This is a genomic window from Chryseobacterium sp. BIGb0232, assembly GCF_024810195.1.
In the GTDB taxonomy this organism is placed as follows: domain Bacteria; phylum Bacteroidota; class Bacteroidia; order Flavobacteriales; family Weeksellaceae; genus Chryseobacterium; species Chryseobacterium pennae.
The window spans coordinates 57672-115342 of sequence record NZ_JANUEH010000004.1 but is presented as its reverse complement, the minus strand read 5'-3'; the positions used below and the strand labels follow the sequence as shown (position 1 = coordinate 115342).

Annotated in this window: 65 protein-coding genes (2 of these 65 cut by a window edge); 53 read left to right on the top strand and 12 right to left on the bottom strand. The window is 35.8% G+C overall.

Translation table 11 applies throughout. The features are described from left to right. The 4 genes from M2372_RS12055 to M2372_RS12040 form a co-directional block, all read right to left on the bottom strand. Nucleotides 1-36 carry the start of a YciI family protein gene (locus tag M2372_RS12055; RefSeq protein WP_123320546.1) on the bottom strand. 435 nt of this gene lie to the left of the window's left edge, so only the first 36 of its 471 coding nucleotides appear in the window; it begins with the start codon at nt 34-36; the stop codon falls past the left edge of the window. Nucleotides 37-133: 97 nt separating this feature from the next. Continuing rightward, the gene (locus tag M2372_RS12050; RefSeq protein WP_123320547.1) at nt 134-1735 is read right to left on the bottom strand and encodes a GEVED domain-containing protein; all 1602 of its coding nucleotides are present in this window, start codon (nt 1733-1735) and stop codon (nt 134-136) included. Between the two features lie 274 nt (nt 1736-2009). Then, on the bottom strand, nt 2010-3188 hold the full coding sequence (gene pncB / locus M2372_RS12045; protein WP_123320548.1) for a nicotinate phosphoribosyltransferase: 1179 nt from the start codon (nt 3186-3188) through the stop codon (nt 2010-2012). Between the two features lie 94 nt (nt 3189-3282). After that, nucleotides 3283-3759, bottom strand: a complete 477-nt coding sequence (locus M2372_RS12040; RefSeq protein WP_115967848.1) for a Dps family protein — start codon at nt 3757-3759, stop codon at nt 3283-3285. A gap of 122 nt (nt 3760-3881) precedes the next feature. Between M2372_RS12040 and M2372_RS12035 the strand changes: the two genes are divergently transcribed. From M2372_RS12035 to M2372_RS11970, 14 genes are all read left to right on the top strand, one after another. Beyond that, nucleotides 3882-5468, top strand: a complete 1587-nt coding sequence (locus tag M2372_RS12035) for a hypothetical protein (protein WP_123320549.1) — start codon at nt 3882-3884, stop codon at nt 5466-5468. A 62-nt stretch (nt 5469-5530) separates the two neighbouring features. Further along, nucleotides 5531-7117 (top strand): hypothetical protein, encoded by a 1587-nt coding sequence (locus tag M2372_RS12030; RefSeq protein ID WP_123320550.1) that lies wholly within the window; start codon nt 5531-5533, stop codon nt 7115-7117. Between the two features lie 36 nt (nt 7118-7153). Then, a complete protein-coding gene (locus M2372_RS12025) occupies nt 7154-8740 on the top strand; it encodes a hypothetical protein (RefSeq protein WP_123320551.1) in 1587 nt (528 codons plus the stop codon). A gap of 153 nt (nt 8741-8893) precedes the next feature. Next, nucleotides 8894-9847 (top strand): sulfatase-like hydrolase/transferase, encoded by a 954-nt coding sequence (locus M2372_RS12020; RefSeq protein WP_123320552.1) that lies wholly within the window; start codon nt 8894-8896, stop codon nt 9845-9847. A gap of 181 nt (nt 9848-10028) precedes the next feature. After that, nucleotides 10029-10442, top strand: coding sequence for a 30S ribosomal protein S12 (rpsL, locus tag M2372_RS12015; protein WP_002983146.1), 414 nt, complete (start codon nt 10029-10031; stop codon nt 10440-10442). Nucleotides 10443-10465: 23 nt separating this feature from the next. Further along, complete coding sequence (gene rpsG, locus M2372_RS12010) at nt 10466-10942, top strand: 30S ribosomal protein S7 (protein WP_034677991.1); 477 nt, start codon at nt 10466-10468, stop codon at nt 10940-10942. Nucleotides 10943-10948: 6 nt separating this feature from the next. Next, entirely contained in the window at nt 10949-13066 is a 2118-nt protein-coding gene (gene fusA, locus M2372_RS12005) for an elongation factor G (protein WP_123320553.1), read from the top strand. An 18-nt stretch (nt 13067-13084) separates the two neighbouring features. Beyond that, nucleotides 13085-13390 (top strand): 30S ribosomal protein S10, encoded by a 306-nt coding sequence (rpsJ, locus tag M2372_RS12000; RefSeq protein ID WP_002661363.1) that lies wholly within the window; start codon nt 13085-13087, stop codon nt 13388-13390. A 134-nt stretch (nt 13391-13524) separates the two neighbouring features. Beyond that, nucleotides 13525-14352 (top strand): GLPGLI family protein, encoded by an 828-nt coding sequence (locus tag M2372_RS11995; RefSeq protein ID WP_123320554.1) that lies wholly within the window; start codon nt 13525-13527, stop codon nt 14350-14352. 301 nt (nt 14353-14653) lie between these two features. Continuing rightward, nucleotides 14654-16663, top strand: a complete 2010-nt coding sequence (locus M2372_RS11990) for a TonB-dependent receptor domain-containing protein (protein WP_123320555.1) — start codon at nt 14654-14656, stop codon at nt 16661-16663. Between the two features lie 30 nt (nt 16664-16693). Continuing rightward, the gene (locus M2372_RS11985) at nt 16694-17314 is read left to right on the top strand and encodes a hypothetical protein (protein ID WP_123320556.1); all 621 of its coding nucleotides are present in this window, start codon (nt 16694-16696) and stop codon (nt 17312-17314) included. A gap of 146 nt (nt 17315-17460) precedes the next feature. Next, the gene (locus M2372_RS11980) at nt 17461-18657 is read left to right on the top strand and encodes a PepSY domain-containing protein (RefSeq protein WP_123320557.1); all 1197 of its coding nucleotides are present in this window, start codon (nt 17461-17463) and stop codon (nt 18655-18657) included. A gap of 95 nt (nt 18658-18752) precedes the next feature. Continuing rightward, nucleotides 18753-19247: a low affinity iron permease family protein gene (locus tag M2372_RS11975; protein WP_115967832.1), complete on the top strand. Its 495-nt coding sequence runs from the start codon at nt 18753-18755 to the stop codon at nt 19245-19247. 157 nt (nt 19248-19404) lie between these two features. Next, entirely contained in the window at nt 19405-21660 is a 2256-nt protein-coding gene (locus tag M2372_RS11970; protein ID WP_123320558.1) for a zinc-dependent metalloprotease, read from the top strand. A 57-nt stretch (nt 21661-21717) separates the two neighbouring features. Here M2372_RS11970 and M2372_RS11965 read toward each other — a convergent pair whose 3' ends face one another. The 7 genes from M2372_RS11965 to M2372_RS11935 all read right to left on the bottom strand — a co-directional run bounded on the left by M2372_RS11965 (nt 21718) and on the right by M2372_RS11935 (nt 31119). Next, nucleotides 21718-24453, bottom strand: a complete 2736-nt coding sequence (locus tag M2372_RS11965) for a hypothetical protein (protein WP_123320559.1) — start codon at nt 24451-24453, stop codon at nt 21718-21720. Between the two features lie 113 nt (nt 24454-24566). Then, nucleotides 24567-25538 carry a hypothetical protein gene (locus M2372_RS11960; protein WP_123320560.1) on the bottom strand — a complete coding sequence of 324 codons (972 nt, stop codon included), beginning with the start codon at nt 25536-25538 and terminating at the stop codon, nt 24567-24569. A gap of 234 nt (nt 25539-25772) precedes the next feature. Further along, entirely contained in the window at nt 25773-26192 is a 420-nt protein-coding gene (locus M2372_RS11955; RefSeq protein WP_115968612.1) for a hypothetical protein, read from the bottom strand. A gap of 251 nt (nt 26193-26443) precedes the next feature. Further along, nucleotides 26444-27244 (bottom strand): hypothetical protein, encoded by an 801-nt coding sequence (locus tag M2372_RS11950; RefSeq protein ID WP_123320561.1) that lies wholly within the window; start codon nt 27242-27244, stop codon nt 26444-26446. Between the two features lie 17 nt (nt 27245-27261). Further along, the gene (locus M2372_RS11945; protein WP_115973405.1) at nt 27262-27993 is read right to left on the bottom strand and encodes an MIP/aquaporin family protein; all 732 of its coding nucleotides are present in this window, start codon (nt 27991-27993) and stop codon (nt 27262-27264) included. Nucleotides 27994-28016: 23 nt separating this feature from the next. Beyond that, nucleotides 28017-29513: a glycerol kinase GlpK gene (gene glpK / locus M2372_RS11940; RefSeq protein WP_115973406.1), complete on the bottom strand. Its 1497-nt coding sequence runs from the start codon at nt 29511-29513 to the stop codon at nt 28017-28019. 7 nt (nt 29514-29520) lie between these two features. Further along, entirely contained in the window at nt 29521-31119 is a 1599-nt protein-coding gene (locus M2372_RS11935) for a glycerol-3-phosphate dehydrogenase/oxidase (RefSeq protein WP_115973407.1), read from the bottom strand. A gap of 116 nt (nt 31120-31235) precedes the next feature. On the opposite strand from M2372_RS11935, the gene M2372_RS11930 reads away from it, so the two are divergent. The 30 genes from M2372_RS11930 (at nt 31236) to M2372_RS11785 (ending at nt 47003) form a co-directional block, all read left to right on the top strand. Then, nucleotides 31236-31997 (top strand): DeoR/GlpR family DNA-binding transcription regulator, encoded by a 762-nt coding sequence (locus M2372_RS11930; RefSeq protein WP_115973461.1) that lies wholly within the window; start codon nt 31236-31238, stop codon nt 31995-31997. Nucleotides 31998-32503: 506 nt separating this feature from the next. Beyond that, entirely contained in the window at nt 32504-33130 is a 627-nt protein-coding gene (gene rplC, locus M2372_RS11925) for a 50S ribosomal protein L3 (protein ID WP_115973408.1), read from the top strand. Next, the gene (rplD, locus tag M2372_RS11920) at nt 33121-33750 is read left to right on the top strand and encodes a 50S ribosomal protein L4 (RefSeq protein ID WP_115973409.1); all 630 of its coding nucleotides are present in this window, start codon (nt 33121-33123) and stop codon (nt 33748-33750) included. Before rplC ends, rplD begins: the two co-directional genes overlap by 10 nt. Before the next feature lie 3 nt (nt 33751-33753). Continuing rightward, nucleotides 33754-34044: a 50S ribosomal protein L23 gene (rplW, locus tag M2372_RS11915; protein ID WP_115973410.1), complete on the top strand. Its 291-nt coding sequence runs from the start codon at nt 33754-33756 to the stop codon at nt 34042-34044. 22 nt (nt 34045-34066) lie between these two features. Further along, nucleotides 34067-34888, top strand: a complete 822-nt coding sequence (rplB, locus tag M2372_RS11910; RefSeq protein WP_123320562.1) for a 50S ribosomal protein L2 — start codon at nt 34067-34069, stop codon at nt 34886-34888. A gap of 2 nt (nt 34889-34890) precedes the next feature. Beyond that, the gene (gene rpsS, locus M2372_RS11905) at nt 34891-35169 is read left to right on the top strand and encodes a 30S ribosomal protein S19 (RefSeq protein WP_034702850.1); all 279 of its coding nucleotides are present in this window, start codon (nt 34891-34893) and stop codon (nt 35167-35169) included. A gap of 2 nt (nt 35170-35171) precedes the next feature. Next, entirely contained in the window at nt 35172-35570 is a 399-nt protein-coding gene (gene rplV, locus M2372_RS11900) for a 50S ribosomal protein L22 (protein ID WP_034694674.1), read from the top strand. Between the two features lie 7 nt (nt 35571-35577). After that, complete coding sequence (gene rpsC, locus M2372_RS11895) at nt 35578-36327, top strand: 30S ribosomal protein S3 (protein ID WP_077413595.1); 750 nt, start codon at nt 35578-35580, stop codon at nt 36325-36327. Nucleotides 36328-36424: 97 nt separating this feature from the next. Then, the gene (rplP, locus tag M2372_RS11890; protein ID WP_100076485.1) at nt 36425-36850 is read left to right on the top strand and encodes a 50S ribosomal protein L16; all 426 of its coding nucleotides are present in this window, start codon (nt 36425-36427) and stop codon (nt 36848-36850) included. Nucleotides 36851-36862: 12 nt separating this feature from the next. Beyond that, entirely contained in the window at nt 36863-37048 is a 186-nt protein-coding gene (gene rpmC, locus M2372_RS11885; RefSeq protein WP_115973411.1) for a 50S ribosomal protein L29, read from the top strand. 12 nt (nt 37049-37060) lie between these two features. Then, nucleotides 37061-37315, top strand: a complete 255-nt coding sequence (gene rpsQ, locus M2372_RS11880; RefSeq protein WP_027387210.1) for a 30S ribosomal protein S17 — start codon at nt 37061-37063, stop codon at nt 37313-37315. Between the two features lie 2 nt (nt 37316-37317). Then, on the top strand, nt 37318-37686 hold the full coding sequence (gene rplN / locus M2372_RS11875) for a 50S ribosomal protein L14 (RefSeq protein ID WP_002983226.1): 369 nt from the start codon (nt 37318-37320) through the stop codon (nt 37684-37686). Between the two features lie 21 nt (nt 37687-37707). Then, a complete protein-coding gene (gene rplX, locus M2372_RS11870; RefSeq protein WP_072407373.1) occupies nt 37708-38034 on the top strand; it encodes a 50S ribosomal protein L24 in 327 nt (108 codons plus the stop codon). An 11-nt stretch (nt 38035-38045) separates the two neighbouring features. Next, a complete protein-coding gene (gene rplE, locus M2372_RS11865) occupies nt 38046-38597 on the top strand; it encodes a 50S ribosomal protein L5 (RefSeq protein WP_115973412.1) in 552 nt (183 codons plus the stop codon). Nucleotides 38598-38600: 3 nt separating this feature from the next. Then, complete coding sequence (gene rpsN / locus M2372_RS11860) at nt 38601-38870, top strand: 30S ribosomal protein S14 (RefSeq protein WP_002983233.1); 270 nt, start codon at nt 38601-38603, stop codon at nt 38868-38870. Nucleotides 38871-39017: 147 nt separating this feature from the next. Next, complete coding sequence (rpsH, locus tag M2372_RS11855) at nt 39018-39416, top strand: 30S ribosomal protein S8 (protein ID WP_034694686.1); 399 nt, start codon at nt 39018-39020, stop codon at nt 39414-39416. Nucleotides 39417-39433: 17 nt separating this feature from the next. Continuing rightward, nucleotides 39434-39979 (top strand): 50S ribosomal protein L6, encoded by a 546-nt coding sequence (rplF, locus tag M2372_RS11850; protein WP_123320563.1) that lies wholly within the window; start codon nt 39434-39436, stop codon nt 39977-39979. 15 nt (nt 39980-39994) lie between these two features. Further along, complete coding sequence (gene rplR, locus M2372_RS11845; protein WP_077413597.1) at nt 39995-40348, top strand: 50S ribosomal protein L18; 354 nt, start codon at nt 39995-39997, stop codon at nt 40346-40348. A gap of 19 nt (nt 40349-40367) precedes the next feature. Further along, nucleotides 40368-40889: a 30S ribosomal protein S5 gene (gene rpsE, locus M2372_RS11840; RefSeq protein WP_042721505.1), complete on the top strand. Its 522-nt coding sequence runs from the start codon at nt 40368-40370 to the stop codon at nt 40887-40889. Between the two features lie 10 nt (nt 40890-40899). Next, nucleotides 40900-41076: a 50S ribosomal protein L30 gene (gene rpmD, locus M2372_RS11835; RefSeq protein ID WP_027371710.1), complete on the top strand. Its 177-nt coding sequence runs from the start codon at nt 40900-40902 to the stop codon at nt 41074-41076. Between the two features lie 21 nt (nt 41077-41097). After that, on the top strand, nt 41098-41547 hold the full coding sequence (rplO, locus tag M2372_RS11830; RefSeq protein ID WP_089734597.1) for a 50S ribosomal protein L15: 450 nt from the start codon (nt 41098-41100) through the stop codon (nt 41545-41547). 9 nt (nt 41548-41556) lie between these two features. Further along, a complete protein-coding gene (secY, locus tag M2372_RS11825) occupies nt 41557-42936 on the top strand; it encodes a preprotein translocase subunit SecY (RefSeq protein ID WP_103289186.1) in 1380 nt (459 codons plus the stop codon). Nucleotides 42937-42939: 3 nt separating this feature from the next. Next, nucleotides 42940-43155 carry a translation initiation factor IF-1 gene (infA, locus tag M2372_RS11820; RefSeq protein ID WP_034684855.1) on the top strand — a complete coding sequence of 72 codons (216 nt, stop codon included), beginning with the start codon at nt 42940-42942 and terminating at the stop codon, nt 43153-43155. Between the two features lie 63 nt (nt 43156-43218). Further along, entirely contained in the window at nt 43219-43335 is a 117-nt protein-coding gene (rpmJ, locus tag M2372_RS11815; protein ID WP_007839480.1) for a 50S ribosomal protein L36, read from the top strand. A 7-nt stretch (nt 43336-43342) separates the two neighbouring features. Continuing rightward, nucleotides 43343-43720, top strand: a complete 378-nt coding sequence (rpsM, locus tag M2372_RS11810) for a 30S ribosomal protein S13 (protein ID WP_068940272.1) — start codon at nt 43343-43345, stop codon at nt 43718-43720. 12 nt (nt 43721-43732) lie between these two features. Next, nucleotides 43733-44122: a 30S ribosomal protein S11 gene (gene rpsK, locus M2372_RS11805; RefSeq protein WP_034694697.1), complete on the top strand. Its 390-nt coding sequence runs from the start codon at nt 43733-43735 to the stop codon at nt 44120-44122. Nucleotides 44123-44141: 19 nt separating this feature from the next. Beyond that, on the top strand, nt 44142-44750 hold the full coding sequence (gene rpsD / locus M2372_RS11800; protein ID WP_115973414.1) for a 30S ribosomal protein S4: 609 nt from the start codon (nt 44142-44144) through the stop codon (nt 44748-44750). A 33-nt stretch (nt 44751-44783) separates the two neighbouring features. Next, nucleotides 44784-45779 (top strand): DNA-directed RNA polymerase subunit alpha, encoded by a 996-nt coding sequence (locus M2372_RS11795; protein WP_115973415.1) that lies wholly within the window; start codon nt 44784-44786, stop codon nt 45777-45779. Nucleotides 45780-45785: 6 nt separating this feature from the next. Then, nucleotides 45786-46298, top strand: coding sequence for a 50S ribosomal protein L17 (gene rplQ / locus M2372_RS11790; RefSeq protein ID WP_115973416.1), 513 nt, complete (start codon nt 45786-45788; stop codon nt 46296-46298). Nucleotides 46299-46424: 126 nt separating this feature from the next. Continuing rightward, nucleotides 46425-47003 (top strand): DUF2272 domain-containing protein, encoded by a 579-nt coding sequence (locus M2372_RS11785; RefSeq protein WP_115973417.1) that lies wholly within the window; start codon nt 46425-46427, stop codon nt 47001-47003. A 62-nt stretch (nt 47004-47065) separates the two neighbouring features. On the opposite strand, the gene M2372_RS11780 is transcribed toward M2372_RS11785, so the two are convergent. Beyond that, complete coding sequence (locus tag M2372_RS11780) at nt 47066-47500, bottom strand: hypothetical protein (protein WP_123320564.1); 435 nt, start codon at nt 47498-47500, stop codon at nt 47066-47068. A 334-nt stretch (nt 47501-47834) separates the two neighbouring features. Between M2372_RS11780 and M2372_RS11775 the strand changes: the two genes are divergently transcribed. From M2372_RS11775 to M2372_RS11735, 9 genes are all read left to right on the top strand, one after another. Further along, the gene (locus M2372_RS11775) at nt 47835-48467 is read left to right on the top strand and encodes a response regulator transcription factor (protein WP_123320565.1); all 633 of its coding nucleotides are present in this window, start codon (nt 47835-47837) and stop codon (nt 48465-48467) included. A 6-nt stretch (nt 48468-48473) separates the two neighbouring features. Next, on the top strand, nt 48474-49343 hold the full coding sequence (locus tag M2372_RS11770) for a hypothetical protein (protein ID WP_123320566.1): 870 nt from the start codon (nt 48474-48476) through the stop codon (nt 49341-49343). Nucleotides 49344-49958: 615 nt separating this feature from the next. After that, nucleotides 49959-50747 carry a sensor histidine kinase gene (locus M2372_RS11765; RefSeq protein ID WP_115973422.1) on the top strand — a complete coding sequence of 263 codons (789 nt, stop codon included), beginning with the start codon at nt 49959-49961 and terminating at the stop codon, nt 50745-50747. Between the two features lie 105 nt (nt 50748-50852). Next, nucleotides 50853-51233 carry a hypothetical protein gene (locus M2372_RS11760; protein WP_115973423.1) on the top strand — a complete coding sequence of 127 codons (381 nt, stop codon included), beginning with the start codon at nt 50853-50855 and terminating at the stop codon, nt 51231-51233. Nucleotides 51234-51238: 5 nt separating this feature from the next. Further along, nucleotides 51239-52462: a hypothetical protein gene (locus tag M2372_RS11755; protein WP_148060800.1), complete on the top strand. Its 1224-nt coding sequence runs from the start codon at nt 51239-51241 to the stop codon at nt 52460-52462. Between the two features lie 234 nt (nt 52463-52696). Continuing rightward, the gene (eno, locus tag M2372_RS11750) at nt 52697-53989 is read left to right on the top strand and encodes a phosphopyruvate hydratase (protein WP_123320568.1); all 1293 of its coding nucleotides are present in this window, start codon (nt 52697-52699) and stop codon (nt 53987-53989) included. Between the two features lie 84 nt (nt 53990-54073). Further along, nucleotides 54074-55360, top strand: coding sequence for a citrate synthase (locus M2372_RS11745; RefSeq protein WP_115973426.1), 1287 nt, complete (start codon nt 54074-54076; stop codon nt 55358-55360). A gap of 630 nt (nt 55361-55990) precedes the next feature. Continuing rightward, nucleotides 55991-57055, top strand: coding sequence for an AraC family transcriptional regulator (locus tag M2372_RS11740; protein ID WP_123320569.1), 1065 nt, complete (start codon nt 55991-55993; stop codon nt 57053-57055). Between the two features lie 80 nt (nt 57056-57135). Beyond that, nucleotides 57136-57671 carry the 5' end (the start) of a TonB-dependent receptor domain-containing protein gene (locus M2372_RS11735; protein WP_123320570.1) on the top strand. 1639 nt of this gene lie beyond the right edge of the window, so 536 of the gene's 2175 nt are visible here — the first part of the coding sequence; the start codon lies at nt 57136-57138; its stop codon lies beyond the right edge, outside the window.

Genomic DNA, 57671 nt, shown 5'->3' with positions numbered 1-57671 from the left:
AGTGAAAGAGAGTATGAATAGTATTTTTGAGATCATAATATTTTTTTATAAATATAGTAAAACCTCATATGTTTAAGATAAAAAATAAAAGCGACAGTAAAACTGCCGCTTTCAATGTATTTAAAGGAATATATTACTTCTTAATTGCCTTAAGTACTTTATTATTTCCATCTTCCATTTGAAGGGTGATCAGATAAAGACCTGCACCCAGATCAGAAAGATTAATTTCATTGCTGGCTTTAAGCGTTTTTAGCTGTCTGCCGGAAATATCCGTTACTGTGATAGATTTTACTCCTTTTATATCAGAGATTTTTAGAACATCCTTAAATGGATTAGGATAAACAGAGATATCTGCAGTTTTATTCATCCCTACTTCAGATGTTCCAAGTGTGGTAGCCTGTACATTAATTGTGTAATCTTCTACCTGTCCTTGGCTCACGTCAGCACAAGGGTCAGATAATTCTGCTCTTACAGAAGTAACTGAGGCGTTAAACTGGTATTTTACTCTCATACGGGTATTACCCAATGCTGCTGTAGCAGGTACTGCAATGTTTTTATTAACTGTAATGGTAGCACCACTTGCTGCTGCACCGCCTGCAAAATCAGAAGTTACAAAATATGCTTCTCCCGCGTCAGCAAAGCTTCCGTTCTGATTCCAATCTATAAATACTGTAAATCCAAAGCGGTTATTGATTCCTACACCTGCTCCTCCAAGAGAAAGCGGATAGGATGTACCTCGGGTAACCGTGGCTACTTTATTGGTGAAATTCTCATGGGCAACTGATAATGTAGAGTTGTTGGTCATATCACTAATCTGAACCTTTGAGATTGGATAAACACCAAGTTTAGCCGTTAGAGGACCACAATAAGGGATAAACGGATTTGCTCCTGTTGTAAAAGAAATTTCCTGACATCCTGAAGCATCTCCTAAAGCATTAGTTGGTGTAACTGAAGCGTAAAGAGTAGTGTTTTGAGGGAAAGCACTGGAAGCTGCAGGGGAGAAAGACGTAGTAGTTGAAGTCCCGGAATATACATTTGAAGCTCCTGAGGTAGTTCCCACTTTTATTTTATACATTTCTGCTCCTGCTACAGCATTCCACGTAATTTGTGGGCGAACAGGAACATTGGTTGCGCCATTTACTGGGCTGCTTATGGTAGCACACGTTGGTATTGCTGTTACTTCTTGTTTGATGCTTACATTATCTAGAAAGATATAAGAAGAGTAGCCACTGCCTAGAGTTCCTACTGTTCTTATTCTTAGTTTGAAATTTCCATTTACATTGGCACTTTCAGGAATGGTTCCGGTAAATACTGCGCAGGATGTTTCGTTTATTTCACTAAGAGTAATGGTGCTTCCAATAGGTGTATAATTAGTACCGCCATCTGTAGAGTAAGATACATTCATAGTACCTCCTATATCATTTACATCGCTATTGGCAAGCATGGAATATGAAAATTTAATGTCAATCTTCTTACCGTTGGCAGTGATAGTTGCAGGTTTGGTATACATTAAATCCAGAGTTCTGTTTGCATCAGAAGTACCAGCTAATATTCCTCCTATAAATCCAGAGCCATTACAGGCTGCAGAACCCGTATAGGTACCTGTTTGTCCTGTAACTCCACCAGTGGCTTCAAATCCAGGATAGGTTGCGTTTTCAAAACTCTCCGTTACTAAAATTTGTGCACTGCCCATGATAGATAATGCGGTAAAACTCAAGAATAGTAATTTTTTCATAAAATAAAGTTTTTGTTTCGCCGAAAGTAACGATATTTTATTAAATTGACAAGAGAATAGTATTTTTTACGTTTTATACGGGGGTTATTGTTATTTTTATTGTGGTATTTTAGGATTTTGTGGTGTTTGTTTTGAAGATGGGTATTGTGAAAATGCAGGTGATTAAATGTCTACCTGCACTATTCATCACAATTATAGAAGGTTTTTTATACTCGGTATGTAAGAAAAAGCAGACGATAATTCTTAAAATTTTTCAGTCATTTTAATAGTATAATTAATCTTTTATTCTTAAAAATTCTTTAGCAAGTTCAATCATCTTTGGATCACCTGTATATTTTCCATGCTCGTCAGAAAGTTTTACTGTTGGGATCCATTCTTTATTAGGAGCTTGCACTCCAATCAGTTTCATCACGATATTCATCGGTTTCAGGCCTACATCATTGGTGAGATTTGTTCCTATTCCAAAAGAGATTCCTATTTTTCCTCTGCAATAATTGGTAATTTCTTCTACCTTTTCAAGATTTAAGGCATCAGAGAAAATGATATATTTAAACATGGGATTAATGCCGTTATTTTGATAATGGGCAATGGTTTTATCTGCAAACTCAAGAGCATCACCACTGTCATGGCGTACACCATCAAAAAGTTTTGCGAATTTTTTGTCAAACTGCTGGAAGAAAACATCAGTAGTGTAGGTGTCGGAAAGTGCTACTCCAAGATCACCTCTGTATACATCTACCCAATGCTCCAAAGCCAGTTCATTAGCCATCTTGAAACCATATTCTGCAGCGTGGAACATGAACCATTCGTGAGCATGAGTTCCGATAGGTTTTACCCCATATTTCATCGCAAAATGTACATTTGAACTTCCGATGAATGTAGACTCCTTCTTCTGTGTTAAAGCTTCCATTACCAGATTTTGTACCTTATACGAATGCCTTCTTCTGGTCCCGAATTCAGCAAAGGTAACGCCAAGCCTGCCCAGAGCATCTGCTTTTTCAACGGTTTTGTTCATAACCTCTTCATTAGAATCCCTCTCCATATGATTCATTTCATAGTGTAGCTCACTGATTAACGCTAATAGAGGAACTTCCCAAAGAATTGTTCTGTACCAAAGCCCTTCAACAATGACTGAAAGATCGCCACCTTCCTGATGGATCTTCACTTCAGACGGATCATAGTGATAGCCTTCCAGGAAATCGAGATAAGGAAGATCAATATAAGGACATGTTCTGGCCATGAATTTCTTTTCATCTTTAGTAAGCTTAAGTTCAGCCATCTTGTTGACCGCTTCCTTTAATGCTGCATCAAAACCTTTCGGAAAATGATGCTTACCTCTGTTGATAAATTCATATTTTACGATAGAATTAGGGAATAATTTTACCACTGCATTCTGCATGGTTATTTTATAGAAATCATTATCCAGGATGGAGTTCAGTCTTACGTCGTTCATAATATGTGTAATTTTAACGCAAATATAAAAATTAAAAATAAAAATCGCCTAAATGTAAGGCGATTTTTTTGAAATATTTTGATGATCTTATCCGTTATTTCCCTAAATAAGAATTGTACATCCAAACTTCTTTCTCCTGTTCAGTGATATAGTCGCTCATCTGAGAGTTAGTTCCTTCATCACCAGCTTCATCTGTAATGTCTAAAAGTTCTCTCTGAAGATCGATCACTACTTTGAATGAAGCCAGAATCTGTTCAACACTTTTAGTTCCATCCGTAACTTCTTTACTTTCTTTAATAGTTGCCACTTTTAAATAGTCAGAGTAGTTGTGTGCCGGAGTTGCTCCCAGTGTAAGGATTCTTTCTGCAATTTCATCGATTTTTAAAACCAGACTATTGTAAAGTTCTTCAAACTTTGGGTGAAGAGTAAAAAACTGATCTCCTTTGATGTTCCAGTGAGAACCTCTGGTGTTCTGATAAAATACAGAATAGTTGGCTAAAAGTATATTTAGTTTTTCTGCTATTTTTTTGCAGTCGGCTTCTTTAAGCCCTATAATACTGGCATTTTTCATAAGTTTATTTTTTTATATATCTCAAAGTTACGAAATATCGTGCCGAATAGCTTTGTATATTAATAGATGATAACTATAAGAAAATTTTTAAAAATAGTTTGGAAGTATTAATATTGCAAACGATGAAAAGTTTCTTAATAACAATGGTACTGTTTCTGGGAGTAGGTATGGTTTATCTCTTTCTGATGATGTCCGGAACTGAAAATTATTTTACCTACATACTGGATGATGCTTATATTCATCTGGCAATTGCCAAAAATTTCGCATTTCATGGGGTATGGGGGGTGACTCAGTACTCATTTTCATCTACTTCATCCTCACCGGTTTTTACTGTTATTTTAAGTAGTCTCATATATGTTTTCGGAGATCATGAACTTATCCCTTTATTATTTAATACAGTAACTGCTTTTTTTATGATCTTTTTTCTGAATAAATATTTCTCAGACTATTTTAGTGAGGCCAGATCAGTTATAGCAGCCGTTTTTTTTACAGTGCTTTTTACTTCCGTTCCAATGCTTGTTTTTTCAGGGATGGAACATGTGCTGCAGGCAATGGTTATTGTAGTGAATGTTCTCTGTTTCGAAAGATGGAAAGGTTCAGAATATAAAGATAATTACTGTTCCGGTTGGTTTTACAGTAGTCTTGCTTTACTTGGGCTGATAAGATTCGACAGCATGTTTTACTTTCTGGCTCTTGCATTGGTATTCATATTACTGAGAAGGTTTACATATGCTGCGGGAGTATTGATCTGCGGTTTTATTCCTATTTTGATTTTTGGATATTTTACTCACCAGGAAACGGGGTATTTTTTTCCTAATTCAGTAATCATAAAAGGGAGTAGATTTGATCTTTCTGGTAACTATTTTATGCAGGTCGCAGGTTTACTGTATCATAAGATTCTGGATAACCGCAATTTTTATTTTGCAGGTATATTACCATTATTAATTTCTGCAGTGCTGATTGCAAAGGATATTAAAAAAGGATTGGGTTTTCAACAAATACTCAGCAGGAACCTTCTTCTGATAGTATGGTGTATTACTTTATTTTTACATGGAGCCTTCAGCAAGTTTACAAAGCTGTACAGATATGAAGTATATATTTTAACAGGCTTTGCTATGGCTGTCATTCCGAAGCTGAAATCTGTTTATGAGCACAAGAGCTATTTATTAAAAGAAAACAGGGGTATTTCAGTATTGATTTTCCTTTCGTTTGTATTATTGATGGTAAAGGTAGGGTTCACAAGTTACCTTACAGTAGTAGGAAGCAGAAATGTCTATGAACAGCAAATACAGTCAGCAAGATTTTTAAAGAAATATTATCCCAATGCTAAAGTAGTGGCTAATGATATTGGGGCAATATGTTATTTTACAGATATTCATTTGCTGGATTTTGAAGGATTGGGATCCAAGGAAGTGGTACCATTCAGAATGAGACCAGTAGGAATAGATGATCAATTTGAAAGGTTTCTGAAGTCTTATACTATTCAAAATGGTTACCAGTTTGCCATAGCATACGAAGAATGGCTGCAGGGACATACCCCTGAAAACTGGAAAAAAGTGGCTGTGTTGACAGTCAGTGGAAGTAATGCATTATTGGGAGAAGATCACTTATATATTTATTCTATCGACCCCCGTATTCATAATACTTTGAGAGAACAGGTGAAAAATTTTAACTGGAATAAAAATATAACCGTTAAGATCATAGATTAAGTCCGGACCCTATTAAATATTTAATTTTTTTAAATAGGGAGGAAGTGTTAATATTGCAAACGATGAAAAGCTTCTTAATTACAGCGGCAATATTTCTGGGAGTATGTATGGGGTACTTCTTTCTTATGTTGTCCGGGACTGAAAATTACTTTACCTATATCCTGGATGATGCTTATATCCATTTGGCAATGGCCAAAAATTTTGCTCTTCACAGAGTATGGGGTATTACTGAATATTCATTTTCTTCTTCTTCTTCTTCACCGGTATTTACATTTATCCTAAGTATTTTGATCTTCTTTTTGGGAAATCATGAGCTCATTCCTTTGATATTTAATGTCGTATGTGCTGTTTTTATGTTGTTTTTTCTGAATAAATATTATGCATATTACTTTAGTCAAAGCAAAACTGTTGTTATTGCCGGTTTATTCACCCTGATATTTACCTCTGTCCCTTTGCTTATTTTTTCTGGAATGGAACATGTATTACAGATCATGATGGTTACCGTCAATATTTTATATTTTGAAAAGTGGCGACAATCCGGATATAAAAACAGATATGATTCTGCATGCGTTTATTTCACATTGGCATTGCTTGGGCTGATCCGCTTTGAAAGTATGTTTTATTTTACAGCACTTTCTTTTGTTCTTCTTTTATTAAGAAGGTATAAAGAGATGGCAGGAGTGATTGTTTTTGGTTTTGTTCCTGTTTTGATTTTTAGTTATTTTACTTATCAGGAAACAGGATATTTCTTTCCTAACTCGGTTATTATCAAAGGACTTAGGTTTGATCTTTCGAAAGATTATATTGAACAGCTGGTTAATATCTTTCTGTTTAAGTTTGTTGAAAACCCTTACTTTTATAATGCGTCTTTATGTCCATTACTCATTTCTGTATTTTTTATTATTAAAGATGTTAAAAAGAAATTAGGCTTTCAGGAAGTGCTTGCCCGTAATTTTTTTCTTGTAGTCTGGTGTGTTGCATTGTGTATACATGGAACATTCAGTCAGTTTACCAACTTTTACCGGTATGAGGCATATTTGCTTACAGGATTTGCCATGGCGATAGTACCAAAGCTGAAAATTTATTTTAAAGAGAAGCAGTTTATTGTAAAGAAAAACAGGACAATAGCTGTTTTGATTGTTTTTTCAATGGGAGCGCTTATTTTAAAAATAGGATTAGTAAGTTTTCTAATCGTAACAGGAAGTAAAAACATTTACGAGCAACAGATACAGTCTGCAAGATTTCTGAAAAAATATTACAATCAATCTAAAGTAATGGCTAACGATATTGGAGCTGTCAGCTATTTTACAGATATACATTTGTTCGATTTCGTAGGATTGGGGTCAAAAGAGATCGTTCCTTTAAGAATGAAGAAAAGGAAGGTAGATGCTGAGGTAGAATCTTTTCTGACTAAATATTCTGCTGAAAATAATTATACCCTTGCTATCGCCTATGATGAATGGATGGATGGCCATACTCCAAAAAACTGGAGGAAGGCGGCTGTTTTAACGATCAGTGGCAGGAATGCCGTATTGGGAAGAGACCATGTGTATATTTATTCTATAGATCCGGCTATTCATGATGCTTTGAAAGCACACATACGAAGTTTTACCTGGAATAAGGGTATAAAGGTTGAGGTTCTGGACTGATTTTCTGTATAGTTTGGATATATTAATATTGTAATGATGAAAAGCTTTTTAATAACAGCTGCTATTTTTTTCGGGATATGCCTTGCTTATATTCTGATGATGCTGTCAGTTACTGAGAATTATTTTACCTATATCCTGGATGATGCTTATATTCATTTGGCAGTAGCTAAAAATTTTGCTCTTCATGGAGTATGGGGAGTTACAAAATATGCTTTTTCGTCTTCATCATCATCTCCGGTATTTACCTTTATATTAAGTATTCTGATCTCAGTTTTTGGAAATCATGCTTTAATACCATTGGTTTTTAATATTATTGTTTGCGGTCTGCTTATTATCATACTTACCAGGTATTATTCTAATTTTTTACATCCCGCTAAACACGTTGTTGGAGCATGTCTTTTTACTCTTTTTATTTCTGTATTGCATGTACAGGTTATGTCTGGAATGGAACATGTCTTACAGGTTTTTGTGGTAGCAGTGAATATATATTGCTTTCAGCACTGGATTAAAGGTAATTTTAAAATGAACCTTCATGCATATTGGTTTTATTTTACGGTATTGCTGTTGGGGCTGATAAGATTTGAAAGCATGTTTTATTTTCTATCACTAGCTTTCGTTTTCTTACTGGTAAGAAATTTTAAAAATGCTGTACTGGTACTTCTTTTCGGTTTCATTCCGATTGTGGTTTTTGGGTATTTTAATTACCATAGAAGCGGTTATTTCTTTCCCAATTCAGTAGTGGTAAAAGGAACCCTGATAGATTTCTCAGGAAATGTCTTAACTCAGATTACTGATATTATTCTCAAAAAGCTGCTCCTTAATATTACATTCTATAAAATTGGACTTTTTCCTTTATTAATTGGAGGAGCCTTGATGTATAAGGATTATAAGAGCAAACCAGACTTCCGGTCCGTAATCTCCGGTAATTTTCTTTTCATCGCTCTTGGGCTTACATTGATAATGCATTGTCTGTTTGGTGAAATAAGAAGTATCTTCAGATATGAGGCGTATTTATTGATTGCCTTTAGTATGGTTCTTATTCCAAGGTTGCTGTCTTACTTTATAAAACCGTGGTCAGCTTTTAAGACAGGACCCATAATAGGGATCTTTATTATTGCCAATGCATTACTATTGATATATAAGTGTAATTACTCTCATGCTTTGATTCTTAACGGAAGTGCAAATATTTATGAACAGCAAATACAGTCTGCAAGGTTTTTAAACAGATATTATAATACCTCTAAAGTAGTTGCTAATGACATTGGAGCCATTACTTACTTTACGGAAATTCATCTGTTGGATTTTGTAGGGTTGGGATCAATGGAACTGGTAGATTTCAAAATCAGGAAAAAGACTTTTGATGATGATACCGAAGAGTTTCTTAGCAATTATACCAGGGATCAAAACTATCAGCTTGCAATTGCCTATGAAGAATGGCTGGATGGGCATACTCCCCAAAACTGGAAAAAAGTGGCCGCTTTGGAGGTAAAAAGTGATAATGCTGTACTAGGTTTTAAGCGCCTGTTCATTTATTCTATAGATCCGCAAACCAGAAATGCTTTGATACAGAATATTAAAGACTTTCATTGGAACAAAGATGTAACCGTTACCATGATAAAATAAATATCAATTAGCATTTTCCCTTTAAAGCACTGATATTTCCCTTTTTATTGATTTATATATTAAATTCTTAAGAAATAGATAACAATTTGTTCATCAATAGGGAGGCTGTGTTTTCTAGCTTTGCACACGAAATCCACAAATAATATAAAAGCTATGAAAAAAATCTTCATGTATTTCGCTATGTCCTTATCTATGTTTTCATGTAGTAACAATGACAATGAAGCACAGGCAAAGGTAGAACCTAAGGATAAATACCAAACTAAAAATGTAGTTCTTTTGGTTGTTGACGGGCCTCGTATTTCTGAAACCTGGGAATCTGCCGGTAAAGTGAATATTCCGAACAGAGTAAGTCTTCTGAGCCAGGGGATATTTATCAGTAATTTTAGAAACAACGGAACCACCAATACCAATCCCGGACATAGTGCAATGTGTTCAGGAGTCTACGAAAATATCGTCAATGATGGTACTGAATTACCAGGCTACCCGTCTGTGATGCAACAATGGCTAAAGTTTACAGGAGCAGATAAAACCAAAGCCTGGGTAATTGCATCCAAAGATAAGCTGGAAGTTTTAAACGATTGTAAACAAGCAGACTGGAAAGGGAAATATCAGCCAAGTGTAGATTGTGGGATAAGCGGAAATGGATCTGGCTATAGAGCTGATGCCGTTACAATGACCAATACGAAGGAGGTCATGAAAAAGTATAGTCCTAATATCATTGTGATCAACCTTAAGGATGTAGATTCATACGGACATGATAATAAGTACAACGAATATATTCAGGCTATAAAAACAACAGATGCTTCTATAAAAGAGATTTGGGATTATATTCAGTCTCTGCCTGCTTATAAGGATAAAACAACCTTAATTGTTTCCAATGATCATGGAAGACATTTGGATAGTAAAGGTGGATTCAAAAACCATGGAGATGATTGCGAAGGGTGTAGACATATTGAGTTCTTTGCTATGGGACCTGATTTTAAAAAGAATACAACCATTAGTACAGGAAATTATGAGCAAATTGATATTGCAAGTACAATGGCTGAACTTTTGGGGGTGCCTAAACAATATATGAAAGGAAAAGTAATAAAAGATGCCTTTAAATAAGATTTTGATTTTTTGATGCTGGCCTCCATTGCTTAAAATGATTCAAGAACATAAAATTAATGGGGGATTCAGGCAGTTATGAAAACGGATAAAGAAAATTGATGAAGAAATAAAATATCATAACTGTTTGTCAATTAAAAAAATATTATTATTTTTGCACCCTAAAATAAAAAGCAATTAAATGCCTACTATTCAACAATTAGTAAGAAAAGGAAGAGCCACGCTTGCCAAGAAGAGCAAATCGGCTGCCCTTGATTCTTGTCCACAAAGACGTGGTGTATGTACGAGAGTATATACTACTACACCTAAGAAACCTAACTCTGCACTTAGAAAAGTAGCAAGGGTAAGACTTTCAAACGGTAAAGAAGTTAACGCCTATATCCCGGGCGAAGGACATAATCTTCAAGAGCACTCGATAGTATTGGTTAGAGGCGGAAGGGTGAAAGACCTACCGGGAGTACGTTACCACATCGTAAGAGGTGCATTAGACACAGCTGGTGTAAATGGAAGAACTCAGAGAAGATCTAAGTACGGAGCTAAGAGACCTAAACCAGGACAAGCTGCTGCAGCTCCTGCAAAAGGAAAGAAAAAATAATCATTAAATAAGGTACAGAAGCAATGAGAAAGACAAAAGCGAAAAAAAGACCGTTGTTACCAGATCCGAAGTTTAATGATCAATTGGTAACGAGATTCGTAAACAACTTAATGCTAGACGGTAAGAAGTCTATCGCATTCAAAATTTTCTATGATGCATTAGATATCGTAGAAACTAAAAAAGGAGAAACTGAGAAAACAGCCCTTGAAATCTGGAAAGATGCATTAACAAACGTTATGCCTCACGTAGAAGTACGTTCTAGAAGAGTAGGTGGAGCTAACTTCCAGATTCCTATGCCAATCAGAGCTGATAGAAAAATTTCTATGGCAATGAAATGGTTAATTAGCTACTCTAAAAAGAGAAATGATAAGTCTATGGCTTTGAAATTAGCTAATGAGGTTGTAGCTGCTTCAAGAGAAGAAGGTGCAGCTTTCAAAAAGAAATCTGATACTCACAAAATGGCGGAAGCTAACAAAGCTTTCTCACACTTTAAATTCTAATCTGAAATGGGTAGAGATCTTAAATTTACAAGAAATATTGGTATTGCTGCTCACATTGATGCAGGTAAGACTACCACTACTGAAAGAATCTTATTCTATACAGGAGTAAACCACAAAATTGGAGAAGTTCACGATGGTGCTTCTACAATGGACTGGATGGAGCAGGAAGCAGAAAGAGGTATTACTATTACTTCTGCTGCAACTACTTGTTCTTGGAACTTTCCAACAGACCAAGGAAAGCCTCTTGCAGATACTAAGCCTTACCACTTCAACATCATTGATACACCGGGACACGTTGACTTCACTGTAGAAGTAAACAGATCTTTAAGAGTGTTAGATGGATTGGTATTCTTATTCTCAGCAGTAGATGGAGTAGAGCCTCAGTCTGAAACAAACTGGAGACTTGCTGACAACTACAAAGTTGCTAGAATGGGATTCGTAAACAAAATGGACAGACAGGGTGCTGACTTTCTTAACGTGGTAAACCAGGTTAAGAGTATGTTAGGATCAAACGCAGTTCCAATCGTTTTACCAATCGGTGCTGAAGAAGATTTCAAAGGAGTTGTAGACTTAATTAAAAACAGAGCGATCATCTGGGATGAAGCAGGACAAGGAGCTACTTTCGAAGTAGTGCCAATTCCTGAAGATATGAAGGATGAAGTTCTTGAATACAGAGAAAAACTAGTAGAAGCTGTTGCTGACTACGATGATACTTTGATGGAGAAATTCTTCGAAGATCCAGATTCAATCTCTGAAGAGGAAATCAACGAAGCTCTTAGAAAAGCTACTATCGATTTATCTATTATCCCAATGACTTGTGGTTCTTCATTCAAGAATAAAGGAGTACAGTTTATGTTGGATGCAGTATGTAAATACTTGCCTTCTCCATTGGATAAAGATGATATCAAAGGTACTGACCCAAGAACTGACGCTGAAATCACAAGAAAACCATCTGTAGATGAGCCTTTCTCTGCATTAGCATTTAAGATTGCTACTGACCCGTTCGTGGGAAGATTAGCATTCTTCAGAGCATACTCTGGAAGACTAGATGCAGGTTCTTATATCTTGAACACTCGTTCAGGAGATAAAGAAAGAATCTCTAGAATCTATCAGATGCACGCTAACAAGCAAAACCCAGTAGAATATATTGAAGCTGGTGATATTGGTGCTGCGGTAGGTTTCAAATCTATCAAAACCGGTGATACAATGTGTGACGAGAAAAACCCAATCGTTCTTGAATCGATGGTTTTCCCTGATCCGGTAATTGGTATCGCTGTTGAGCCTAAAACTAAAGCTGACCAGGATAAAATGGGTAACGCTCTAGCTAAATTGGCTGAAGAAGATCCTACGTTTACTGTTAGAACTGACGAAGCTTCTGGACAAACGATTATCTCTGGTATGGGTGAGCTTCACTTAGATATCATTGTAGACCGTATGAGAAGAGAGTTCAAGGTTGAAGTAAACCAAGGACAACCTCAGGTAGAGTACAAAGAAAACTTAACAAGAGTTGCTCAGCACAGAGAAGTTTACAAAAAACAATCTGGTGGTAAGGGTAAATTTGCTGACATTGTATTTGAACTAGGACCTGCTGACGAAGGTAAAATTGGTTTAGAATTCATCAATGAGATCAAAGGTGGTAACGTTCCTAGAGAATTTGTTCCTGCAATTGAAAAAGGCTTTAAAGCTGCAATGAAAAACGGTCCTTTGGCTGGTTTCGAAGTTGAAGGTATTAAAGTTATTCTTAAAGACGGATCTTTCCACGCGGTGGATTCTGATGCGCTTTCATTTGAAATGGCAGCTAAATTAGGATTTAAAGAAGCGGGACGTGCTGCTAAGCCAGTAATCATGGAGCCTATTATGAAACTGGAAGTTGTAACTCCAGAAGAATATATGGGTAACATCATTGGTGACCTTAACAAAAGAAGAGGTACAATCAGTGGTCAGGAAGAGAAAAATGGAGCTGTTGTAATCAAAGGTTCTGTTCCACTTTCTGAAATGTTTGGATATGTAACAACTCTAAGAACACTTTCATCAGGAAGAGCTACTTCTTCTATGGAATTAGAGAAGTACCAAGCTACTCCACAAAACGTTGCTGAAGATATCATAGCTAAAGCAAAAGGTTAATTTTTTAAAGTACAAGAAATGTCACAAAGAATCAGAATAAAATTAAAATCTTACGATTACAACTTGGTAGACAAGTCTGCTGAGAAAATCGTAAAAACGGTAAAGGCTACTGGTGCTGTTGTAAACGGTCCTATTCCATTACCAACGAATAAGAGAATCTTCACAGTGTTGAGATCTCCGCACGTAAACAAGAAAGCAAGAGAGCAGTTCCAATTATCAGCTCACAAGAGACTAATGGACATCTACTCTTCTTCTTCTAAAACTGTTGATGCTCTAATGAAATTAGAACTTCCTTCAGGTGTAGACGTTGAAATTAAAGTGTGATAACTGCATACTTTGCAATGATTATAGAAACCGTTCCTTTTTAGGGACGGTTTTTCTGTTTCAATTTTAAAAAGATTTTTATTATCTCTAGATTGAATCAAACATTATCAATATTTTTGACTCAAACTTATACCATGAAAAAGCTAATACTTCTGTTATTCCCTTTATTATTGAGTGCACAGACTCATCGTTTCGTATATCTGCTTCAATACAAAAAAGATTCATTGGCACAGGATTTTACCAAAGCCAATATGGTACTTGATATCAATCCTGATGATATCAAATTCTACCCTTATGCCTATGCAAAAAATGACTCTTTAAATATGATCAGAGGACAGAAAAGTGCCAGGTGGGATGATGACCTTCCCGCTGTCATCAGAAAAAAGAACTCTTCTGAAAATACCTCACTCATTCTGATGAATGATTTTTATTCTTTAAAATCAAATGATAAAATCAACTGGAAATTATCAGATGAAACTAAAGTTGACGGGCAGTATACATTACAGAAAGCAACTACAGATTTCGGGGGCAGACAATGGATTGCATGGTTCTGCAAAGACATCAATTTAAGCGAAGGACCTTACAAGTTTCGTGGACTTCCCGGACTGATCTTTGAAATAGAAGACAGTAAAAAGAACTACCTCTTTAAACTGGCAAAAAGTATGAAGTTTTCCAACACTTATAAGACCCCATTTCTGGATAGCTTTTTGGGAAAGAAACCTCTTCCCGTAACCGATAATATGATTGCAAAAAAACAATTGGAACTGTACAACGATCCGTTACATGATGTCGCAGAATCGTTTAAATCCAATACTAATCCCGAGAATACTTTCTGGGTTTCCGGAGTACAGGTTAAAAGCATAGATCAGCTCAAAGGAATGTCTGATGAGCGAAGAAGAGTAATGCTTCGGGATAATAATCCAATCGAAATTGATAAAGCTATAAAGTATCCTTTGAACTAATATAAAGACAATACATAATACTATCCGTCCCTATTTTAGGGATGGATTTTTTATTTTTTTATGATGGGTATAAATGAAATAGGGATCTATATATGCGCATTTTTTTCTTTTCCAATATTGATAATCATTGTATAGTATGGAGTGCTTATCCTCAATAGCCGAAAAGCTACTTTAGTATATTTTTATCATAATTATGATGAGATTGTTGATCCTATATTGATGGTAATTGTAAGGTGAGATATGTCACCTTAGTTTGTTTATTTAGAATCATTAAAAATAATAACTTTGCAAAAAAATCTTGATGTTTAGAACAGTATCTTTTTCCTTGCTTGTTTTAGGATCAGCTTTCATGAGCGGTCAGAAAACTAAGGACACGTTAAAAAGTAACCATATTAATGAAGTCGTAATAACGGGTTCCGGGTATGCTCAGAAAATCAAAGACACACCAGCTACGATTTCTGTAATTTCTCAGGCAGATCTTAAAAAAAGAGCGTATAGAGACATTACCGATGCATTACAGGATGTTCCAGGTGTTTTCGTTACAGGAGGAGGAAGTACAAGTGATTTTTCAATAAGAGGTGCCGAATCTGGGCAGACATTAGTCTTAATTGATGGGAAAAGAATCAATACAAGAGAGACAAGACCCAATTCTGATGGCCCAGGTATAGAACAAGGATGGATGCCACCATTGGAAACCATTGAAAGGATTGAAGTGGTAAAAGGGCCAATGTCTTCACTATATGGTTCTGATGCGATGGGCGGAGTAATCAATATTATCACTAAAAAACTGAGTAACGGCTGGAGAGGATCTGTAGGAACCAGCTTAATACAGCAGGTACATAAAGAATCTGGAAATACATACCAGATTGATGGGTATGCTGCCGGTTCTTTAGTGAAAAACCTTCTTCAAATGAAAGTGACCGGGAGCTATTCCGACAGAAATGAAGATAAGTTTGTTGGTGGATTTACAGAAAGAGTTATTAAAGCTTTTGGAACAGAATTCAGTCTTACTCCAAATACTAAAAATACCTTTAAACTAAGCTACGATTATAACCGTCAGGAAAGAAATCAGAATCCTGGATATTCTTTGGGACCAAAAGCAAAAAGCTCACGTAATAACTACGAGAGAAATGTATTGGCATTAAGTCATAAAGGTGACTATTCTAATTTCCATACAAATTCTTATATCCAGTATGACAACACGAATAACCCAAACAGGGATATGAGGTATGAGACTTTTGCCGCATACAGTCTTAATAATTTCAATATTAAAGATCATGTCATCAGCTTTGGAGCAGAATACAGATATGAAAGGCTGAATGATTTAGGAAATAAAATGAAATCCGAAAATGGGGAAGTGGTAACCAAACTGACCCGTTGGAACTGGTCTGCTTTTGCGGAAGGTAACTGGAAGTTAGTGGATAAACTACACCTGGTTACAGGAGCACGTCTGGATAATGATGAGAACTATGGTTCTAACTTTACGCCAAGAGGATATTTAGTATGGAGTGCAACAAACAACTTTACATTTAAAGGAGGTGCTTCATGGGGATATAAAGCTCCGGGGCTAAGAGCTGTAAACCCAGGATGGGGACAGGTGACGGGTGGTGGAACTCAGGATGGAGTAATTATCGGAAATAAAGACCTTAAACCGGAGAAAAGTTTCAATCAGGAATTGACGGTAATGTTTGAGGATAATAAAAAAGTGATTAACCTTAGCGTAACAGGGTTTAATACAGACTTTAAAAACAAACTGGTTGAAGTTAGAAAATGTAATAACACCGAAGAATGTAAGCAATTTGAAGCTTTATACAACCATATCTATGACTTTATCTCAACAAGAGAAAATCTTGGTAAGGCAAACAGTATGGGACTTGAAGCTAACCTAGGAGTAAATATGACAAAGGATATTGTATTAAAAGCAAACTATACCTATACTGATACTAAGATTAAATCTGAAGAAATTCCAGCATTGTACAATAAACCATATGCAAGAATACCAAAACATATGGCCAATGTAAATCTTTCGTGGAAAGCTAACGATAGCTTTGAGTTCTGGTCAAGAGGAAATTACAGAAGCGAAAGCCAGCCGGGAGTTAGCAGAGGTAGAGCCCAGGAATACCCAATTCCATCTTACTTCTTATTAGATTTAGGAACGGTGTACAGATTGAACAAACACGTTCGTTTCACATTTGGAGTATATAATCTGTTAGATAAGGATATTCGTAATGATACTACTGATCCGGCTAGTAATTTTGGTTTCAGAATCGATGGAATCAGATATCAGTTCGGAGCTAATTATTTCTTCTAAAACATTGTAAAACCTTAAAATAAAATAGACATGAAAAGTACTTATATCAAAACTATTGTAGTAGCATTGGCAACCTTAGTGGTAGCTTCATGTTCAGGTGATAAAAAGAAGGGAGTGGATTACAATCAGTTTAAAACACAAGTACAGCTTACTCCAGACCAGGAAAAAAGCTTTGATGAGATCACTGCAAAATACCAGCAGCTGCAGGAGCAGAACTTTCAGGCTGCAAAAGCTCAGGGCGGGAATATGGACCGTGTGGCATTGGGGATCAAAGGAGAAGAACTGAGAAACCAACAGTCTATTGAAATGGCTAAAGTATTGGATGCTCCACAAATGGAAAGATTTAACAAATTTGTTGATGAAAATGCCAGAAAAAGACCAAGATATGATAATGCTTTACTGGAAAGAATAAAAGCAGAAGCTCAGCTTTCAGAAGATGAGTTCAAAGTAGTAAATGCAGCAAACGATGCTTTTGAAAAAGCATTCAGCGATGCACACGATGTATATCATGGGAATAATGATCTTGCTAAAGAATACTGGGAGAAATTTGATACGCAGAGAAAGGCTGCGATTCAAAAAGCATTAACTCCGGAACATTATACAAAGTTCGAGGAGATTGTAAAAGAAATCCAGTTCAAAGGAAGAAAATAAACAATATTAATACCGGTTTAGAAAGGAGGATATACTAAAGATTCCTTTCTCAAATTTGTATTGACTTTTAATTTATTCATATCAAATTAATTTTATAAACATTAAGACGGTTTCAACTGTCTTAATGTTTTTGCTATAATACCAAAATGAAAACACTGTTTAAAAGCCTTTACAGGAAAAGACGCAAGAATGAATCTCTCATTAAATATGTAATGTGGATTATTCACCTTTGGCTGGGACTTTTATCATGTGTCATCATTTTTATAGTTTGCCTTAGTGGCTGTCTTTATGCTTTCAAAAATCAGATCATTGATTTTACAAACAGAGACAAAGTATATATCAGTGAAACCTCCACCCAGGTTAAGAATCCGGATCTGATCCAGGCAGAATTACTGAAACAGAATAAAGAACTCACCTCACTGTTGATTCCTGATGATAAAGGACGCAGTTATGTCATTGGTTATCGTGAAAATCAATTAGACAAGAGTACTTATTATAACCAATATACCGGAACAATTCTTGGTCAGCCTGAAGTGGGATCCGGTCGCTTTTTTGAAATCGTTCTGGATATTCACAGAAATCTGATGATGGGAAATGCTGGTCGTCAGATCCTGGGAGCCGGCGTATTGATGTTTTGTGTATTATTGATCTCAGGGGTGATCCTTTGGCTGCCTAAAAAGCTAAAGTTTCTGAAACAGGGTTTAACCGTTATGTTCAGGGCAAAATTCCAGCGAGTGAATTATGATCTTCATAACACCCTTGGCTTTTATACCTTTCTGATATTATTCTTTATTGCAGTTACCGGATTGTATGTAACCTATCCTTGGGTGAAGAATGGTCTTATTGTAAGCTTAGGAGGATCTTCCATTGATAATATTTCAAAAGATACAGGGAATGGTGATGACGCATTTGGCGGACTGTTGGAAGATATGCTCCAGAAACAGGATGAAAAGAAAAATCTTAAAGACTCCGAATCTGCTTCCATTGATGAAATTTTACAGCTGGCAGATCAGTATCTTCCTTATACTGCAGTTACCAGTATAGAGCTACCTAATAAAGATAATCCGAGATACGTTGTCATTAAAACCAATACCCAAAATTTCCTTGGGATGATGCTTCCGGATGAAGTTACTTTTGATAAAACCGGAAATTTTAAAACCAAAGAATTGTTTGCAGATAAACCATTAAATAAACAATTCACATCATTGGCCAAGCCATTGCATACAGGAGAAATTATGGGACTGCCAAGTATTATTCTTTATTTTATCGTTTCGTTTATCGGTTGCTCATTGCCTGTTACAGGATTCCTGATCTGGTGGCATAGGTTTAGAAAAATAAAGTAAAATATCCCTTAATTCAAATTTACATACCTCATTTTCACTATTATCTTCGTCTGTTCGGGTTAATTTTATACATTTAATATAAAATAACCTGAACTATGGATCATAAGAATAACAATCTCTTTGAAAAATTTTCAAACTGGGCTGTGAAATTTACAGGAAGTCAGTACGCTTTTATTGGTGCCATGCTTATCGTTATAGTTTGGGCTATTTCTGGACCCTTTTTTGATTATTCCGAAACCTGGCAGTTAGTTATCAATACAGGAACTACAATCATTACTTTTCTCATGGTTTTCCTCATTCAAAAAGCCCAGAATAAAGATTCAAAAGCAATACAGATCAAGCTGAATGAAATCATTGCAGCCCATGAAAAAGCCAGCAACAGAATTGTAGATATTGAAGATCTTACAGAGGCTGAATTGGATCAGCTTCATCATTATTATGAAAACCTGGCTCAGTTTGCTAAAGAAGATACAGATATCCATACTTCCCATTCCATAGATGCTGCACAGAGGAATCAGGATTACAAATATGAATTCTTTAAAAGGAAACATGAAGAATGGATGCAGAAGCAGGAGCGAAAAAACGAATAGACTTTTGATTAAAAAAAATCTTTTAAATTAAATTATTATAGTATTTTATTAATATTGAATTGTTGTAATTTGTATTTTTGTGTTTAATTTTAATTTTTTGTTTGTTTTTTAGTGTTTTTTTTAACAAATATTTAAATTTGTTCTACAAATATTATATATGAAAGCAAAATTATTTTGTTTGCCGGTATTATTTTTAACAATATCAGCAAATGCGCAATGGAGCAGAGGGCTTCCAGAACAAAAAATCACAAAGAAAAGTGATCATTCGGTTTACTATAAACTCGATATAGATCAGCTCAGAACTCAACTGCTGAGAGCTCCTAAAATAGGCGAGGGCGCTCCTATTACGATCAGTATTCCTACTCTTGACGGAAAAATTGAAAAATTTACAGTAAATAGTTTTCCAGTAATGGATGAGACTTTAGCGAATAAATATCAGCTGGGGTCGTATGTTGGGATCGGAACTGATGATCCTTCCAAATACATCAGATTCAGTATCGCTCCCAATGATTTTCAATCTATGATTATTGGTGCTGATGGTAAATATGAATTTATAGAGCCGGCAACTGCCGACAAATCTTATTACTCTGTACACGGAAAAACAAATAAGAGCGGTCATGCATTTGTATGTAATACCAAAGAGGATAAAGAAGCTGTTGCCAGAATACAGAAGCTGATAAATTCCGGAACGGCAGCAAAATCAAATAACAAAACTTTTCATACCCTTAGACTGGCAATGTCTGTGACAGGAGAATATACGGCCTTCTTTGGAGGCGTAGCAGGTGCTCTTACACAAATCAATGCTACTTTGTCAAGAGTAAATGGGGTGTTTGAAAGAGAATTTAATGTACATGTCAATGCAATTAATGCCCCAGGTCTTATATTTTTGGATGCTGCTAATGACCCTTACAGTACTTCCAATCTTATGTGTAAGTGGAATTATGAGCTGATGAATACACTGCATGGAGGAGCTTATGGTGTTACGGATGAAGATTTTGATATCGGACATTTATTTGGTGCTACAGGCGGTGGCGGGAGTGCCGGATGTATTGGTTGTATAGGAAGTAATGATATATCTACAGATAATGATCCTGATTGTGGAAACTCTCCTTCTCCAGGTAATTATAAAGGAAGTGGATATACTTCTCCTGGAATTGATTTTTATGCTAGTGGTACATGGAACCAAAACAGTACAGCTCAATTACCACCAAGTGGAGACGCTTTTGATATTGACTTTGTAGCTCATGAGCTGGGACACCAGTTGGGAGATTCCCATACATATAGTTTCAATGAGAACTTTTTGAATCAGGAAGTTGAGCCAGGCTCAGGATCTACAATTATGGGATATGCCGGAATTACCGGCACAAGTACAGATGTTCAAAGGCATTCTGATGTTTATTTTCATAGTGTGAGTATTGATCAGGTGCAGACAAACCTTGTAACAGTAACTGCTGATGTAGAAACACCGATTGTTAATAATCCTCCTGTTGTAACTGCAATGAATACAACCTATACCATTCCAAAATCTACTGCGTTTGTATTAACTGCATCTGCAACAGATCCTGATGGAGATGCTTTAACATATTGCTGGGAGCAGATAAATCCAAGTAAACTGCTTAATGGAGTGACAAAAACAAATATCGGAAATACAACTTCAGGGGCCAATTTTAGATCTTGGCCACCAGCATCAAGTCCTACAAGATACTTTCCTAAGCTTGAAACAGTGCTGGGTGGAGCAGTAAAAAAAACTGCTGATTTTGAAGCAGCAAGCACAATAGCAAGAACTACCAATTTCCGTGTAACGGTAAGAGACAATAAACCCGGAGGGCAGGCGCAATCTGCCTCTGCAAATCAAATCGTTGTTGTAGGATCTGCTGCTGCATTTACAGTAAACACAGCCTCTCTTACCCCTAATGCTAATTCTACCATTACATGGACGGTATCCGGAACCACAGCTTCTCCATACAATGTTGCCAATGTTAAGATTGATTATACAGAAGATAACGGTGCAACATGGAATGACCTGGCGGCATCAGTCCCAAATAATGGTTCAGCAAGCGTTTTCGTCCCTGCTTCTTTAGCAGGAAAGGAAATTCATGTGAGAGTATCTGCTATTGGAAATGTATTTTACGCAGTGAAGAAGGCTACTGTATTAGCTACATTAGCTGTTTCTGAAACCAGAAAGAATGTTAAAGCTGTTCATATTTATCCAAACCCTGTTGAGGATATATTGAATGTAATGAACGTTTCTCCAGGCGCTACTTACGAGATCTTTAATACTCCCGGACAATTAATCTCAAAAGGAACAATAGGTGAGGGGAGCATTAATGTGAGCACCTTGGTAAAAGGAGTTTATTTCATTACAATTAATAGTAAGGATATAAATACTAAAACCAAGTTTGTCAAAAAATAATATAATATAATAAAATAAAAAACCTCTGATGCTTCAGAGGTTTTTTTATAAATGATTTTATCTCATGAAATAGCTGAAATAACTGCAGCTTCCCATCAGACTTTTGGTGGTCTCAGTATCTGAGTACTGTGTCTTAAGCTGGGCAAAATACGTTCTGTATTTTTGATTCTTAAGATTGTCCATTTCCTTTTGACGGGTGTCTTCTTTTTCAGACCATTTAGGGTCAGAATAATCAAAATCTTTTGGAGCTTTTGCCTCATACTGATAATATTTACCCTGTTCGGCACTTGCCATCTGGAAGAGAATTCTTGCCTTTTCCTCTTTATTGTTGGAAAGGGTTAGAGCCTTTTGGTAATAGTTGATTGCCAGATCAAAATTATCAGGTTCAATATAAGAAGTATCAAGGAAGTTCTTATAGTAATATTTGTAAGGATTGCCCTTGTCATTATTCCAGAAATAATATTTTCCACCGTTGCTGTTATCAATATCCATCACAAATAAATGTCGGTAATATCCTAAAATGGAAGTATTATAGAGTAGGTTTCCGATAAGTTGATTCGCTCTTGCTGCCTTTTCATCTTTACCATTCCCTATTTTCTTAAGCTGGATCAGCGCATCGGTCAATTCCAGTTTATTCATATTGTTTTTGATAAAAGAGAAATCAGTATAGCCTTCCGATTTCATGGATTCCGCATCGTTGCTTTGATAGCTTTCCCAAACATTGTGTCCAAAAACAAGACCTGGAATATTATTAAAGCCATTGTATTCAGTAGGAGTATACTGTTTTTGCGTTATGGTTTGGCCGTCTTTCTCTGTCCAGTCATAATTTTCCCTTGGAACTCCGCCAAATTTCTGAGCCTTTTCATAATATGATTTAGCCTTTTCAAAATCAGCAAGTCTCATAGCTCTGTCACCATAGATTGTGTTGAAGAATGCTTCAATATTTCCTACACTATCCATATTTTTAGCGATGATCTGTTGCTCAAATTGGGTTTTGTTAGGTTTTCTATAGAAATCTTCTACACTTTTTACCAGGCTGGAGTTCGGGTTGTACTGAAGATCGGAAAGTTTATTGTTCATCAGGAATGATTTGCCATCTTCTCCCTGAAGGAAATAACGGTTGGCCATCACATCCTTTAAAAAATCAGCTGTAGAAGGTACCGTTCCATAATAATCACTATTGACATTAGCAGTGTCTTTTTTTACTTCTTTTTCCACAAAATATTCAGCATAATCCTTCATCAGATGATCTTCAAAAGCCGCATCAACTTTCGGTTGGGAAACAATATCATTCAGAACTTTCATCCTTTTTATTTCCTCAATATATTCAGGATTGGTTGTCTTGATGTCATTCAGGATTTCAGTACTTTCTTTATAGTCTTTCTTTAAAAACTTAAGGTAGGCATCAGCAATCTGCCAATATTCATCTTTAGATTTTTCTTTCGTTTTTGAAGTGAACTTTTCAAGGTCATTAAGATAATCTTTAGTATTATCATCATATCCGCTATATCCGGTTGTATAGAAAGGAATTCTGTTCGGGTTGTTCAGTAATTCATCATCGCTCTGGTCAGTTTTACTTCCATTTCCGGAAGCATCAGTTTTAGAACCTCCGAAAAGATTTTTGAAGAACCTTACGATTTTCTGCCAGAAGGACACTTTTTCTTCCTTTACCTCTTTTACCTCTTTGGTTGTTACTTTATCTGTAGTTGGATCGTTTGAATTATGGTTTTCAGTATTTCCTCTGTAAACAGATATTCTGCCATACGCATCCGAAGTATAATAATAGGTCGGAAGGTAGCTTCTTTCCAGTTCATTGATGCTTCTTACTGCCATTACCTTTAAGATTTCAGAATCCGGATTAATGTCAAACATCTTTTCCATAATAGGAATTGGATTGTTGAAATCTTCGTATCCTAGAAGGAAATAAGCCATGTTCTTTTCCTCATTCGTATTGGCTCTTTTCATAATATTGCTGAAAGAGGCCGTGTCCGAAAGCTTCATAGAAATGAACGCAGATTCCTTACGGTCTTTACTGTTCATAAATACCTGGAAGAAATTCCAGTTGGCATCACCATTCATTTCCAATCCTCTTTGAGCGCCTGCAAGCTGATCTAATGCCATATAATAGACTGTACCCTTTAATTTGATAGGCTCAATATAACTTTTGAAAGCCTGTAGAGCAGAGTCATAGTTTCTGGTATAGTGATTTAAACGAACCAATTGATATCCGTACCGTTGTTTGATCTCAGGATTTCTGGCTGCATTATACAAAGAAGTCAGAGCAGAAATTGTTTTATTATAATCAAGAGAGGTGGCATTCTTTCTGCTGTCATCCCTGTTATAGTAAAACGAGTTCTCACTTTCAATATAATTGATGCTCATGTAAGGCTCCAGATATTTAGCCTCAATTAAATAATCAATTCCTTCCTTATATTTCTGGTAAAATCCTGTTCCCAGTTTCTGTAAAAGTGGGTTGGCAGGAGTTCCGCTTTTAAGAGCATTAAGATCATTCATGCTTAATTTATATACCAGATTCTGAGTTTCGGCATAATTAAGCTGATTGTTAAAATACTTTTTCCATGTTTCAATATTATCATCAGGAATCATGGACGGATTATACTCACCAAAGAATCTTGAGGAATAGGTATGAAGGAAAGGAAGGTAAGACTTATCCTTAATAATGCTCTGTGTAAAAAGATTGAAGTATTCATAATCCGGATCCGACCACGCACAGGCGTTGGAATTTGTATAGAAAAGAGATACAACCGCAAGTGAAAGAATGTACTTTTTCATAGGGTTTGTGTGGTGTTTTTTTAGTTTTTATAGAGTTGTTTTGTAATCAAAGTGCTGGCAGAAAATAACACAAGTTGCTGAATGTCTATTCTCTGTCCTAATCTATAGTAGATTTAAAATTTTCGATCTAGCACAAATTTACTATCTAATTGATAATAAATTATATTAAACTGCTGTATTTTTTTCTGAAGAAAAAGAATCACATCAGTTAATTGTTCCTCCGATATTTCTTCCACTTTTATTTTGAAACCTTTATTCAGGTAACTCCCAAAGTAGAAGCCATCTTTTAATACTTCAGCTTCATGGTCAGAGATCTTTTTAAAATTAGGGTTGTTGAGATCTTTTTTAGACAACGCATTAATAAGTTTATGCTTGCCCAGATGATTCGTAATGATTCCCCATGAATAAATAGGAAGGGCTACTTCAATTTTTTTAATAGGATAGTCCTCCATTTTTGAAAGATAGCTTTTCAGGATGCTGACATCCAGGATAGAATTTTTGTCCGATTTATCCAAAGGAGATGAAGTGGAGTAGCACATCAGATAGACCTTATCCACTGGGGGAATTCCTGTTTGCTTTTTATCTTTAACCTGATGAAGACGTAACGTACAGGTAATTTTCTTTCCGGAAATACGTTTAAGTTCTTTTAAAAATTTAAAATAATCATCCCGTGTCCCGGCAGTCCAGTCACAGTCGATCTGAATTTCATTGTTGATGTTTAAATGATATTCTTCAGCTTTTTTCTGAATCAAATGATGAATACTCTCTGCAAGGAATCTGACTTCCTTCTGAGAAATTCCCAGCAAAGTTTGATTGGTGATAAAAACAGTAGGTACAATTTGCTTATCCGTCTGAAAACTTTGGTCTTTAGTAATAACAGCAACGGGCTGGAACTTTCCTCCTGCTTTATCAACATCAAAAAATCTTGTGTATACATAAGGAACAGTGGCCTGATCCAAAACTTTCTTCTCTTCCTGATCCAGCTTCAGATTTGTTTTCCAGTAATAAAATGTGTAAGGATGGTTCTCTTTTTGACTGCATGAAACAATGAAAAGTAAAACCCATAAAATGTTTAGTATTTTCATACTTTGGTGTGCGTAATTGATTTTTCAAAAGTAAAGATATTTATACAAACTATTCATCGCGAAATCCCGGGATTTTTTATTCCTGACAAATTCCATAATTTCAAACGTTTCTTGCTGACAAAGCAAACAATTAGTATAATCATTCCCCTCCATCGAAAGGGTGTCAAAAATTCAAAGAATTTTCCCTCACAACAAACAAAAACCACCCCAAAGGAGTGGCTATGTTTAATCTTGTTACTTATAGAATTCACTTTCACAAGTACAAGTCTCTTTATCTATACTTTCTCTGGCGGAGCAACAACCTTCAAGATTTTGAATATTACCTTTTTCATCCGTAAGGTAGATCTTATCTTTATCAAATTTCACAAAGAAGGTTTCGTTGTATTCCTTGAAGTGTACCTTCATTACTTTGTTAGCTGCATATTTTCCAGCATTTACTTCTTCTGTAGTTTCCTTTCCGTTAGCCTGATTTACCTGAACGTACCCAAAGAGTACATCACCGTTCTTTTTCACATCTAAATAATAGTGAGGAGTACCGGTACCGCTATATCCTTCCAGAATATCAAAGCTTCTGTGTCCGGTAAAAGGAACCTTTACCTGTGCCAGAGTGAACATGCTAATGCATAAGATTACTAAACTGAAAATCTTTTTCATATTATTTTTCTTCAAATGTAAAAAATATCTGCCGAATCTGTAAACCGTAAAATCCCGGTAATTAAGAAAGCGATTATCATTAATATTCTCCAGTCTCCTTTCTTCTTTACCTCTCATTCGTATAACCATTCCCCTCCAGTAGAGGGGTAGCAAAAATTCAAAGAATTTTTGCCGGGGTGGTTCCTCCTTCCATCTAACAAAAAACCACCCCAAAAGGAGTGGTCTCTATATAATCTAGTTGAATGTTTACATTAAAAAACGGTCGCAGCCAGCTGAATTCTTGCATATTTATTAGAAGGATTCCACATGGCCATCATTGAAACCGGAAGACTGTAATGCTCAGTAATTTTAAGAACTTTTCCTGCTTTTACTCCTACATTGACAATATCGAAGTTATTTTTCCCATTGCCATATAAAAAGGTGTTGCCATTCAATGAAAATCCTGCTCCTACAAAAGCATCCAGATTCACTTTTTGTCCGCTGATTACAGGGTAACTTGCCTGAACATAGGTAGAATATCTGTTCTTTTTGTAGCTTCCATCAGGTTCCAGTATTACTTCTCCCGCATTGGCACCTCCATACAGCATAATGTCTGCTTCAATATTGATAGGAAATGAAGGACCAAAAGTGTAGTTGGTTCTTAAATCAATGATATGAGCTGTTCTTCTTTGTGAGTAGCTGAAGATATCATCTGCAGCATTAGCTGTATTGATATTTCTGGAGTTATAAAGATCCCATAATCCGATATAGAAACGTCCGTTGGAATATTGAACATAGTAATTAATCTCCTTATAATGAGTATTGTCCTTATCATCGGCCAGAGCAGAAGCACCCCAAATACCAACTTTCCATTTCTTTTCCGCATCCAAAGCGTAAGAAAGATTTCCCATCACTACAGGCTTATCTGTAATAATCAAACCTCTCCATAAGTGGTTGTTTTGTATATTGGCGGTGAAATCCAATCGGTTTTCTTTACCTTCACTGCTTTCCTGTGAAAATAATCTTCCTGTTGCTAAAGTAAGCAGGAAAATTCCTTTTAATATTTTCATCATTCGTATTTTTTTTGTTTTTATTTTAAAGCCATGAACAATAATGCTGCAATGACAGCTCCGCTGATAGGTCCTATGACAGGTATCCAGGCATAGCCCCAATCACTGCTCCCTTTTACCGGAAGAATAGCATGCATAATTCTTGGAGCAAGATCTCTCGCAGGGTTAATAGCATATCCGGTTGTTCCACCTAGCGAAAGCCCGATTACCCATACCAGAAACGTGACAGGAATAGCACCTACCGAACCTAAGCCTACTTTTGCATTAGGATCTGCCTGTAAATTAATACTCGGATCCGAAATGTAGAAAATAACAAATACGAGTACAAAGGTTCCGATAATTTCGCTGATAAGGTTAGACGAAACTTTTCTGATTGCAGGACCGGTACTGAAACAAGCCAGTTTTGCCCCTTCATCCTCTGTAATGGCAAAGTGATCCTTATGAAACAGCCAAACCAAAAAGGCTCCCAACATTCCTCCAATCATCTGAGCCGCGATATAAGACGGAACCAGATCCCAGGAAAACTTTCCTGCAGCAGCTAAACCAATCGTAACAGCCGGATTCAGATGGGCGCCACTTACGGGCCCGGCAACGGTTACTCCCACAAAAACGGCTAATGCCCAGGCTGTGGTAATCACAATCCATCCGGAATTATTTCCTTTGGTATCCTTCAAGACAACATTGGCTACAACACCGTTGCCTAATAAAATAAGAAGCATCGTCCCGATCACTTCTGCGATAAATGGAGTCATATGTGTATTTTTAAGGTCAGAAATTAATCTTCAATCCAGCTTTGAGCACGGGATACTGCTTTGTTCCATGAATGAACCATAGCATCTACTTTTTCCTTTTCCAATTGAGGATGGAAATCTTTGTCTACAATCCATTGTTCCTGGATCTCATCAATGTTTTTCCAGTATCCTACAGCAAGACCTGCTAAATAAGCCGCTCCCAATGCTGTTGTTTCCAGTGTTTTTGGTCTTATAATTTTAAATCCGAAAAGGTCAGACTGTATTTGCATCAGTAGATTACTTGCCGAAGCTCCGCCATCTACTCTCAGCTCAAGACTTGCTCTTCCAGAATCAGCTTCCATAGATTTTACAATATCATATACCTGGAATGCAATTCCTTCCAAAGTGGCTCTCGCAATATGTCCGTCGGTAGTCCCACGGGTAATTCCTACAATCGTTCCACGGGCATACTGATCCCAGTGAGGGGCTCCCAGACCTGTAAGGGCAGGAACAAAATAAACCCCACCATTATCTTCAACAGATGCTGCCAGATCATTCACTTGGTCAGAAGAATGAATAAGTTTAAGACCATCTCTCAGCCATTGAATCGCTGCGCCCCCTACAAATACACTTCCTTCCAACGCGTAGTTAACCTCTCCATTAATTTTCCAGGCAACAGTTGTCAGAAGGTTATTCTTTGAAGAAACCGCTTCTTTTCCTGTATTCATTAATAGAAAGCACCCTGTTCCATAAGTATTTTTCACCATTCCCGGATTGGTACACATCTGACCGAATAAAGCCGCCTGCTGATCTCCTGCAATTCCTGCAATCGGAATTTTAGTAGAGAATAGAGTAGTGGCTGTCTCGCCATACACTTCACTGCTTTGTTTTACCTCAGGAAGAATGGCTCTTGGGATGTTGAATAATTCCAAAAGATCATTATCCCATTCCAATGTATGGATATTCAATAGCATGGTTCTGCTGGCATTCGAAACATCGGTGATAAACATTTTTCCACGGGTAAGCTTCCATACCAGCCAGGTATCCACAGTTCCGAAACATAATTTTCCGGCTTCTGCCTTTTCTCTTGCTCCATCCACATTATCAAGGATCCATTTTAATTTGGTAGCAGAAAAATAGGCATCTAATACAAGACCTGTCTTTTCTTTAATGGTTTCTGCGTGACCTTGTTCTTTCAGTTCATCACAATACTTGGAGGTTCTTCTGTCCTGCCATACAATGGCATTATAAATAGGTTCTCCGGTTTCTTTATCCCAAACTATTGTTGTTTCACGCTGGTTGGTAATTCCAATAGCGGCTACTTCCAGTCCGGAAATGCCTGCTTTGGCAATAATTTCTGCAGCAACAGAGATCTGTGATGACCAGATTTCATTTGGATCATGCTCTACCCAACCTGGAGTTGGGAATATCTGTCTGAAATCTTTTTGAGACACATACTTGATCTCTCCGCTATGGTTGAATAGAATCGCTCTGGAGGAAGTAGTTCCCTGATCCAAAGCGAGGATTAACTTTTCATTCATATGGTGATTAATTAAGGTTGATAACTTTAGGTGAATAAGGTGTCAATAAATACCCTTTTGCCAATTCGATGAATTCATTTTCCTGTTGCTGAGCCCATTCTTCAGAATATCCTTTTTCCTCAGCAATAATTCTTGCCACATTGTGGGCGCTGTCTATAGCAGCTCTTGCATCCAGGAATAACAGGCGAGCTCTTCTTGCCAGTACATCTTCAATGGTTTCTGCCATTTCATTTCGTGCTGCCCAAACCACTTCAGCTACAGTGAATGGATGGTCAGGATGTATTTTCTGTGAAAAACGGGGATTGCTTTCCTGTAAAGCTTTTATGGACGGAATATCAGAACCATATACATACAGATGATTCGTTCTGTCTACCTGCTCAGGTTTTACATTACCATGAATAGACATATTTTCTGTTTTGGAAGTTGTATTACCCAGTTTATGAACCTGCATCGCTTTATCGATTGTATCTTCCGCCATTTTACGGTAAGTGGTCCACTTACCACCAATAATGGAGATCAAACCTGTGTCGGAAGCAATAACCTTGTGGCTTCTGGAAACTTCTTTTGTACTCTTACTACCATCTTTTGGAGCGGCAAGAGGGCGAAGTCCGGCAAAAACAGATTTTACATCATCGCGGGTTGGTTTTTTAGACAGGTATTGTCTTGCTGTATTTAGAACGAAACTGATTTCCTCTTCCAAAGCGCGAGGTTCAAAGCTTTCGCTTTCCAAAAGAGTATCCGTAGTTCCTACCAAAGCTCTGTCATGCCAAGGCACGACAAATAAAACCCTTCCATCAGAAGTTTTAGGAATCATGATGGCATCATCACTTTTCAGGAATGATTTATCCAAAACTAGATGAATTCCTTGGCTTGGTACTACCATTTTACCATGTTTAGGGTTATTCATATTAAGGATGTCATTCGTGAAAACACCGGTAGCATTGATGACTACTTTTGCATGAATCTGGTATTGCTGCTTGGAGAACTGATCTTCAGCAACCACACCAATGACTTTATTCTTGTCATCTTTCAGAAGGTTGATAACCTTTACATAATTAACAGCACTTCCTCCCTTTTCAATAATGGTTTGGGTTAAGTTGACAGCAAGTCTAGCATCATCAAACTGTCCATCCTGGTAAACAACACCACTTGCTAAATGGTTTTGTTCAATAGTAGGTAGTTTTTCAATAGTTTTTGATTTACTGATGTACTTTGTTTTACCCAAACTTAATTTTCCGGCAAGGAAATCGTAAACGGATAGACCTATTTTATAATAGATTCCGCCCCACCAGGTGTAATTAGGAATAATGAAAGATTGATTCTTTACAATATGTGCTGCATTTTTGGATAAAAGACCTCTTTCTTTTAAGGCTTCTTTCACCAGACCTACATCTCCCTGTGCCAAATATCTTACTCCACCATGTACCAATTTGGTACTTCTGCTGGAAGTTGCTTTTGCAAAATCATGAGATTCAAGTAATAATGTCTTGAATCCTCTGCTTACTGCATCTAATGCTGAACCTAAACCACTGGCTCCCCCTCCTATGACTAAAAAGTCCCATTCTTTTACATTGGTTAATTTACTGAGTTCTTCGTTTCGTTTCATAAATGTTTCGTTTATGTTTCGTTTTCAAATATATAAATTAAAAATGAAAGCAAAAAGAAAATAAATGAAATTTTAAAATGTTAAAAAAAAACGGTAATTTTGAGGAAATGAATAAAATGGAGAAGCTAATACCAAGGCATGATGAAATATTAAAAGAACTGGATGAAAAAGGACATGTTCTTGTTCAGGATCTGTGCGAAAGACTGAATGTTTCTTCAGTTACGATACGAAAAGATTTGAACTATCTCGAAAGTTTGGGGCTTCTGTTCAGGAATCATGGGGGAGCGAGTAAGCAGGTAAGGTATGCTTATGAAAAAAATGTAGGAGAAAAAGAAAATATCAACGTAGAAGCAAAGCAGGCGATTGCCAGGGCGGCACTTCCGTTAATTCAGGAAAATGATTGTATCATATTGGCGTCGGGTACTACGATGCATTATCTTGCCAGGATGCTGATGAATTTTGGACCGCTTACAGTTTTGACTTCTTCCTTGAGGGTCGCTATTGAACTTTGCAATAATCCTAATATTAATGTCATTCAATTGGGAGGAGAGGTGAGAAAGAGTTCTACTTCAATTGTGGGATCCATTTCAGAAGGAATTCTTAAACAGTTTTCCTGCAATAAACTTTTTTTGGGAGTAGATGGAATTGATCTGGAATTTGGGATCAGTACCTCGAATGCTGCAGAAGCTCATCTCAATCAGGTGATGATTGAATGTGCTGATAAAACAGTGGTTCTTGCAGACTCATCAAAATTGAATAAGAAAGGTTTTGGTAAGATTGCGTCACTTGATCAGGTGGATTACCTGATTACGGATGATGGGATTGCAGCGGAGGATCAAGTTAAACTTGAAGAAAATGGAGTCAATGTTATGAAATAATTCTGTGTAAGTTCCTTAATTTATCGCATAATATGTAAAAATATAAAGCCCATGAGTGATCATGAGGCTTTAATTTTTTTTAAAGAAGCTGTTATAATGATATAGTTTGGGGTTTCATTATAAAAAGAAGAAGAGATGTTCTTATTTCTTTATAATGTATAGGTTGTTTTTGTTGTTGGAAATTTCGAAATGTTTCATTATCGTATAGTTATGGCATTTTTTTTGTTATCAGCTGTTGGCTTTGAATTGTTAGAATTGGAAATCAAAGAAAAAAAATGTGCTTTTTATGAAGGATTCATTTTTATAAAACCCATTTTGGTTTTGAAAATGATCTAAATGATTAAAAATCAAAATATTTTAATTGAAATATTTGTCAGTTACAAAATTATTCATAAATTTGCACTCTCATTTTAGGAGCGTAGTGTGCCTATATCAAAAGTAGAAATCACTTCAGACTTCCGAAAAATGGAAAAAAATAAAGGATAAATTTTATTATAATATAAACAATGTCAGGTATTATTGGTAAGAAAATCGGTATGACGTCTTTGTTTAACGAAGAAGGAAAAAACATTCCTTGTACAGTTATTCAGGCTGGTCCATGCTCGGTTTTACAGGTCAGAACCTTAGAAAAAGACGGTTATAAAGCTGTTCAGTTAGGTTTCGATGACAAGAGTGAGAAGAACGTTGGTAAAGCGTTAGCTGGCCATTTTAAAAAGGCTGGTTCTGCTCCTAAAGCTAAATTAGTAGAATTCTACAGAGAATTCGTTGATGAAGTAAAAGTAGGAGAAGAAGTAAAAGTTGATTTATTCCTAGAAGGTGAATATGTTGACGTAACAGGAACTTCAAAAGGTAAAGGCTTCCAGGGTGTTGTTAAAAGACACGGATTTGGAGGTGTAATGCAGGCAACTCATGGTCAGCACAACAGACTTAGAGCTCCAGGTTCTATCGGTGCTGGTTCAGACCCTTCAAGAGTATTCAAAGGGATGAGAATGGCTGGAAGAATGGGAGGTAAGCAGGTGACTGTTCAGAACCTTCAAGTGTTAAAAGTTGATCAAGAACAAAATCTTTTAGTAGTAAAAGGTGCTGTTCCGGGAGCTAAAAATTCTTATGTAATTATCAGAAAATGGAACTAGTAGTATTAAATACATCAGGAAAAGAGACCGGAAGAAAAGTAACTCTAGACGAAACAGTATTCGGAATTGAGCCAAATCAGCACGCGGTTTACTTAGAAGTTAAACAGTACCTTGCTGCACAAAGACAAGGAACTCATAAAGCAAAAGAAAGAAGCGAAATTACTGCTTCTACTAAAAAGCTTAAGAAGCAAAAAGGATCAGGATCTGCTAGATATGGTGATATTAAATCTCCAACTTTCAGAGGTGGAGGTAGAGTATTCGGACCAAAACCAAGAGACTACAGATTCAAATTGAACAAAGCTCTTAAGAGATTAGCTAAGAAATCTGTTTTATCTCAGAAAATGAGAGACAACAGCATCAGAGTTTTAGAAGATATGAGCTTAAATGCTCCTAAGACTAAAGATTTTATCGCTTTATTGGATGCTTTAGCATTGAATGGTAAAAAATCTTTATTCATTCTTCCTGAAGCTAACAAGAATGTGTATCTATCTTCAAGAAACTTACCTAAAACTAAAGTAATGAACTTCAACGAAGTTAGTTCTTACGATATAGTAAATGCAGGTGAAGTTGTATTCTTCGAAGGTGCAGTTGAAAAATTCCAGGAAAATTTAAAGAAATAAGTCATGTCAGTTATTATTAAACCAGTTATTTCAGAAAAGGCTAACTACCTTACAGATTTAAGAGGTACTTATTCTTTCTTAGTTAACCCTAAGTCGAATAAAATCCAGATTAAAAAGGCTGTTGAAGCAGCTTACGGTGTGAAAGTAGCAGACGTTAATACAATGATTTATGCTCCGAAGGTTTCTTCAAAGTACACTAAAAAAGGTCTTCAAGTAGGAAAGACAAACAAATTGAAAAAAGCGGTAATCAAACTTGTTGAAGGTGATGTTATCGATATTTTTGCTGTAAATTAATTATTAATTATATATAATAGTAATGTCTGTTAGAAAATTAAAACCTATCACCCCGGGACAGAGATTCAGAATTGTAAACAATTTTGAAGAAATTACTACCAACAAACCAGAGAAATCTCTAACAGTTGGTATTAGTAAGTCAGGTGGACGTAACCAAACTGGTAAAATGACCATGCGTTACACCGGAGGTGGACACAAAAAGAAATACAGAATTATTGACTTCAAAAGAAACAAAGCAAACATTGAAGCCACTGTAAAAACTGTAGAGTATGATCCAAACAGAACTGCATTTATCGCTTTACTAGAGTATGCTGATGGAGAGAAGAGATATATCATCGCTCCAAACGGTATCAAAGTAGATCAGAAAGTAATTTCTGGTGATAGCGTAGAACCAAATGTAGGGAACGCAATGAAGTTGAAAAACATTCCATTAGGTACTGTTATTTCTTGTGTTGAAATGAAGCCTGGTCAAGGTGCTATTTTAGCAAGAAGTGCTGGTTCTTCAGCTCAATTGACTTCAAGAGACGGAAAATATGCAATCATCAAATTGCCTTCAGGAGAATCAAGAATGATCCTTACTGAATGTTATGCAATGATTGGATCTGTTTCTAACTCTGACCACCAGTTAACTGTATCAGGTAAGGCTGGTAGAAGCAGATGGTTAGGTAGAAGACCTAGAACAAGAGCTGTTGTAATGAACCCTGTAGATCACCCAATGGGAGGTGGTGAAGGACGTTCTTCAGGAGGTCACCCAAGATCTAGAAACGGTATGCCTGCTAAAGGTTACAAAACCAGAAAGAAAAATAAAGCGTCTAACCGTCATATCATATCTAAACGTAAATAATTATGGCAAGATCACTTAAAAAAGGACCATTCATTCATCATACTTTAGATAAGAAGGTTCAGACAAATATAGAGTCTGGTAAGAAGACAGTTATCAAAACTTGGTCTAGAGCATCAATGATCTCTCCGGACTTCGTAGGACAAACTATTGCAGTACACAACGGGAAATCTTTTATCCCTGTTTATGTTACAGAAAACATGGTTGGTCACAAGCTAGGCGAATTTTCTCCAACAAGATCTTTCAGAGGTCATGGTGGTAACAAAAACAAAGGAAGCAGATAATCATGGGATCAAGAAAAAGAGAAAGTGCATTAGCACGTAAATTGACAAACCAAGATGTAGTAAAAGCAATACACAATGATTGCCCATCTTCTCCAAGAAAAATGAGATTAGTAGCTGATATCATTAGAGGAGAGCAGGTAGACAAAGCTTTATACATTCTAAAATATTCTAAAAAAGACGCATCTAACAAGTTAGAAAAAGTATTGCTTTCTGCAATGGCTAACTGGCAAACTAAAAACGAAGGTGCTGATATTGAAGAAGCTAATCTTATCGTTAAAGAAATTTTTGTAGACAGTGCAAGACAATTGAAGAGACTAAGACCAGCTCCACAAGGTAGAGGGTATAGAATCAGAAAAAGATCAAACCACATTACATTAATCTTAGGTAAAAAAGAAAATTAATCAAGGTATGGGACAGAAGACAAATCCAATTGGTAACAGATTAGGTATCATCAGAGGATGGGATTCAAACTGGTTTGGTGGAAAAGATTATGGAGACAGAATCGCTGAAGACTACAAAATCAGAAGATACCTTGAGGCTAGATTATCTAAAGGTGGTATTTCAAAAATTTATATTGAAAGAACATTAAAATTAGTAACAGTTACAATTACTACTGCTAGACCGGGACTTATCATCGGTAAAGGAGGTCAGGAAGTTGATAAATTGAAAGAAGAATTGAAGAAACTTACAGGTAAGGATATTCAAATCAACATTTTCGAAATCAAAAGACCTGAATTAGATGCTGTACTAGTTGCTGATAGTATTTCTAAGCAAATTGAAAACAGAATTTCTTACAGAAGAGCTGTTAAAATGGCAATGGCAAGTACTATGAGAATGGGTGCTGAAGGTATCAAAGTTCAAATCTCTGGTAGATTGAACGGAGCTGAAATGGCAAGATCAGAATCTTTCAAAGACGGAAGAATTCCATTGTCAACTTTCAGAGCTGATATTGATTACCACTGGGCAGAAGCTCACACTACTTACGGTAGATTAGGTGTAAAAGTTTGGATTATGAAAGGTGAAGTTTATGGTAAAAGAGAACTTTCCCCATTAGTAGGACAACAGAAAAAAGGAGGTCAGTCAGACAGAGGAAATAGAGGAGGAGACAGAGACAACAGAAGACCTAGAAAAAACAACAACAATAACAATAATAATTAAAATTTTAGATTAGAAATTTTGAATTTTAAATTACCGTTACTTTTTTAAAATAAAAAAAATCTAAAATCTAAAATCTAAAATCTAAAATTTAGAAATTATGTTACAACCAAAAAGAACCAAATTCCGTAGAGTTCACAAGATGAAGATGAAGGGGAATGCCCAAAGAGGTAGTCAACTTGCTTACGGAACTTTTGGGATCAAAGCAACGGAAGGAGCTTGGATCACTGCAAGACAGATTGAAGCAGCTCGTATCGCTGCAACAAGATATATGAAGAGAGAAGGTCAACTATGGATCAAAATCTTCCCAGATAAGCCAATTACTAAAAAACCAGCGGAAGTACGTATGGGTAAAGGTAAAGGTGCTGTTGAATATTGGGTAGCTGTAGTAAAACCAGGTAAAATTATGTTTGAAGTAGGTGGAGTTCCTTACGAAGTTGCGAAAGAAGCTCTTAGACTTGCTGCGCAAAAATTACCTGTAGTTACTAGATTCATCGTTGCTAACGATTTTGTTAAACCTCTATAATCTTTGAATACAATGAAAAAAGCTGATATTAAAAATTTAAGCGCGGGTGATATTCAAACTCAATTAACTGAAGCAAAAGCTCAATATTCTAAATTGAAATTGGCTCATGCAATCAGCCCAATTGAAAACCCGATTCAAATCAGAGATTTGAGAAAAACAATCGCTAGACTAAATACTGAGTTAACTAACAAACAATAATTTCATTTTACAATGGATAGAAATTTAAGAAAAGAAAGAATCGGAGTGGTTTCCAGCAATAAAATGGAAAAAACTATTGTTGTTAGTGAAACTACAAGAGTAAAGCACCCGATGTACGGTAAATTCGTTTTGAAAACGAAAAAATATACTGCACACGACGAGAACAACGAATGCACAGAAGGTGATACAGTTTTGATCCAAGAAACTAGACCTATGAGCAAGAGCAAGAGATGGAGATTAGTAAGAATCATTGAAAAAGCTAAGTAATAATGTTACAAACAGAATCAAGATTAAAAGTTGCTGATAACACAGGTGCAAAAGAAGTACTAGTTATCAGAGTTCTGGGAGGAACCAGAAGAAGATATGCTTCAGTTGGTGATAAAATCGTTGTTACGATCAAAGATTCTACACCATCAGGAAACGCTAAAAAAGGTCAGGTATCTAAAGCTGTAGTAGTAAGAACTAAAAAAGCAGTAAGAAGAAAAGATGGTTCATACATCAAATTCGACGACAATGCTTGTGTATTACTAAACGCAGCGGGAGAAATGAGAGGAACGCGTGTTTTCGGACCAGTTGCTCGTGAGTTGAGAGACAAAGAATATATGAAAATCATTTCATTAGCTCCTGAAGTACTTTAATTTTAAAAATTTTTAAAAGAAATGTCAAAGTTAAAAATAAAAAGAGGAGATAACGTAATCATTACTACTGGTAAGAAAGATATCAAAGGTAAGACTGGTGAAGTTATTGAAGTGATTAAGAAAGAAGGTAGAGACCCAAGAGTAATTGTTGCAGGACTTAATATCGTTAAAAAACACGTTAAGCCTTCAGCTTCAAATCCTCAAGGAGGAATTACTGAAAAGGAAGCTTCTATTCATATCTCAAACATAGCTTTAGTTGATAAAGACGGAAAAGCTATCAAAATCGGTTACAAAATCGAAGGAGATAAGAAAGTAAGAATTAACAAAAAAACGGGTGAAACTTTATAATTTGAATTAACATGGAATTTATAGCAAGACCCAAAAAAATATACAAAGAGACAATTGTTCCTGCAATGATGGAAGAATTCGGGTATAAGTCAATCATGCAAGTACCTAGATTAGAGAAAATCGTTGTATCACAAGGTTTAGGAGACGCTACTGCAGATAAGAAAATTATTGATTATGCTGTAGAAGAGTTAACAAACATCACAGGTCAGAAAGCAGTAGGTACAATCTCTAAGAAAGATGAAGCTGCCTTCAAACTTAGAAAAGGAATGCCTGTAGGTGCTAAAGTAACTTTGAGAGCTCACAGAATGTATGAGTTCTTAGACAGACTTACTGCTTCTGCTTTACCACGTATTAGAGATTTCTCTGGTATCAAAGCAGATGGTTTCGATGGTAGAGGTAACTACAACTTAGGTATTACTGAGCAGATTATCTTCCCTGAAATCGTAATTGACAAAGTGAAAAAAATCCAAGGGATGGACATCACTTTCGTAACAACTGCGAAGACAGATAAAGAAGCTAAAGCATTATTAACTCACTTCGGTTTACCATTTAAAAAGAACTAAGAAATGGCTAAAGAATCAATGAAAGCGCGTGAGCGCAAAAGAGAAGCACTAGTTGCTAAATACGCTGCTAAAAGACAAGCTCTTAAAGAAGCTGGTGATTACGAAGGACTTCAAAAATTGCCTAAAAATGCTTCTCCTGTAAGATTACACAACAGATGTAAACTAACAGGTAGACCAAGAGGATACATGAGAACGTTTGGTATTTCCAGAGTAACTTTCAGAGAAATGGCTAACAACGGTCTTATCCCAGGTGTAAGAAAAGCTAGTTGGTAATACTTACTAATTAAAAATCGGGACAATTAAGTTGTCTAGATACTAAAGAATAAAAATATCAGACCGAAGATTTCTGACGTCTGATATTTTAATCTTCAAGTCTTTTCAATACTGATTGTTCTTTAACCAATAATTTATAAAAGAAAAATGGTAACAGATCCAATTTCAGATTTCCTAACAAGAGTAAGGAACGCACAAAGCGCAGGCCACAAAGTGGTGGAAATTCCTGCATCGAAAATCAAAAAGGAGATTACTAAGATCTTATTTGATCAAGGGTATATCTTAAACTACAAGTTTGAAGATAACGCTGTTCAAGGAGTGATCAAAATCGCTTTAAAGTACGATAAGCAAACTAACAAACCTGCTATTAAGTCTATTCAAAGAGCTTCAAGACCAGGTTTGAGACAGTACAAAGGTTCTACTGAACTTCCAAGAGTACTAAACGGTTTGGGTATTTCTATCATCTCTACTTCTAAAGGAGTAATGACTGACAAGAAAGCTAGAGAAGAGAAAGTAGGCGGTGAAGTAATCTGCTATGTTTATTAATTTTTAATCAGAGGAAAATGTCAAGAATTGGTAAAGCAATTATAACTATTCCAGCTGGAGTTACAATCACTGAAAATGATGGTGTAGTAACAGTAAAAGGAGCAAAAGGAGAACTTTCTCAAGAGCTTACAGCAGGAATTACTTTAGAACAAAAAGATGGTGAGCTTAATGTAAACAGACCATCTGATTCTAAGCAACACAAAGCGCTTCACGGTTTATACAGAGCGTTAATCAACAACATGATTGTTGGTGTAAATACAGGTTTCGAAAAGAAACTAGAACTAGTAGGGGTAGGATACAGAGCTTCACACGCAGGTCAAAAACTTGAGTTAGCTTTAGGATTCTCTCACGGTATCGTATTAGAACTTCCTAGCGAAGTAAAAGTTGATACATTGACTGAAAAAGGTAAAAACCCAATTATTACTTTAACGTCTCACGACAACCAACTTCTAGGAATGGTAGCTGCAAAGATCCGTTCTTTCAGAAAGCCTGAGCCATACAAAGGAAAAGGTGTAAGATTCGTAGGAGAAATTGTTAGACGTAAAGCTGGTAAATCTGCTTAATAAATTATAAGTATTATGGCATTAAGTAAATTAGAAAAAAGAATAAGAATCAAAAGAAGAGTAAGAGGGAAAATCTCTGGATCTTCTGAATTGCCAAGATTATCTGTATACAAAAGTAATAAGGAAATTTACGCTCAGTTAATCGACGATAAAAATGGTAAAACTTTAGCATCAGCTTCTTCTAGAGAGAAAGGTGTAGACGCTAAAGGTACTAAAACTGAAATTTCTGCTGCTGTTGGTAAAGCTATTGCTGCTAAAGCTATCGCTGCAGGGATCGAAAGTATTGTATTTGACAGAAACGGTTTCGTATATCACGGTAGAGTAAAAGCTTTAGCTGATGGTGCGAGAGAAGGTGGACTTAAATTCTAATCATTAAATTTCGGAAAATATGTTAGGACTAGATAATATAGAAAGAGTAAAACCGGGAGGATTAGAATTAAAAGATCGTCTCGTAGCTGTTAACAGAGTAACAAAAGTAACTAAAGGGGGTAGAGCTTTCGGATTTTCTGCTATTGTTGTAGTAGGAAACGAAGAAGGTGTTATCGGTTTCGGTTTAGGAAAATCTAAAGAGGTTGCTTCTGCAATTGCTAAAGCAGTTGAAGACGCTAAGAAAAACCTTGTGAAAGTTCCTGTAATGAACCACACTATTCCTCACCAAACTACTGCTAGATACGGTGGTGCAGATATCTTCTTAAGACCTGCTTCTCACGGTACAGGACTTATCGCCGGTGGTGCGGTAAGAGCGGTATTGGAATCAGCTGGTATTCACGATATCCTTTCAAAATCTAAAGGTTCTTCTAACCCTCACAACGTGGTGAAAGCTACTTTCAAAGCGTTATTGGATATCAGAAGACCTGAAGAGATCGCTAGAATGAGAGGAGTTTCTCTAAGTAAAGTGTTTAACGGTTAATAATAAAACAATGGCAACAATTAAAGTAAAGCAAGTAAGAAGCGCTATTGGTAGAACAAAAACCCAAAAGAGAACGCTTGAAGCATTAGGATTAAAAAAACTTCACCAAGTTGTAGAGCACGAAGCTACTCCTTCTATCTTAGGAATGATAGCTGCTGTAGGTCACTTACTAGAAGTTCAAAAATAATTTTATAAAAGAGAAATTAAAATGAATTTAAACAATATACAACCAGCAGCAGGTTCTACTTTCAATTCAAAAAGAATTGGTAGAGGACAAGGTACTGGAAAAGGAGGTACTTCAACAAAAGGACACAAAGGTCAGAAAGCTAGAGCTGGTTATTCTCAGAAGATCGGTTTCGAAGGTGGACAGATGCCTTTACAAAGAAGATTACCTAAATTCGGATTCAAAAACGTAAACAGAAAAGAGTTTAGAGGTGTTAACCTTGATACTATTCAGACTTTAATCGAGAACAAATCCATCACTGGAGAAATCACGAAAGAAGTTTTAGTAGCAAACGGGATCGTTTCTAAAAACGAATTAGTGAAAATTATGGGTAGAGGAGAATTGAAATCTGCGGTTTCAATCTCTGCTGATAAATTCACGAAATCTGCTGAAGAGCTTATTGCTAAAGCAGGTGGAAAAGCAATTACCTTATAATACTTACTAATGAAAGAATTTATACAAACACTTAAAAATATTTGGAGTCTTAAAGAGCTTAGAGATAAAATTCTCTTCACTTTAGGTATAATCCTTGTGTATAGATTCGCATCTTATATTTCACTTCCAGCAATTAACCTTGCAGAAGTGGGAGATCTCTTAGAGCATTATAAAAATCAAGGCGGTAACAAGCAAGGAGCAGGTCTCCTTGGCTTGCTTTCGTCGTTTACGGGGGGGGCCTTCAGCCACGCTTCCGTAATGGCGTTGGGAATTATGCCTTATATTTCTGCTTCTATTATTGTTCAGTTGATGGGGATGGCTATTCCTTATCTTCAGAAGCTTCAGAAAGATGGAGAGTCAGGTAGAAATACATTGAACCAAATTACAAGATGGTTAACGATCGGGGTTTGTCTGGTACAGGCACCTTCTTATTTAACTTCTATTACTCAATTATTCTTACCGTATGCTCAATTCCAATCTGCATATTTTGTAGAACCAAATTCAATTATGTTCTGGTTACCAAGTATTGTAATCTTGGTAGGTGGTTCAGTATTTGCAATGTGGTTAGGTGAAAAGATTACCGATAAGGGAATCGGAAATGGTATCTCTATCCTTATTATGGTGGGGATCCTTTCAAGATTACCTGAGGCATTCGTTCAGGAGATGGCCGTGCAGAACGGAAAAGGAGGAATGGGATCTATCATGATCCTTATCGAAGTATTATTCTGGATGGTGGTAGTTCTTTTAGCTGTGATTTTATCAGTTGCTGTTAGAAAAATTCCTATTCAGTATGTAAGCAGAGCTCAAGCAAGAGGAGGTGTAAACAAGAATCTTATGCAGGGCGCAAGACAATGGATTCCATTGAAAGTAAATGCTGCTGGTGTAATGCCGATTATCTTTGCTCAGGCATTGATGTTCGTACCAGGATTATTAACAAAATTCGACGAGTCCAATACTTTTCTTGCAGGTTTCAAGAATGTTTTTAGCTGGCAGTACAACGTATTGTTTGCGCTATTAATTATTATCTTCTCGTTTTTCTATACTGCAATTACAATTCCGGTGAACCAAATGGCTGATGATTTGAAGAGAAATGGAGGTTTAGTACCGAAAGTAAGACCCGGAAAAGAGACAGCAGATTATTTAGATGATATTTTATCAAAAATTACCTTGCCAGGTGCAATTTTTTTATCTATCTTTGCAGTCCTTCCAGCAATTGTGCATGGAAGCTTTGTTCAGACAGATGCGTTCGCCTTATTTTTCGGGGGAACGTCACTATTAATTATGGTGGGTGTAATTTTAGATACAGTTCAACAGATTAATACATATCTGCTGAACCATCATTATGATGGTTTAATGCAGTCTAAACTGTCTAGAACGACTGGATATTAATTTATGGCAAAACAAAAACATATTGAACAAGACGGCGTTATAACGGAAGCACTTTCGAACGCTCAGTTCCGTGTAGAACTTGAAAATGGGCATATTCTTATTGCTCATATTTCCGGCAAAATGCGAATGCACTATATTAAACTTTTACCTGGTGATAAGGTAAAACTAGAAATGTCTCCCTATGATTTAACGAAAGGGAGGATCACATTTAGATATTAAAAACATTTAGCCAAATGGAATTCTCATTCCATTTGGCATTTGTAAAAAATAAATACTATCAAAATGAAAGTAAGAGCATCAATTAAAAAAAGAAGCGCTGATTGCAAAATCGTACGCAGAAAAGGTGTACTGTTCGTAATCAACAAGAAGAACCCAAAATTTAAACAAAGACAAGGTTAATTAAATTATGGCGAGAATTGCAGGTATTGATTTACCAAAAAACAAAAGAGGAGTTATCGGTTTAACTTACATCTACGGAGTTGGAAGAAGTACTTCTTCTGAAATCCTTAAAGCTGCCGGTATTAGCGAAGACAAAAAAGTCAACGAATGGAATGACGATGAATTGGCTGCAATCAGAACTTATATCTTAGACAACGTAAAAGTTGAAGGAGAATTAAGATCTGAAGTGCAATTGAACATCAAGAGATTGATGGACATAGGATGCCAACGAGGAATACGTCACAGACTTGGATTACCTTTAAGAGGCCAGAGAACGAAAAACAACTCTAGAACCCGAAAAGGAAAGAGAAAAACTGTTGCTAACAAGAAAAAAGCTAGTAAATAATCGTTAGGAATTATGGCAAAACAAACTAAAGTAGTTAAGAAAAGAAAAGTAAAAGTTGAAGCTATTGGTGAAGCACATATTCAAGCTTCTTTCAATAACATCATCATTTCTTTAACAAATAAAAACGGAGAGGTTATCTCTTGGGCTTCTGCCGGTAAAATGGGATTCAGAGGTTCTAAAAAGAATACTCCATTTGCTGCTCAGATGGCAGCTGAAAATTGCTCTGCTGTAGCTCACGAAGCTGGTTTAAGAAGAGTGAAGGTGTTTGTGAAAGGTCCAGGTGCAGGTAGAGAATCTGCAATCAGATCTATTCACAATTCAGGAATTGAAGTTTCAGAAATCGTTGACGTGACTCCTATGCCACACAACGGATGTAGACCACCAAAAAGAAGAAGAGTTTAATTTTTAGAATTTACCCATTATGGCAAGATATATTGGACCTAAAACTAAGATTGCTAGAAAGTTTGGTGCTGCAATCTACGGAGATGATAAGAACTTCGAAAAAAGAAAAAACCAACCGCCAGGACAACACGGTCCTAACAAAAGAAGAGGTGCTAAGAAATCAGAATATGCAGTTCAGTTAGCTGAAAAACAAAAAGCTAAATATACTTACGGTATCTTAGAAAGACAGTTTGCTAACTTATTTGAAAAAGCACACAGAAGCAAAGGAGTAACAGGTGAAGTTCTATTACAACTTTGTGAATCAAGATTGGATAATGTAGTTTTCAGATTAGGTTTTGCTAAAACTAGATCTGGAGCAAGACAATTAGTTTCTCACAGACACATCACTGTGAACGGAGAGATTCTTAATATCCCTTCTTACTTGGTAAAAGCTGGTGATGTAATCACTGTAAGAGAAAAGTCTAAGTCTCTTGATGTTGTTACCAATGCATTGGCTTCTAAGTCAAACTATGAGTGGTTACAATTCAACGATGAGAAGAAAGAAGGTACCTTCATTTCTGCTCCTGAAAGAATCCAAATTCCGGAAGACATCAAGGAGAACCTTATCGTCGAACTTTACTCTAAATAATTTTTTAATCAAATTTTTGCTCAACCCAATAATATGGCAATTTTACAATTCATAAAACCCGATAAAGTAATTTTACTTAACTCTGATGAATTTAAAGGTCAATTTGAATTCAGACCTTTAGAACCAGGTTTCGGGCTTACAATCGGTAATGCTTTGAGAAGAGTGTTGCTTTCTTCTCTGGAAGGATATGCTATTTCATCTATCAAAATAGAAGGTGTAGAGCACGAATTTTCAACTATTCCAGGAGTAATCGAAGACGTTACCGAAATCATTCTTAACCTTAAGCAGGTTAGATTAAAAGCTTTAGCAGAAGGCCAGGCTAACGAGCAGGTTGTTGCTAAAGTTTCAGGTCAAACGATTATTACTGCTGGTGATTTAGGAAAATCGATCAACGGATTCGAGGTTTTAAACCCGGATTTAGTGATTTGTAACCTAAATACTGATGTAACTTTCGAAATTACTTTCAATATTGAAAAAGGTAGAGGATATGTTCCTTCAGAACAAAATAAGTCAAACAATGCACCTGTAGGTACTATTGCCATTGACTCTATTTTCACGCCGATCAAGAAAGTACAGTATAGCATTGAAAATTATCGTGTAGAGCAAAAAACAGACTACGAAAAACTTGTATTAGATATAGAAACTGACGGGTCTATCAGCCCTCAGAATGCTTTAACAGAAGCTTCTAAGATATTAATTTATCACTTCATGCTATTCTCTGATGAGAGAATCACGCTTGAAACTGAAGCTGTAAAAGCATCTATCCAATATGACGAAGAGACACTTCACACAAGACAACTTCTTAAGTCTAAATTAGCAGATATGGATCTTTCTGTAAGAGCCCTTAACTGTCTGAAAGCAGCTGAAGTAGAAACTCTTGGAGAATTGGTTTCTTACAGTAAGTCTGATTTGATGAAATTCAGAAATTTTGGTAAAAAATCTTTGACAGAACTAGAAGAATTAGTGCATTCAAAAGGTCTTAACTTCGGTTTCGACGTTGCAAAATATAAGTTAGACGCTGATAAATAATTAATAATGAGACACGGTAAAAAATTCAATCACTTAGGAAGAACTTCATCTCACAGAAGTGCGATGCTTTCTAATATGGCTTGTTCTCTAATTGAGCATAAAAGAATCAACACTACTGTAGCTAAAGCTAAAGCTTTAAGAGTATATGTTGAGCCTCTATTAACAAAAGCAAAAGAAGATACTACACATAACAGAAGAGTAGTATTCTCTTACCTTCAAAATAAATTTGCGGTTGCTGAATTATTCAGAACTGTAGCTCCTAAAATCGCTGAAAGAAACGGTGGTTATACAAGAATCATTAAGACAGGTTTCAGACCAGGTGATGCTGCTGATATGGCTCTTATCGAATTGGTAGATTTCAACGAGCTTTACAACCCGAATGCTGAGGAGAAAAAAGCTACAAGAAGAAGCAGAAGATCTACACCAGCTAAAGCAACAGTAGTTGCTGATGCTCCAGTTGTAGAAGAAAAAGTAGAAGAAGCTAAAGCTGACACTACTGAAGAAAAAACTGAAGAATAATATTCATTCAGATATAAATGAAAGCCATCCGGATACGGGTGGCTTTTTTTATTACCCAAAAGTGGTATTGAATCCATCGTATAGGTCTTGTAATTTTGCTTAGACATAACAACAAAATCTAATATCATGGCAACAAGTATTTTTACCAAAAAATTAATTGATACAGCGTATCAGCAGTATCAGCTCTACAAAAGCATGGACGAAGCAGATGACAAGCTCTTTAGACAGATCAGGAAATATTATGAAGATCTTGACTTTAACTTTACAAGTTCGGTCACTGAACCCTGGTCTGCAGTTTTTATATCCTGGTGCGTCCTTAAAGCTGGGGCAAATGCCACTGAGTTTAAATTCTCTCTTGCCCATTCTAAATTCGTTCATAAGGCGATCCAGAATACAATCCAGAATACAGGGGTCTTCAAGGGGCGACGACTGGATGAATATCATCCTAAAATTGGAGACATTATTCAGAACAACAGAGGAAACTCAGAATTTGATTATAATTATGCAAGAGATCATTCCGGCTACCAGTCTCATTCTGCTATTGTGATTGAAGTAGGAGAAGATCATAAAGGAAAATACCTGCTTACTATCGGAGGAAATGAATCTGATTCAGTTCGAATGAAAGAAATCAGGTTGGATAGAAACGGCTTTATTAAGCAGAGGGATATAAATCCTTATATTTCAATTATCGAAAATCTTAAGTAAGCTTTCCTGGCAAATTCAGGAAAAGAAAAGCCCTCATTGAATATGAGGGCTTTTATGTATTCTTAAATCTTCGTTCTTTTCAATGGAATGATATTGTTTCCCTGTTCAAGGTGAAGACTGTCGCCTTTTACCCTCACAGTCATATCATCTTTTTTATAGATGGTTTCATCCCCTTTGGTTTCAGCTTTAGTAAGCGTAAATGTTTTTTTGTTGCTGGTAATAGCTACCGTACTTTCTTTTGGATCGTTTTTGAATACTACTTTTACCAATGTTCCATCTGTCGCTTTATAGACAAAATCTGTTTTTTCCGTTTTCTTTCCGTTGACGTCTACAGTGGATGAACTTTGAGCAACAGAATCAACCTTTCCGTTATTATCTGTAACTACTGTTTCAGTACTGTCTGTTTTAATGATACTCTTATTTCCACCTTCACTTTTTTTGCAGCTTACTACAGCTAATGTAAGTATGGCACCAAGTGCTAAAAGACTTTTTTTCATGATTATATTATTTGATATTCAATATGATTTTTATTCTTTAATTTTACAAAAATCATGCCTTGCAATATGGTGAATTTTTACAATTTTTATCTATAATTTTCCTTTTATAACCTGAATGAAATGACGGATGGTAACTAATGAAATCATTACCAATATAGTGGCAGTCCGGATTTGTTAATTTTTATTAAAAAAATAAGGTTTTGAAATGAAAAAATAATTAAATTTAATAAGATTAAAAACAAACCATAACCCTAAACTCAAACCTTAAGATTACACAAATGTGTAATTGATTCCGATCTGTTTTCTGTTGATATTTGCTTCAAATAAAAAAGACATGAGCATTTCCATTGCCATAGTAGAAGACGAAAAGAACTACAACAACGCGTTGAAGAAGGTAATCAATTATCAACAGGATATGAAGGTTGTTGCCCAGTTCTTTGATGGGAATGATGCTCTTAAAAACCTTCCCGATATTTCTCCCGATGTTGTCATGATGGATATCCAGCTTCAGGATATGCTGGGGATTGAAATTATTGAAAAGCTCAAAAAAGAAATGCCGGATACCCACTTCATCATGTGTACAAGTTTTGATGATGATGAGAAAATCTTTAATTCTTTAAAAGCCGGTGCGATGGGATACCTTGTGAAAGGAGAGAGTATGGACAAGATACTTTCTTCCATCAGGGATGTTTATAATGGTGGTGCTCCTATGAGTTTTTCTATTGCCCGAAGAGTATTGCAGCATTTTGAGAAAAAGTTTCCGGAGATTAAAGGTTTCGATGAACTTACAGAAAGGGAAAAAGAAATTCTTGAACTTCTTTCGCAAGGATTGCTCTACAAAGAAATTGCTGATCAAAAGTGTATCAGTATGGATACCGTGAAAAAGCATGTCGGAAATATCTATAGAAAGTTGCATGTCAACAATAAAGTTGAAGCAGTCAATAAACTAAACCAATCTAAAAACTAAGAAATCATGAGAACCATTAAAACATTCATTGTGATACTGCTGTTATGGGGTATCCAAATTCCAGCCCAAATCGAGAAAGGCATGAAGGAAAAGCTAGCCAAATTTGAAAAGGAGAAAAAGTCTATATTGGCAAAAGAAATGAAATCTATGGAAGGGAAAAGTCCTGTATATATTCCTTTAGCAGGAGCTTTTGCAAAAGATATGCGTCAGGCATTTATAGATAATACCTATCCTGTCCTTAATAATGAAGGCTTGTTGAAAACTGATGTATTCATCCTGGAAAACCAGCAATGGCTAGAGTTCTGTGATTTTCTACAGAATAACCCAAAGGTTACTACGATAAGACTATATTTTCTCCAATTTATCCAAAATGATTTTGAATCAAAATACACAGAATTGGCACCGTTTGATGGTAAACTTTATATTGGAATAGGCTTTTTTGATCAATCTCAGAATTTAGTGGGTGGTAAATATTATGGAATGTTATCTGTTAAGAAAACAGTAGAAATAGAATCCCAAGACTTTATTAAAATGCATAAAAGCTATTTAAATAACATCCAAAACAAAATAAATAAGTTCAGTACTTCCGGTCAAAATACGAATTATTTGAAAATAGATGCCGGAGATTTTAAAGTACAGCGAAAGATTATAGAAGTCTATAATAGCAGTATGAGCCCTCAATATGTTCAGTCATTAACATTCACATTAGCACAAGCCATAGATCCTAAATCGCCAACATCTTTTTATAGTAGTAAATACCTTAAAAGTCAGGGACAGCTTACTTGTCTTACAGATGCCATAGATACTAATGGTAATACTATAGAACATTTGAGAAATTATGATATGAACTCTCTTTGCCCTCAGCAATGTCCCTAAACAGAATTTATGAAATTGTTGTTTTGATCTGCTTTCTGTACTCTGTATATTTATGGATATATAAGCGCAAGTCAAAACAACAGTTTTACTTTTTTGTATATCTGCTTCTTATTATAGGAGTGGATATTATTCCTGTAAATCTATCATCATGGATAGAGTTTGACAGGAATAATTTATTTTTCGGATATATTATTCTTTCTCTAATTTATTTTAGTACAATCTATTTTAAAAGTATTCATGATCGTGTTTTCAGAATCTCAATAATTTGCTTTAGCTGTTTACTGATTATTTTTAATCTCATGGAATTTCAGACGGATATAAAACAATTAAGTTTTACATCAATCATAAGCCTCCCTCTTCTTTTTATATTCCTTTCTATGACCTGGTTCATATATAAACTTAAAAATGTTGATGATAAAAGCATTATTGAAAACTTTTTGTTTTGGATCAGCTCAGGTATTTTGATCTGGTCTGTATTTTTTATTTTCCGGGCTATCCCGATGTATTTTTTACAAAAAAATGATTCCCAGCTTTTAAGCTTTCTGACAATGACATTTTCAATTGTGAATGTCATGATCTATCTTTTATTTTTAATAGGATTAATATTCACACAGAATGAAAGAACTTCCCGAAGAAATTAAAGCAACCTATATCCTTGCTGTTGTTATCATGATGCTATTCGTAGGATTCATCATTTTCGTGGTTTTAATGTATAACAGAAAGCAGCTTCTTTACTTCAAAGAAAAGCAGTTAAAAGAAGCCGAATACCAAAACCAGCTTCTTCAGAAAGAACTGGAGAAACAAAAGTTAATAGAAAAGGAACGGGAACGTATTTCTCACGATATGCATGATGATCTCGGTGCAGGGATTTCTGCGCTTAAGCTTCATTCAGAATTTCTAAAACAAAAAGTAAACGATGATGATCTCCAGAATGATATTGATGAATTGCTGAAAACATCAGAAGAGATGAATATTTCCATGCGGGAAATGCTCTGGAGTCTGAACTCAGGTAATGATACGCTGGAACGTTTCATAGATTATGCGATTATTTATTCCGGAAATTTTCTAAAAAAAACTAAAATCGTATTAAAGTCAGAATGTATAGATATCATAAGTGATACCCCCATTTCTACAGAATTAAGGCGTAATCTTTTCTTATGCCTGAAAGAAGCCGTTAATAACATCTACAAACATAGCCGGGCAGATACGCTTAAACTCTCATTTTATCAGGATAGAAATATCTTCATTATGAAGATTTCAGATAACGGAACAGGAATTCCGGAAGAATGCCATAAAGGAAATGGTCTCCGGAATATGAAAAGAAGGATGAGCGATATAGAAGGAAAATGTGAGATTACACCTGAAGATCCCGGAACTTCTTTAACCTTTGAAGTAGTATTATAATGGTTGCCATATGCAATCTTACTTTTTAATTTGTATAATCACCCTTTTGTGTAATTGACAAATATGTTTTTTAGGCCGAACTTTGATATATAAAACTTGATAGCCATGAAAACTCTAATTAAAAAATCAGTTAAAACTTTTAAATTAACGGGAGATGATAACGATTATGTTTTAACAATTACGATTTCTACGGATGCCCAGGTAAATACAAACGTAAGGTATCTGGCCACAATTAATGATTTGTATGACGGCTCTGATGATGTAATTACGGTAGACATCATACAGGGTAAAAGATTACGAATTCGCCACATTTTTGATTTTAGTGGTATTAATGATAGTCTTTTAGATCCAGCAATGCAGCACACTAGCATTATGTATACTTTACGAGGTCAGGATAATATGGTACTTCCTTTTGAGAAGAATACAAAGGCTGACCTTTCTCCAATGAAAAGAATTATTAGCGTAAAAGTGATAAATATAAAATGAAGATCATGAAAAAGATATTTTTGATGGTGTTGACTTTTATATCTATACATGGATATAGATCACAAAATAAAAACACCGAAGTAAAGGAAATTGATGTGGAACTTAAAGAACTCGCCATTTCAAATCCAGCGTCTATTATTCTGTTGGGTATTTCTCCCTCCGAATTGGAAACTCCAAAGTCAAAAAAAGCAATTGTTTTAAGTTTAGTCAATTCATTTAAGAAAAGTGAAGGAATTCCGGATACGTATGCATTTGAAATTACACCATATTGGCTACTACGTTCAAAAGGAATGAATTCGCTCAAATATGCAGGGTTTAAAGGATATGACGGAAAAGTATATAAACAAAATGTTTTTAATGACTTGAATAAGGCATCATTTTCATTAGGATTTGTGAGAGATTTAATTCTAAATTCAGATGATGATATTAAAAATCCGGCATTCTCTGTAAGTGTAAGAGGAACTTTAATTAAGATTCGAACTCAGGATAATCTCAAAAAAATTGTAAAAGAAGATTCTGCAAAAAAAGCTCAATTAAAATTGATCAGTAAATATTTAAGCGATAAAGAATTAGAAATTGAACAAAAGTGTATTGATGAAAATTTAAGTCCTTCAGATTGTGAGGATTTATTAGAAGGCAGCTTAAGCAAGTTACTAAAAAAGTATGAAGAGAATGAAAATGGGCTCAAAAATGTCGATTATTACAGGAGCCTCTTAGAAGCCTCCCCCATACTTGCTGTGGATTTTGCTGGTGGCTACAGTACTTTTTTTTCTGATAATAAATTTTCAAACAGTCACTTTGGAAAACTAGGGTTTTGGTTAACGTTGAATACAGGTTTTGATTTTACAAAAAAAGAGAATCCTGAAGCAGAGAAGAAACTTAATTTTTACGGGATCGTTCGATATCTTGATGATGGAACAACGCTAGACATCAATCAGCAATTTCTCAGAACTAAAAACTATGATTTTGGAGGAAAGGCAGAGTTTACTTATAAAAGGTTTTCTGTATCCTGGGAATATATTTATCGTATCAATGATATTGAAAAAACATTTCGAACCAATGGTTTATTGGCTTATAAAGTATCGGATAAAGTATATATTAACGCGGCGTTTGGCAAAAATTACGGAGAGAAAGATAATCTGATTTCTTTTTTAGGCCTTAATTGGGGACTAGACTCTGAGAAACCAAGTGTTTTCGTCAATACTCCTGATGAAAAAAAGATTGAATAAAATAACAATCATTTAGGCAAACCTCTCCATTTCTATATAAGTATAGATATTCAATTTAAAAATAAAAACCTTTTTTGATGTGATGTCAAGAAAGGTTTTTTGGGAAGTAAATCATGAGTTTATCATAATATAAATTAACTAAAATTTAACTTCGAATTATTTCAAAAAAAACCTGCGAAATGCCCCTGAAAGTTAAATTTTGATTAAATTTGTCTAAACTAAAAAAAATAAAAAATGAGTGCAATTTCTTACATAGAAGCAAGACAGATTTTAGATTCCAGAGGTAATCCTACCATTGAAGTGGATGTATTTACAGAAAACGGTGCTATGGGTCGTGCAGCTGTTCCTTCAGGAGCATCTACAGGAGAGCATGAAGCCGTAGAATTACGTGACGGAGGTTCAGAATACCAAGGAAAAGGAGTTTTGAAAGCTGTTGAAAATGTAAAAGAAGTAATTGCAGAAAATTTAGTTGGTCAGCCGGTTTTTGAACAAAACTATATCGATCAGATCATGATTGATCTTGACGGTACTCCCAACAAAGGAAATCTGGGAGCTAATGCAATCCTTGGAGTTTCTTTGGCAGTAGCAAGAGCTGCAGCTGCAGAATTGGGAATGCCTTTATACAAATATGTAGGTGGTGTAAATGCAAACACACTTCCTGTTCCTATGATGAATGTAATCAACGGTGGTTCTCACTCAGATGCTCCTATCGCATTCCAGGAATTTATGATCATGCCGGTAAAAGCAGATTCTTTCTCTCACGCATTGAGAAAAGGAACAGAAATTTTCCATAATCTAAAATCTATTCTTCATTCAAGAGGTTTATCTACTGCGGTAGGTGACGAAGGTGGTTTTGCTCCTACTTTCAAAGGAACTGAAGATGCTTTGGATACATTGCTTCAGGCCATTGAAAAAGCAGGCTATAAGCCAGGTGACGACATTATGTTAGCACTTGACTGTGCAGCTTCTGAATTCTACAAAGACGGAATTTATGATTACAGAAAATTCCAGACTCAGGACGCAGCTCAGTTTTCAAGCAGCGAGCAGGTTTCTTACTTAGCTGAACTGGCTGCAAAATACCCAATCATTTCCATTGAAGACGGTATGCAGGAAAATGACTGGGAGGGGTGGAAAATGTTAACTGATAAAATCGGTGACAAAGTACAGCTTGTAGGAGATGATTTATTTGTAACCAATGTAGAAAGACTATCCAGAGGAGTAAAAGAAAATATTGCTAACTCTATCCTTGTAAAAGTAAACCAAATAGGTTCTCTTTCTGAAACAATGGCAGCCGTACAAATGGCTCAGAACAACAAATTCACTTCAGTAATGTCTCACAGATCAGGAGAAACTGAAGATTCTACCATTGCTGATTTAGCGGTAGCAATGAACTGTGGACAAATTAAAACAGGTTCAGCTTCAAGATCAGACAGAATGGCGAAATACAACCAGTTGTTAAGAATCGAAGAAGCATTGGGTGAAACTGCTATTTTCCCAGGTTTAGAAGCATTCAAAATAAAAAGATAATTGAATTTATAAATAACGGCAAGCGATAATTTTTGTTTGCCGTATTTTATGGAAAGTGGTATATTTAAAAAAAATAAATAAATAATGTCAGACAACAAAGTAATATTGAATTACGACGGTAATTCATATGAATATCCTATCGTAGATAGTACTATCGGAGACAGAGGGATTGATATTTCGAAATTAAGAGACCAGACAGGTTTAATCACTCTGGATTTAGGTTACAAAAATACAGGAGCTACTATTAGCGACATCACTTACTTAGACGGAGATAAAGGAGAATTATTCTACAGAGGTTATCCAATCGAGCAAATTGCTGAAAAATCTAACTTCACAGAAGTAATGTATCTTTTATTACATGGAGAATTACCTACTCAGGATCAATTTACTTCTTTCGACAACAATATTAAAAAATATAACTTCATCGCAGATGAGATGAAAAAGATCATTGATGTTTTTCCTCGTTCTGCTCACCCTATGGGAGTTTTATCTTCTATGACGTCTGCATTGACAGCCTTCAACCCGAAAGCCGTTAACGTAAACTCTAAAGAAGAAATGGATCACGCAGCTGAGCTGATGATTGCTAAGTTCTCTCACCTTTGTGCTTGGACATACAGAAAAACTCAAGGTTTACCATTAAACCACGGTGATAACAACCTTAGCTATGTAGAAAACTTCTACAAAATGGCATTCAGATTACCAAACGCCGATTTCGAAATCGATCCGGTTGTAGTAAGTGCTTTAGATAAACTATTAATTCTTCATGCAGATCACGAGCAAAACTGTTCTACTTCTACAGTAAGAATGGTAGGTTCTGCTCACACAGGTCTTTTCGCTTCTATCTCTGCTGGGGTGTCTGCACTTTGGGGACCACTTCACGGTGGGGCTAACCAGGCGGTAATCGAAATGCTTGAGCTTATCGAGAAAGATGGTGGTGATGTTTCTAAATATGTTGCTAAAGCTAAAGATAAGAATGATAACTTCCGTTTGATGGGATTCGGACACAGAGTGTACAAAAACTTCGACCCAAGAGCAAAAATCATCAAGAAAGCTGCTGACGATATCCTGAAAGCATTAGGAATCCAGGATAAAGCTCTTGACATTGCAATGCAGTTAGAAAGAGTAGCACTTGAAGATGAGTACTTCGTAGAAAGAAAACTATATCCAAACGTAGACTTCTACTCAGGAATCATCTACAGAGCATTAGGAATTCCTACAGAAATGTTTACTGTAATGTTTGCATTAGGAAGATTACCAGGATGGATCTCTCAATGGAAGGAAATGAGATTGAAAGGAGACCCAATCGGAAGACCAAGACAGGTTTACCAAGGTGCTCAGGAAAGAAACTATATCGATATCGCAAGCAGATAATATTTGCTTCTACCATATCAAAATCCCAAAGCTTGCTTTGGGATTTTTTGTTTTTAACAATTAAGAATTTTTCTTTAAATAGAAACAGCACAATTTCGTATTATTTACAATTTTCTTTAGAAAATTATTTACGACAAAAGCCATAAAAGATTGAAACACTTAAGTGATTTTAAGTTATAAGCATATTGCATGAGGAGTATACATAAGTTTTAAAATCTCTTATTTTGATATCTGCAATCATCTGTGATAAGATCTGCGAGAAACTTTAATTACCAATAAAAAGCTTTTTATTAAGCAGCTTTTAGCCTCATTTATAAATATTCAAACAGTGTTATCCACAATAATTATCCACAATGCTTGTCATTCAATAGAAATGGGCTTTAGCCCATTTGAATCATAAATCAAATCATCCATTGGCTTTAGCCAAAACAAACCAAAATTTTTTATAAAATTATATATCTTGTTGAAATTGAATTCAATAAATGACTAAATTTACTCCTGCAGAATGTAAGTTTTCGGCTAAGATAAGATGAATGATATTGATTGATTAAACGAGCTGAAATCCGTTTCTAGTGATCAGAAATGAAGATTATTTTCTGGCCAGTATTTAAAAATAAGAACTAATTAACAATGACTTTCGGAGAACATATACTATTTTTTTTCAGTGCCTTGGGAGCTTTCAATGGAGTTTTGCTTGGTATTTATCTGCTGTTCGTTAAAAGGCTGAGAAATTTACAGGATTTCTTTCTGGGAGTTTTGCTTTTAATGTTAAGCAGTAGAGTTGGGATAGCAGTTTGTATGTACTTTTATCCCGAATTACCAAGGATCATTCCGCATCTGGGGATGTCTGCATTGTTTTTTGCAGGTCCTGCTTTATATTATTACATCAAATCTTCCTTTTATCAGGAACAGTTTGACCTGAATTCATCCAGAAAAGCGTTTGGATTTTTAACCGTTCTTTTGGGAGTTGTTGGATTGCTATATTTAGTCTTTCCGGTGGCTTGGGATGATTATTTTGGAAGTTTTATATATACTGTTTGGTCAGTATTTATTTGCCTCACAGTTTATCAGTATTATATTTTTTCTAAACAGAATATCAGAAGCTCCAATAAATTTGTTCTTCCGGTTCTCATCAGTAATGTGATTATCTTTTTGACTTACCAGCTAATTTCTACAGGTTGGGTACAGATTTATTGTGCAGGAGGAAGTCTGGTTTTTTCATTTGTTCTGTATGCTAACTTTTTAATTTTATTCAATAAAAAAGATCAACAGATTCCGGCAAAAGATCCTGGTAACAGATATTCTAATAAAAAGATTTCAGAAGAACAGGCAGATAATTTTGCTTCCAGATTAGAAAAACTGATGAATACAGAAGAACTTTATAAAAATCCAAATCTTAAATTAAGTGATCTTGCCTTCAGAATGAATATATCAACCCATCAGCTATCCCAGCTGCTGAATGATAATTTAGGGAAAAGTTTTTCCACATACATTAATGAATACCGAATTGGTGAAGCCTGCGGAAAAATAGAAAATGGTTCTTATTTAAAAATTGAAGAGATTGGATATGAGGTTGGATTCAATTCAAAATCAACTTTCTTTTCAACATTCAAGAAAATAAAGAATACCACACCACTTTTATACAAACAGATGCAAACACCTTCTGAGACTGGGGTTCATAGTCTCAATTTATAATTTCGTACTGCTGAATTTTAATTCTAAAACCTGATTTTTACCATAAGCCAATACTTTTGATCTCATAAAATTTAAAAATTATGATGATCAAATTATGGCTCTTTCTGTTATTACTATTTCTACCAATTTTTGGAAAGGCACAGAAAGCCACGGGAAATAATGAATCGGATTCTCTGGCTCGGCAAAAGTCTTCAACAACAAATATTTCAGAAGTTGTTATCCAAGCCGCCCCACGAAGCGTCAAATTGAATGACGGAAATTTGACGGTGGCTGTTTCCGGAAATAAAGACTTTAAGACTTCCACCCATCTGCTTGATGTTTTAAGAAAAACACCAGGAGTAACTATCGATCAGGAAGAAGGAATCTTTATTGGAGGAAGAGTGACTCCCGCCATATTCATTGATGGCAAACCTATTGTAATGAGTAATCAGGAGTTGCAGGCTTATTTACGGTCTTTATCACCGGAAATGGTAGAATCTCTTGAAGTAAACACCAATCCATCTTCAAAATATGATGCAGAGTTTAAAGGAATTATTGACATTAAGCTGAAAAAGAATACCGATCTGGGTTGGAAAGGAAATTATAATGGGAATCTGTATGCATATAAGTTCAACTC

Bases quoted from the DNA above. Each gene is read 5' to 3' on its own strand.
- M2372_RS11985 (WP_123320556.1), top strand. From the start codon at position 16,694: ATGAAAAGTACTTATATCAAAACTATTGTAGTAGCATTGGCAACCTTA.
- rplE (WP_115973412.1), top strand. From the start codon at position 38,046: ATGGAATTTATAGCAAGACCCAAAAAAATATACAAAGAGACAATTGTT.
- M2372_RS11995 (WP_123320554.1), top strand. From the start codon at position 13,525: ATGAAAAAGCTAATACTTCTGTTATTCCCTTTATTATTGAGTGCACAG.
- rpmD (WP_027371710.1), top strand. From the start codon at position 40,900: ATGGCAACAATTAAAGTAAAGCAAGTAAGAAGCGCTATTGGTAGAACA.
- M2372_RS11975 (WP_115967832.1), top strand. From the start codon at position 18,753: ATGGATCATAAGAATAACAATCTCTTTGAAAAATTTTCAAACTGGGCT.
- M2372_RS11755 (WP_148060800.1), top strand. From the start codon at position 51,239: ATGAAAAAGATATTTTTGATGGTGTTGACTTTTATATCTATACATGGA.
- M2372_RS11955 (WP_115968612.1), bottom strand. From the start codon at position 26,192: ATGAAAAAGATTTTCAGTTTAGTAATCTTATGCATTAGCATGTTCACT.
- pncB (WP_123320548.1), bottom strand. From the start codon at position 3,188: ATGAACGACGTAAGACTGAACTCCATCCTGGATAATGATTTCTATAAA.
- rpsS (WP_034702850.1), top strand. From the start codon at position 34,891: ATGGCAAGATCACTTAAAAAAGGACCATTCATTCATCATACTTTAGAT.
- M2372_RS11785 (WP_115973417.1), top strand. From the start codon at position 46,425: ATGGCAACAAGTATTTTTACCAAAAAATTAATTGATACAGCGTATCAG.
- M2372_RS12035 (WP_123320549.1), top strand. From the start codon at position 3,882: ATGAAAAGTTTCTTAATAACAATGGTACTGTTTCTGGGAGTAGGTATG.
- rpsQ (WP_027387210.1), top strand. From the start codon at position 37,061: ATGGATAGAAATTTAAGAAAAGAAAGAATCGGAGTGGTTTCCAGCAAT.
- M2372_RS11970 (WP_123320558.1), top strand. From the start codon at position 19,405: ATGAAAGCAAAATTATTTTGTTTGCCGGTATTATTTTTAACAATATCA.
- M2372_RS11990 (WP_123320555.1), top strand. From the start codon at position 14,654: ATGTTTAGAACAGTATCTTTTTCCTTGCTTGTTTTAGGATCAGCTTTC.
- rpsE (WP_042721505.1), top strand. From the start codon at position 40,368: ATGTTAGGACTAGATAATATAGAAAGAGTAAAACCGGGAGGATTAGAA.
- rplV (WP_034694674.1), top strand. From the start codon at position 35,172: ATGGGATCAAGAAAAAGAGAAAGTGCATTAGCACGTAAATTGACAAAC.
- M2372_RS12020 (WP_123320552.1), top strand. From the start codon at position 8,894: ATGAAAAAAATCTTCATGTATTTCGCTATGTCCTTATCTATGTTTTCA.
- rpsN (WP_002983233.1), top strand. From the start codon at position 38,601: ATGGCTAAAGAATCAATGAAAGCGCGTGAGCGCAAAAGAGAAGCACTA.
- rpsM (WP_068940272.1), top strand. From the start codon at position 43,343: ATGGCGAGAATTGCAGGTATTGATTTACCAAAAAACAAAAGAGGAGTT.
- rplB (WP_123320562.1), top strand. From the start codon at position 34,067: ATGTCTGTTAGAAAATTAAAACCTATCACCCCGGGACAGAGATTCAGA.
- M2372_RS11780 (WP_123320564.1), bottom strand. From the start codon at position 47,500: ATGAAAAAAAGTCTTTTAGCACTTGGTGCCATACTTACATTAGCTGTA.
- M2372_RS11980 (WP_123320557.1), top strand. From the start codon at position 17,461: ATGAAAACACTGTTTAAAAGCCTTTACAGGAAAAGACGCAAGAATGAA.
- rpsJ (WP_002661363.1), top strand. From the start codon at position 13,085: ATGTCACAAAGAATCAGAATAAAATTAAAATCTTACGATTACAACTTG.
- eno (WP_123320568.1), top strand. From the start codon at position 52,697: ATGAGTGCAATTTCTTACATAGAAGCAAGACAGATTTTAGATTCCAGA.
- rplR (WP_077413597.1), top strand. From the start codon at position 39,995: ATGGCATTAAGTAAATTAGAAAAAAGAATAAGAATCAAAAGAAGAGTA.
- M2372_RS11795 (WP_115973415.1), top strand. From the start codon at position 44,784: ATGGCAATTTTACAATTCATAAAACCCGATAAAGTAATTTTACTTAAC.
- rpsD (WP_115973414.1), top strand. From the start codon at position 44,142: ATGGCAAGATATATTGGACCTAAAACTAAGATTGCTAGAAAGTTTGGT.
- M2372_RS11960 (WP_123320560.1), bottom strand. From the start codon at position 25,538: ATGAAAATACTAAACATTTTATGGGTTTTACTTTTCATTGTTTCATGC.
- rpsL (WP_002983146.1), top strand. From the start codon at position 10,029: ATGCCTACTATTCAACAATTAGTAAGAAAAGGAAGAGCCACGCTTGCC.
- rpmJ (WP_007839480.1), top strand. From the start codon at position 43,219: ATGAAAGTAAGAGCATCAATTAAAAAAAGAAGCGCTGATTGCAAAATC.
- M2372_RS12025 (WP_123320551.1), top strand. From the start codon at position 7,154: ATGAAAAGCTTTTTAATAACAGCTGCTATTTTTTTCGGGATATGCCTT.
- M2372_RS11945 (WP_115973405.1), bottom strand. From the start codon at position 27,993: ATGACTCCATTTATCGCAGAAGTGATCGGGACGATGCTTCTTATTTTA.
- infA (WP_034684855.1), top strand. From the start codon at position 42,940: ATGGCAAAACAAAAACATATTGAACAAGACGGCGTTATAACGGAAGCA.
- M2372_RS11745 (WP_115973426.1), top strand. From the start codon at position 54,074: ATGTCAGACAACAAAGTAATATTGAATTACGACGGTAATTCATATGAA.
- rpmC (WP_115973411.1), top strand. From the start codon at position 36,863: ATGAAAAAAGCTGATATTAAAAATTTAAGCGCGGGTGATATTCAAACT.
- secY (WP_103289186.1), top strand. From the start codon at position 41,557: ATGAAAGAATTTATACAAACACTTAAAAATATTTGGAGTCTTAAAGAG.
- M2372_RS12040 (WP_115967848.1), bottom strand. From the start codon at position 3,759: ATGAAAAATGCCAGTATTATAGGGCTTAAAGAAGCCGACTGCAAAAAA.
- rplO (WP_089734597.1), top strand. From the start codon at position 41,098: ATGAATTTAAACAATATACAACCAGCAGCAGGTTCTACTTTCAATTCA.
- M2372_RS11935 (WP_115973407.1), bottom strand. From the start codon at position 31,119: ATGAAACGAAACGAAGAACTCAGTAAATTAACCAATGTAAAAGAATGG.
- rpsC (WP_077413595.1), top strand. From the start codon at position 35,578: ATGGGACAGAAGACAAATCCAATTGGTAACAGATTAGGTATCATCAGA.
- M2372_RS12030 (WP_123320550.1), top strand. From the start codon at position 5,531: ATGAAAAGCTTCTTAATTACAGCGGCAATATTTCTGGGAGTATGTATG.
- M2372_RS11740 (WP_123320569.1), top strand. From the start codon at position 55,991: ATGACTTTCGGAGAACATATACTATTTTTTTTCAGTGCCTTGGGAGCT.
- rplP (WP_100076485.1), top strand. From the start codon at position 36,425: ATGTTACAACCAAAAAGAACCAAATTCCGTAGAGTTCACAAGATGAAG.
- M2372_RS11760 (WP_115973423.1), top strand. From the start codon at position 50,853: ATGAAAACTCTAATTAAAAAATCAGTTAAAACTTTTAAATTAACGGGA.
- fusA (WP_123320553.1), top strand. From the start codon at position 10,949: ATGGGTAGAGATCTTAAATTTACAAGAAATATTGGTATTGCTGCTCAC.
- M2372_RS11770 (WP_123320566.1), top strand. From the start codon at position 48,474: ATGAGAACCATTAAAACATTCATTGTGATACTGCTGTTATGGGGTATC.
- M2372_RS11775 (WP_123320565.1), top strand. From the start codon at position 47,835: ATGAGCATTTCCATTGCCATAGTAGAAGACGAAAAGAACTACAACAAC.
- rplN (WP_002983226.1), top strand. From the start codon at position 37,318: ATGTTACAAACAGAATCAAGATTAAAAGTTGCTGATAACACAGGTGCA.
- M2372_RS11930 (WP_115973461.1), top strand. From the start codon at position 31,236: ATGGAGAAGCTAATACCAAGGCATGATGAAATATTAAAAGAACTGGAT.
- rplC (WP_115973408.1), top strand. From the start codon at position 32,504: ATGTCAGGTATTATTGGTAAGAAAATCGGTATGACGTCTTTGTTTAAC.
- M2372_RS11765 (WP_115973422.1), top strand. From the start codon at position 49,959: ATGAAAGAACTTCCCGAAGAAATTAAAGCAACCTATATCCTTGCTGTT.
- M2372_RS12050 (WP_123320547.1), bottom strand. From the start codon at position 1,735: ATGAAAAAATTACTATTCTTGAGTTTTACCGCATTATCTATCATGGGC.
- glpK (WP_115973406.1), bottom strand. From the start codon at position 29,513: ATGAATGAAAAGTTAATCCTCGCTTTGGATCAGGGAACTACTTCCTCC.
- rplD (WP_115973409.1), top strand. From the start codon at position 33,121: ATGGAACTAGTAGTATTAAATACATCAGGAAAAGAGACCGGAAGAAAA.
- rplF (WP_123320563.1), top strand. From the start codon at position 39,434: ATGTCAAGAATTGGTAAAGCAATTATAACTATTCCAGCTGGAGTTACA.
- rpsG (WP_034677991.1), top strand. From the start codon at position 10,466: ATGAGAAAGACAAAAGCGAAAAAAAGACCGTTGTTACCAGATCCGAAG.
- rplX (WP_072407373.1), top strand. From the start codon at position 37,708: ATGTCAAAGTTAAAAATAAAAAGAGGAGATAACGTAATCATTACTACT.
- rplW (WP_115973410.1), top strand. From the start codon at position 33,754: ATGTCAGTTATTATTAAACCAGTTATTTCAGAAAAGGCTAACTACCTT.
- rpsK (WP_034694697.1), top strand. From the start codon at position 43,733: ATGGCAAAACAAACTAAAGTAGTTAAGAAAAGAAAAGTAAAAGTTGAA.
- M2372_RS11950 (WP_123320561.1), bottom strand. From the start codon at position 27,244: ATGATGAAAATATTAAAAGGAATTTTCCTGCTTACTTTAGCAACAGGA.
- M2372_RS11965 (WP_123320559.1), bottom strand. From the start codon at position 24,453: ATGAAAAAGTACATTCTTTCACTTGCGGTTGTATCTCTTTTCTATACA.
- rpsH (WP_034694686.1), top strand. From the start codon at position 39,018: ATGGTAACAGATCCAATTTCAGATTTCCTAACAAGAGTAAGGAACGCA.
- rplQ (WP_115973416.1), top strand. From the start codon at position 45,786: ATGAGACACGGTAAAAAATTCAATCACTTAGGAAGAACTTCATCTCAC.